Here is a 50,387-nt window from a genome sequence, read left to right on the forward strand (position 1 = left end):
AGAACCCGACGCCAAAGATTGCGCCAACGGCGATATGCGTGGAACTGACCGGCAGGCCCAGCCAGCTGGCCACAATGACAGTGATCGCCGCCGACAGTGCGACGCAAAAGGCCCGCATCGGGTTCAGCTTGGTGATCTGGCTGCCGACCATCCGGATCAGCTTGGGCCCGAACAGAAACAGGCCGAACGATATCCCGAACGCGCCGATGATCATCACCCATAACGGGATCGAAACCTTTTGGGCGAAATCTCCGAACTCAGCCGCGTGGACAATCGCCGCCAGAGGGCCGACCGCGTTGGCCACATCATTGGCGCCGTGGGCAAAACTCAGAAACGCGGCCGATATCACCAATGGCAAGCCGAACAGGGTTTTCAGCGACCGGGTCCGGTTCTCCATCCCCTCGGATTTGCGGCGTACCCAGGGAACCGTCAGCGCCCAGACCAGCACGCCGCTGCCCAGACCGATCAGCAGCGCCACCTCCAGTTCGATCTTCACGATCCGCTTCAGACCCTTGACCGACAGATAGGTGGCAAACGCTGCCGCCATCACCGCCACAAGGATCGGCACCCAACGCCGCGCGGCGGCGATCTTGTCGTCCTGATACTGGATCTTGGTCTTGATCAGCGCCAGGAACCCAGCCGCGATCACGCCGCCAAGAACCGGAGAGATCACCCAGCTGGCGGCAATCGCGCCCATCGTGCCCCAGCTCACCGCGCTCAGACCGGCAGCGGCAATCCCTGCGCCCATGACCCCGCCCACAACCGAATGCGTTGTCGACACTGGCGCACCGATCCAGGTCGCCAGATTGACCCACATGGCGGACGAGATCAGCGCCGCCATCATGGCCCAGATGAACACATTGGTGTTCTGCACCGAGGCCGGGTCGATGATCCCCTTCGAGATGGTCGAGACGACGTCGCCTCCCGCAAGCAAAGCGCCCGCGCTTTCGGCAACGGCGGCGATCACGATGGCACCGCCCATGGTCAGCGCGTTTGCACCCACCGCGGGACCCATGTTGTTGGCCACGTCATTGGCACCGATGTTGATCGCCATATAGGCTCCGAACGCGGCGGCAGCCACGACGATATAGGTGCCGTCGGCCCGACCGAACAGCACCGCCGCCATCAATCCGGCAAGCACCATGAACGCCAGTGCAATTCCCGGCGCCAGCAGCGGGCGGGCGACATGAAGATTGGCGATTTCTACGCGTGAGATGCGTTGCAGGTCGCTGTCAAGCGACTGCCAGCGCGGTTTTGAATTTGTGTCAGACATGGGCTTGGTCAAAGTTTCGCAGATCGCCCGCAGCTAACGGTTTCCCGGTTCAGGGGCAAGCGCGCAGCCATCAAATTGTTGCGAAACGGCTACATCTGTCGCAGCAGCGCCTGCAACTCGAGCTCCTGCACCCGTTTGGCGGCTTCTGCCGGTGAAAACCACTGACGTTTGCGCTTATCCACTTCGGGAAAATCATCGGCAAGTTCTCGCACGGAAACCCGGTAGACGCGAGTCAGGACCGACTGTGCTGATCCCCCCTTGAAGATCTTGTCATAGGTGAATTGGCCGATGGGCTCCTTGTCGACCGCTTCTGCACGCACGCCAGCCTCTTCCCACGCCTCCAGCAGGGCCGTCTCCAACCCGTCCAGACCATTGACAGGCCAGCCCTTCGGGATAATCCAGCGCCCGGTTTCGCGGCTGGTGATCAGCAGAACCTCGTCCTGATCCTCGTGCTTGCGCGTGCACAGGGCCGCAAACTGCACCCTTTGGGGACGCAGGAATAAGGGGCGTCCGACCTCTTCCCAGATATTTCGCAGCCAAGCACTCATGATATGTTCTTCAAATCCTGTTTCTGTCTTCGAAACCTGTGTGACGTAACAACAATAATGCCAGACTTCAATGAAATGTCCGCTTATTTCTGATTATGACCGGTTCTTCGGTCAATCTACTGTGATTTGTGAGATTTCGTGCAACAGCCCCGAAAGCCTGAGCCGCTTGCCGGAAGCAACGCGGCAATGGGTCTATTCCTGCCTGCGTTTGGCCCTCAGCGTCGGGTCGGCCTGTGTCGGGTCTTCGGGCCATGGATGTTTGGGGTATTGCGCCCGCATATCCTTGCGCACATCCGCATAAGACCCGGCCCAGAACCCCGGCAGATCGCGGGTAATCTGGATCGGGCGCTGCGCCGGGGACAGCAGCGTAATCTTCAGGGGCTGTCCGCCAACCACCGGATGCCGGGTCACTCCGAACAGCTCCTGCAACCGAACCGAGATTTCGGGGACCGCCGCGCCATAATCGATTGGTACCTTGCGCCCCAGGGGTGTTTCAAACGATCCCGGCGCGCGCCGGTCCAGTTCCTGGGTCTGGACCCAGTCCAGCCGCGCGCGCAAGGCGGGCAGCGGGTCGAACCGTTTCCAGTCCTCCGCGCTTTTGACACCGGACAGCATCGGCAACAGCCAGTCGTCCAGCTCGGCCATCAGACCCTCGACCGAAAAGTCGGGCAGGTCCACCCCGTCGGCGCGCACCAGTTCCACCCGCGCGGCCAGCCGTGCGGCGGCCCCGTCCAGCCGCAATCCCAGATCGCGCACCCCGTCCAGCATCGCACGCGCCACGGCGGCGTCCGGGACATCCTTCCAGATGCGGTCGTCCAGCGTGATCGCCCCAAACCGCTCCTGCTGTCGTGACACAACTCGCCGCTCACGTTTTGACCAGGCGCAAACCTCGGCCCAATGGATCTGGTCCGCGAACAGTTCGCGGATCTCGCGTTCCGAAATCTGGGTGGCCATCCGCACTTTTGCCTCGCGCGGGTTTCCATCGGTGTCGGTGACAACCAGAAAAGGCGCCGCCGCCAGCGAATCGCCGCTGTCCAGCACGACACCTTTGCCCCCCGACAACACATAACGCGGCGCATCGCCCTTGCGCCGCTGCCCGATACGGTCGGGATAGGCGAGGGCGGCCATGGCAGCAGCGCTCAGATCATCCGTCTTGCTTCCGGCCTGTTTCCTCAACCGCTTGGCCTCGGCATTGATCCGATCCACGGCGCCCATGTTCACCTGCCAGACCCGGTTGCGCTGAAAGGTGCGCACATCCCGCAGTGCCTCTTGCCGCAAGGCGATATCCACCGGCGCGCCGCGCAGGGGGTCGCGCTCGGCCATCAAGGCGGCCAAAGGCGCGGCACTCGGTCCGGCCCGCACCAGCATATGCCCCAGCCGGGGATGCAACGGCAGCGCCGCCAGCGCCCGCCCGTGTTCGGTGATCCGCCCCTTGCCGTCCAGCGCGCCCAGCATCGCCAGAAGGGCGCGCGCCTCGGCCATCGCGCCTTCGGGTGGCGGGGTCAGAAAGGCCAGATCGGCGGCATCCGCGCCCCACAGCGCCAGCTCCAGCGCCAGCCCGGTCAGGTCGGCGGCTTCAATCTCGGCAGGCGGGTACGCGGCCAGCGCGCCATCCTCCCCCTTTGACCACAGCCGGTAACACAGCCCTTCTGCCACACGGCCCGCACGACCCGCGCGTTGCGTGGCCTCGGCCCGTGTAACCCGCTCGGTCACCAGCCGGGACATGCCCGAGCCCGGATCAAACCGCGCCCGCCGCGCTTGCCCCATATCCACCACCACCCGTATATCGGGGATCGTCAGCGAGGTTTCGGCAATCGACGTCGCCAGCACCACCTTGCGCCCGGTCTCAACAGGGGCAATCGCTGCGCGCTGGGCCGCAAAGGGCATGGCTCCGAACAGCGGGCGCACCGTGCAACTGGCGGGCAGGCGTCCGGTCAGGGCTGCTTCAGCCCGCCGGATTTCACCTTCACCGGGCAGAAACACCAAGATCCCGCCACCGATGGCGCGGGTCTCGCGCTCGGCCTCAACGACCAGATCGACCAATGCATCCAGCCGCCGTGCCTGAGGCCCCAAGGGCCGGTCCAGCCAGCGCATCTCGACAGGAAAACTCCGGCCTTCCGACGTAACCAGCGGCGCGGCCATCAGGCGCCCCACCGGGTCCGCGTCCAATGTGGCCGACATGGCCAGCAGAATCAGGTCGTCCCGCAGCGCGCCCGTGACCTCAAGGCACAGGGCCAACCCCAGATCCGCGTTTAGCGAGCGTTCGTGGAATTCATCAAAGACCACCGCCCCGATGCCCGGCAGGTCAGGGTCCGATTGCAGCATCCGGGTCAGAATGCCCTCGGTCACCACCTCGATCCTTGTGTCTTTTGACACTTTCGCATCGCCCCGCACGCGATAGCCAACACTCTGGCCCGCGCGCTCTCCCAGCGTCTCTGCCATCCGCTCTGCCGCGGCCCGTGCCGCCAGCCGCCGCGGCTCCAGCATCACGATCCTGCCGCCGCACAGACCCGCCTCCAGCATCGCCAGCGGAACCCGCGTGGTCTTGCCCGCACCGGGCGGTGCTTGCAGCACAGCACGGCCCTGCGCGCGCAGGGTGTCCAGCAGGCCGGGTATGGCATCGTCTATAGGCAGGCGTAGGGTCATCCGGCCCTTATCCGCGATCCAGCAGGTGCCGTCCAGTTTCCGCGCTCACATCAGTAAATCGCCCCGCACGAAATGACGCAGGCTGCGCGATCTTCGCATTTCCTGCCGCCTCCGGTCTGGACAAACACCCCCCAAGCACGGCAACTGTTCCTGCCTCTAGGAACGGGACAAGAATGCAGACAGACAGCCTGAGCGACAGAATTCTGAAGGGCGAGCGCCGGGCGCTGGCGCGTGCGATCACCCTTGTTGAAAGCAACCGCGCCGATCACCGGGCACAGGCCAGCGACCTTCTGGCACAGCTTGCCGGTTCGGGGCGTCAGGCGCTGCGCATCGGTCTGTCTGGCACACCCGGCGTGGGCAAGTCCACCTTCATCGAAAGCTTTGGCATGATGCTGACAGGGCAGGGGCTGCGCGTCGCGGTTCTGGCGGTCGATCCCAGCTCGGCCCGCTCGGGCGGCTCGATCCTGGGCGACAAGACTCGGATGGAACGCCTGAGCCGCGAGCAGAACGCCTTCATCCGGCCCTCTCCCAGCCAGAGCCACCTTGGCGGCGTCGCCCGCCGCACCCGCGAGGCCATCGCCCTGTGCGAGGCCGCAGGCTATGACGTGGTGTTGATCGAAACCGTGGGCGTGGGACAGTCGGAAACTGTGGTGTCCGAACTGTCAGACCTGTTCCTGCTGCTGCTGGCCCCGGCGGGTGGGGACGAGTTGCAGGGCGTCAAGCGCGGCATAATGGAAATGGCGGACATCATTCTGGTCAACAAGGCCGATGGCGACCTGAAAGCCACCGCCACCCGCACCTGCGCGGATTATGCCGGCGCACTGCGGCTGCTGCGCAAACGCCCGCAGGACCCCGAAGGCTTCCCCAAGGCAATGACCGTTTCCGCCGTCGAAGAACACGGGCTGGAACAGGCCTGGGACGAAATGCAAACCCTGACCCAATGGCGCCGCGACACCGGTATCTGGGAGGCAAACCGCGCCGCCCAGGCCCGCTACTGGTTCGATCAGGAGGTCCGCCACGCCCTTCTCGCCCGTCTCGATACACCTCAGGCCCGCGCCGAGATGGAGCGCCTGAATGACGAAGTCTCGCAGGGACGACTCAGCCCGGCGGTTGCCGCCGGACAACTTCTGGACACGCTCGGCTGAAGGGCCGTCATGGCCGCTTCACCTTTTGCCAAATACTCTCGCCAACGGCATCGCCCGTCCGGGCCATTCCTGCATGGCATGCAAAATGAAAGATTTCGCGCGGCCCGTCTTGACCCTCCGCGCGATTCCCACTACACGCATCCAACCAGTTTTCGGGCGCGACTTCGGGTTGCGCCCCTTGTGATTTGGCCGCGGGTATCTAGCCCGGCCTCCAGAAACAAAGGAAGAAACCATGTCGCGCCGTTGCGAACTGACCGGAAAAGGCCCGATGACTGGCAACAATGTCAGCCACGCCAAAAACAGAACTCGTCGTCGTTTTCTGCCGAACCTGAACGACGTTACCCTGCAGTCCGAAACTCTGGGCCGTGGCGTCAAGCTGCGCATCTCGGCGGCTGCGCTGCGTTCGGTTGACCACCGCGGTGGTCTGGACGCGTTCCTGGCCAAAGCCAAGGACGATGAGCTGTCGGCAAATGCTCTGAAAGTGAAGAAAGAAATCGCCAAGGCGCAAGCTTCGGCCTAAGGTCTTTCACTTAACAGTATTTCAGGCCCTGCACCTTATCGGTGCGGGGCCTTTTCTGTTTGGCCAGTCCCTTTCGGCCTCCATTGTTTTCAATCTGGAACTAATTTTTCGCCATTGGTGAACTTCTTCACATACAGGTTTCCGAATCTGACCTAACGTCACTGTCATCCATCAGGCGGGGGCCACATTATGACGTTAAAAAGTTTTTATCTTTTCCTGTTTCTGGCCGCGGTATTCCGCAAGGCAATTGCAACCTGCACGCGGATGCAGCGCTGGGTGAACCGGTCCCATACCAGCTTCACCACAGACAGGGTGAAAAGACCCGGACTGGATTATTGAAAAACAGCTTCAAGCGCGACCCTTTGGCGCTTGAAGCTTTTCCCGTTGCTGACCTATAGCTGGGTCAGAATGAGACCTTCTGTTACCAGATTTCTGCCTTATGTGCTGACCCTTCTGCTGGTTCTGACCGGGCAGGGGCTGGCCATGTCGCGCGGTATGGACAAGGCGGTGGGTCAGATGGTGCTGTGTACGGGCACCGGCCCGGTTGTCGTCTATATGGACGAAAACGGGCAACCGACCGCCCCGCCGCATTACTGCCCGGACTACGCAATATCCTTGCTGGGGGCCGTTGCGGTTGCCGAACAGGCACTTCCAGCCGCGCCGGAACAGGCGCAACCAGCACCGCTGCGGCATCTGGGCAACCAGATCGCCCTTCCGGTTCCCGCAACCCCGGCCCGCGCGCCTCCTCTAAGCGTTTGAAACCCACCCTTTTCAAACCTTTATACAGGAGAGGCACGATGTCCCTCAAAACCACTCTGCTCGCAACCCTGGCCTCCGTGTCGCTGGCCATCCCCGCCTTTGCCGAAGGCACCATCACGGTTGACGACGCCTATGCCCGGTCCTCGGGCAAGACCGCCATCGCCGGTGCTGCGTTCATGATGATCCATAATCAGGGTGACGCGGATGACCGGCTGATCGGTGTAACCTCGGACGCGGCAGCGCGTGTTGAATTGCACACGCACCAGGTCGATGAAAACGGCGTGGCCAAGATGGTGCATGTCGAAGAAGGATTTGCCATTCCAGCCGGTGAAACCCACATGCTGAAACGCGGCGGCGACCATGTGATGTTCATGGGGCTGACGGCCCCGTTCGAACAGGACGCCAAGGTGCCGGTCACGCTGATCTTTGAAAAGGCAGGCGAGGTCGAGATCGAGATTCCCGTGGATCTGGAGCGTCAGGACAAAGGCGGCCACGGATCACAATCGAACTAGGGCAACGCCTGTCTTCGGGCCGCGCGGCAGCCCTCATCCATGCGTCAGGCCGGGCTTTGCCCGGCCTGTTTTCCATGCGGCCGCGGATGGCGTTATTTGTTGATGGTTTTCAGGCCGACACGGTCGCCCGCCTGATGGAATCGCGAGGCCAGCCAGAACATGACAGCGGCCATGGCCAGCGCCGAGAATGCGATACCCCAGCCCAGCGCAACCAGCGCCACCGCAGGCCAGATCATCAGGACAAGCCCGACCACAAGCGCGACAAATCCCGAAACGCGCATGGAACCGCGTTGCGGGTCACTTGCATGCATCTGCCCGGCAGCCGCCAAGGATCCGATCCCGATGATCAGCGCCCATGCGCCCAACAGGAAAAACGCCAGTTTCACCGTGCCTTCCGGCCAGATCAGCAGGACAAGCCCGATCAGAAGCGCGCCGATCGCAGCACCTCCCAGCACCCCGCGACGGCCAACCCCCAAAAGCGTCAGCCCACCGTCGAGGATCAGCAACACACCGACCAGCCGCAGCAGCAGCGCGATGCTGCCCGATGGCCAGAACAGGGCCGCGATGCCCACAAGCCCGGCCAGCACCCCGCGCAGCAGAAAAGTCCACCACAGGCTGGAAAGCTGTTCCCCCAGCATGTCGCGCCCGGCCATGTTGCCGTCATCCAGGATTTCACCGGTGCGGGGGTCTTGATCAGTCATGGGGCATCCTCCAGTCGTTATCGCAGATAGTGTACACAAATTAAGCCAGCGTTGTCTGTAGCTTAAGAGTATCCCGCAAGAAGCTGCCCGACCCATCGCGGAACCGTTTCGGATGCCCTGCCGACAATGCGCTCGTCAAAGCCCGACGGCCCGGGCGTCGGCTCCAGATTGATCTCGACCGTCCGCGCACCCGCCGCCTGCGCCTCGTGGACAAAGGCCGCCGCCGGATAGACCTGACCCGAGGTGCCGATGGCGGCAAAGATCGACGCGCTGGCAAGGTGGTCGTAGATGTCGTCCATGTAATAAGGCATCTCGCCGAACCAGACCACATCGGGCCGGGCGGTGGGCTGGCCGCAGGCGGGGCAGGGCTCGGCGACGGCCATCTCAGGCGGGGCGGGCCAGCGATGATCGCACCCGGAACACAGGGCACCCGCCAATGTGCCATGCATGTGGATGACACCCGTCGCACCGCCCGCTTCATGCAGGCTGTCTACGTTCTGGGTCACGATCACGACCTCTGCGGGCCAGCCCTGCTGCAACCGGGCCAGCGCCATGTGGGCCGCGTTGGGCTGCACGGCGGCGGCCTGAACGCGGCGCGCATTGTAAAACCCCTGCACCAAAGCGGGATCGCGGGCAAAGCCCTCGGGCGTGGCCACATCCTCGATCCGGTGCTGTGCCCACAGCCCGCCTTCGTCGCGGAAGGTGCTCAGCCCGCTTTCAGCAGAAATCCCGGCCCCGGTCAGAATGACGATCTTTCCCATATCCCCTCCGCGCGTTACACCTTGGCCATGACACACCGTATCCTCTTTGTCTGCCTGGGCAATATCTGCCGCTCTCCCGCGGCCGAGGGCGTCTTTCGCGCCCGCGCACCGCATCATGCAACCGACAGTGCCGGAACCATGGGCTGGCACGCGGGCAATCCGCCCTATGGCCCGATGCAGAAGGCTGCAAACCGCAGAGGCATTGACCTTGGCGACCTGCGCGCGCGCCAGTTCACCGTCGCGGATTTCGACCGGTTCGACCTGATCATCGGCATGGATGCCCAAAACATCGCTGATATTGAAGACCTGCGCCCGTCGGGCAACGGCACGCCGGTTCGCCTGCTGACGGATTTCGCCCCTCAGACCGGTGCCGATCACGTACCCGATCCGTATTACACGCGGGATTTCGACGGCGCGCTGGACCTGATCGAAGCGGCGGTCGAGGGGCTTGCCGCCCATCTGGACACCTAGCCGCCGGTCACCCGCAACTGGCCGCTCAGCCAGGGCAGCTTGGCAACCGCCGGGTCCACGATCTGGTTCTGCATCAGACGCCGGGTCATGCCCGCAACCTCCTGCGGGACCTGATCGGACCACTCGGTGCGCGCCAGCAACGATATGTTGCGCGAGAATTCCCCGAACGGGGCAGGGTGCGCCTCCAGCCCCTCATGGAACCGCGCCGCGCGCATGAAGCCCAGCGGCGTGGTGATCGCCCAGCCCAGACCCCGCGCCACCATGGCCATCAGCGCCATGTGCGAGCCGATCTCGAACCGTTCCTCGAACACCTGCGACCGGCGCGCCAGATGCGCCTCGATCTGGCGGCTGATCAGCTGCTCGCGGGCATAGCGCAGAAACGGCAGCCGCTCCTGCACGGCCTCGACCCCGCCCGATCCCTGCGGCGCCACCAGAATGAACGGATCATGGACCAGCGGGTATTCGACCACCCCCTCCAGTACTTCGCCGCTATGGGCGGTGACCGCCATATGCAGGCGCTGCTCGGCCAGCGCCTCGAACAGATCAAGGCTCGACAGGGTGATCAGCTTGAATTTCGACCGGGTCAGGCTGTCGGCCAGCAAGGTGGCCAGCCGCGGTGTCAGATCATTGTCGAAATCGTCGATCAGCCCGATCGACAGCGTGGTCAGATGCCCCAGATCCATGACCGACAGCTCGCTCTGGGCCATGTGCAGCTCGGCCAGAACCGCCTCGGCCCGCGCAAGGAAACTGCGCCCCGCCTGCGTCAGCCGCATCGGTCGCCGCCCGTGATCGACCAATTCGGTCCCCAGCGCGTTTTCCAGATTGCGCAATTGCTGCGATACGGATGGCTGGCTGAGCCCCGTGATCTCGGCAGCCTGTGCCACCGATCCCGTCCGCGCCAAAGCCTCGAACACTTCAAGGCCCCGCAGGGTCAGCCCTTTCATTACCATGCAATACACCTTTCGCTGCGCCTTTCTGGGGCGCAGCGTGGATCAGGTCAAGCATTCTGAACGGGTTAGCTGCAGATCGCCTGCGCCATCTGGCCAAAGTTCTGGTACCGATCCCACAGCGCATCATCGCGCGCGGATTTCGACATCTTCAGCACCTGCGCCTGATGGGGGTCCTTGAACCATTTCGCCACGGTCTTCTGATCACTGCGCGTCAACGCCTGATCCGCCACGCGCTGAATGCAGCTGCACCGGTCCCGCGTCGCCGCCGAGCGGTCCGACGCCATGCACGCCTGCCTGATCTGCGCCGCATCCGCGACCTGAGCCACCGCCGTCAGCGATGCCGCACAAAATGCGATAATGAGGAACTGTTTCATACTCGAGCCTCGTTTTTGCCTGCCCGGACGGGTCTGACGCCCCTCTCGGTCTGCGGCGGAGTATGAATCAAACGGGCGCGCGGATCAATCATACGTTGCGAAAAAGTGATTACACGGTCCGGAAACGATACATCCCCACCACCCCCGTAGGCCGGGCTTCAGCCCGGCACCGGTCAGGACAGGAACGGCAGCCAGTCTTCGATGGCTTTGATCAACGCTTCAATTTTCTCTGGATAATTTGCAGCATACCCTGCTCCTGTCGCAGGAATACCCCACTTGATCAAAGTATCGACCGCAAGATCGCCCTTGCCTGCACACCATTTGAGAAATCCTGCCAATCCAGATTTGAACTTAGCCAGAATAGCCTCAATCCACTCACGAGCAGGGCGTTCCTCTTCCAAAGCCGTCGAGAGGTCTTCGGTCGCTTCCCAGATCAAGGTTATCGCGCCCGACAACCGTTCGTCTTCGATGCTCTCAGGAGGATTGTTGCCTCCGATACCGAGACGCGCAGATCTTCGAACCGTCAGACTGCCTTTGATGTCCGATAAGGCTTTCTCGACTTCCCATCGCGCCCGAATTTCCGCGATTTCTTCAGCAACTGCTTCCGGCCCCGCGCGCCATATAGCATCGTCTATCAAACAAATCTCGCGATACAGTTCCCAGTTCTTTGCGCGACCCTCGTATATTTCCACAAGCCATTGGTTCCAAAACTCCGATGCTGGCGCACCCAGAATTTGCTTCAATCTCTCGAAAAAACGTTGATCGGGGGCAAGATCGGAAGGCGGGGCAGTTCTCCAAATCGGCACACGCATAAGCGAATCAAGATGAGAACGCTCATCAATTGACTTGGCATCTAGTTCGATTTCTCGCCATCGTTCGGGTTTGGCAAATTGTGGATTGTCCAGAACCCCAATTGCTAAAAGTTTTCCACTTCGGCCGCGCTCTACTGATCTGGCAGTGTAATAGGCATTACTTATCGCGGTGCTGTGCCCTAACGATTGTGTAAAGGCGGCGGCTCTTTTCGTAGCTTCGATCAGTTCGGCGTCGCCACTTAAAATTGCGCTGATCGCCGAAATCAGGCAACGGAGCGTCCATAACATCGCGAGGGGCGCAGGATCTTCTGGTTTTTCCTTCTCCAGTGTCCAGACGAGATTTGGGAGAACTCTAAATGTTGCTCTTGCAGCAAGTAGCGTCACGGCTTCGTCATCATTTTGGTCGACTCAAATCTCTAGTTCTCGAGTGTTCGAAATGCTTACAGGCATTCACTCAATCCTTCTTGACCAACCCACGATTCCTCTACATATCCCCACTCCATGACAGACCTCGCTCATATCCGCAATTTCTCCATCGTCGCGCATATCGACCATGGCAAATCCACCCTTGCTGACCGGCTCATTCAAGAGACCGGGACAGTGCAGGATCGTGACATGAAGGAACAGCTGCTCGACAGCATGGATATCGAGCGCGAGCGTGGCATTACCATCAAGGCCAACACCGTTCGGATCGACTATACCGCCGATAATGGCGAGACATATGTGCTGAACCTGATCGACACCCCCGGCCACGTGGATTTCGCCTATGAGGTCAGCCGGTCGATGCGCGCGGTCGAGGGCTCGCTGCTGGTCGTGGACAGCACCCAGGGGGTCGAGGCGCAGACGCTGGCCAACGTCTATCAGGCCATCGACGCCGATCATGAGATCGTGCCGGTCCTGAACAAGATCGACCTGCCCGCGTCCGATTGTGACCGCGTGGCCGAGCAGATCGAGGACGTGATCGGCATCGACGCCAGCGACGCCATCCGGGTCAGCGCCAAGACCGGGCAGGGCATCCACGAGACGCTGGAAGCGATCGTGCACAAACTGCCCGCGCCGCAGGGCAATCTGGACGCGCCGCTCAAGGCGATGCTGGTGGATTCGTGGTACGACGCCTATCTGGGCGTCATCGTTCTGGTCCGCATCATGGACGGCACGTTGAAAAAGGGGATGCGGGTCAAGTTCATGTCGAACGGCACCCTGCACCATGTCGACCGCGTCGGTGTCTTCCGCCCGGAAATGCAGATGATCGACAGCCTCGGCCCGGGTGAGATCGGGTTTCTCACCGCCTCGATCAAGCAGGTCCGCGACACCCGCGTCGGCGACACCATCACCAATGACCGGGGTGGCGCCGAAGTCGCGCTGCCAGGCTTCAAACCCGCACAGCCGGTGGTGTTCTGCGGCCTCTTCCCGGTGGATTCAGCCGAATTCGAAGACCTGCGCGACGCGATCGAGAAGCTGGCGCTGAACGATGCCTCATTCTCGTATGAGATGGAAACCTCGGCCGCGCTTGGCTTTGGCTTCCGCTGCGGCTTCCTTGGCCTGCTGCACCTCGAGGTCATCCGCGACCGGATCGAGCGTGAATACGATATCGACCTCATCACCACCGCGCCCAGCGTGATCTATCACGTCTACATGAAAGACGGCGTGATGATCGAGCTGCACAACCCCGCCGACATGCCCGACCTGTCCAAGGTCGACCATCTTGAGGAACCGCGCATCAAGGCGACCATTCTGGTGCCCGACGAATATCTCGGCGACGTGCTGAAACTCTGCCAGGACCGCCGCGGCATCCAGATGGACCTGACCTATGCGGGCCAGCGCGCCATGGTCGTCTATGACCTGCCCCTGAACGAGGTCGTCTTTGACTTCTACGACCGCCTGAAATCGGTGACCAAGGGCTATGCCAGCTTCGACTACCAGATGACCGGCTACCGTCAGGACGCGCTGGTCAAGATGTCGATCCTTGTGAATGACGAACCGGTCGATGCGCTGTCGACCATGGTTCACCGCGACCGGGCCGAGATGCGGGGTCGCGCGATGTGCGAAAAGCTCAAGGACCTGATCCCGCGCCACATGTTCAAAATCCCGATTCAGGCCGCCATCGGAGGCAAGGTCATCGCCCGCGAGACCCTGTCCGCCCTGCGCAAGGACGTGACCGCCAAATGCTACGGCGGCGACGCCACCCGGAAACGCAAACTGCTGGACAAGCAGAAGGCGGGGAAAAAGAAGATGCGCCAGTTCGGGAAGGTCGATATCCCGCAGGAGGCGTTTATTTCAGCACTAAAAATGGACAGCTAAGGCTGTCCATTTTTAGTGACGGTGGGCGAAAGCGGTTGGCGCAGCCAACCGGCGTGCCCACACGGTTGGGGTAGGGGTGCAACACTTTTGCATTGTCCACTGAAGGATGAACGGGTTGAGGATTTATTACTTAGATGAACAAGAGGGTGAGCGGGACGGTCGTGGGTTTACGGCGGTCACTATTGCCCACATCAATGCGGAACGCATTGATAACTTCCGCTCTTCTTACTACGCATCTCTTTCTCATGTTTTGAACCCGAGTAAAGGCGAGAAAGTTATTTCTACGCTGCCCGGACTGCATGGCTCCGATTTGCTACGTGATTGTACCGACGAGCGGAAAATTTGCGCAGTTTCGGAACTATTAAAACACTTTACTAGCAATGGTGGGCGGTTTCGTCGCGTGGGTTATTTCAACGATAGTGTCCCATACTTGACGGATAGGAATGCGAGGATTTCTTTTTGCGTCGCGAACGCCTTTCTAAGAGCCTCGAATGCCTCAGTAGATAAATCGCTGTGGATGATCGCGGCTGAACTGGATAGAGAAGGCCTCCGCGCAGGACTAAACTCGCTTGATCAAGAAATTTCCCAATATTATCAAGTTGGTGATGCAGCAAGCTGGGATAGTGTTTCGATCAACTTTCAAGGTCTTGTTGGACACTTCTTTGCACTTAAGAATGATCTAGGCTGCCAAGTGGCAGATGTCTCGGGCTACGTAGCATATAAAGCCGAAAAAACGCAAACTGGCTTCACCGAACAATTGGGCAGGATTTTCGAATCTTACAAAGAATTCTATGAATTCAACTTAATAATTGAGATGAGTCGGAACTGACTGCGCGTAGGATGGGTGTCCACGCCCATCACATCATGCAGCACCAACCTCCAATCAACCCACCCACCCGGCGGCATCACCGGGCCGCGTCATGCTGAAAGCATGCCTCCGGCATGACCCGCCCCCGTCAAACCAGAGGTTTGCCTCCGGCAAAACGGGCGGCGCGTTTGCTCCCCGGGGCTCCGCCCGTTCGGCCCTGAAACGGTCCACTGGACCGTTTCCGAGACGGGCCTCACCCCCTCGGGCCGGCGCTGCCCTCTGTTCTGTCGCCCAATCGGGTTTAATATGCCGTAGGGCGGGCTTCAGCCCGCCAATCCTCCACTCCGCCATCTCCCCGATCCCAAACCAACACGCATGGAAAGGCTGTATCCGGTGGCGGGCTGAAGCCCGCCCTACGGTGTGGTGTTCAAATTTCGGGAAAATGGCAAACAGTGATACACTCCCGGCATTCCAATCAATTGATAAACGGAGGGATTGCCATGGACGCGCAACTTCGGGCGCAATACGCCATCAGCCGGTTTCAAGACTACCACGTCATCATGCGCACCACGCTGTTCTGCTTTGTAGGTATCGCCGCCATCATCAGCTTTGCGCCCGACGGTTATGCGCTGGCTCAGGCCATTCTGGTCATCGCCACAACCGCCTACGGCATTCTGGCGGGCGGGGCCACTTTGGATGATCTGGTCAATCTGCGTTCTGATATCGACGGGGAATTCGCCAATACCCATTATGCCAAGGGGTTGCAGGACAGAAACACAAAAGGGTTGAAGCTGGTCTCTCACGCGCTGATTGGCCTGACCGGGCTGGTCCTGCTGATCGCAGCTTTTGCCTAGACCGTCGCGACATCCGTAGGGCGGGGTTGGTTGGGCGGTTGTACCTGCGCTTGCGCCGTTGGGGCTCTGGCCGGTCGCTACCCTCAGATCTGCGGATCAACCGCCGAAATCACACCTCACCCGCGCGGCACCAAATGCAACCATTGCATCGGAAAACCGCGCCCTTCGGACAGGATCGGCCATTTGAAATCATCCCCCAACCGGATGATTTCATCCATCTCGGACGTGTCGCGCACGCTTCCGTCCACATAGGCGATATCAAAATACCCGGCGCAAAACACTTCGATCGCTTTCAGTTTCGCATCGCCATCCTCGACCATCTGGGGGTGCAGTTCGATCAGGAATTCCGATCTGCGGTAATGCGTCAGAAAGTCTTCGGTCAACAGGCTGAATTCGACGCCCTCGATATCGATCAGAAAGAAGATGTCCGCCGGGTCGGGGGCCACGCTTACGATGTTTTCAACCGTGTCCGTCAGCGCATCCCCAAACACCGTCACGCGGTCGCCCACGCCGTTATGTTCCGCTGTTTCCCGGATCACATCCCGGCCTTTTGCCGAAACCTCAAAGCACACGCTTTTTTCGAACTGCCCGGCGGCCACCAGCCCGACGCCCCAGAAGCCGTCCGCCGCGCCGATATCCACCAGCACCGGCTTGTCCGAGCTGCTCAGCACCTTCAGGTTCTGCTGCTCATACAGGCCAAAGATTTTCGTGGCCGTATCCGAATGCCCACCCCAGAATGCGTTTTCGACAAAGCGAAACCCCTTCATCGGCCCGCACAGCACCTGTCCGCGGCTGTGTTCCAGCACGAACAGCGAAAACTCGTTGCGGAACCTGCGCACAATGCTCTTGAACTCTCGATGTTGTCGTTTTGGAAATCGCATGTTCTGTCTGGGGCTTTTCAAGTTTGATCGGACGCCCCCGGATGAGGGCAGTTGCCTGAAATCCCTGTTTAAGTTGTGGTGCGCGGTGTTGGAAGGAAAAACGCAGAACGTAATACCGGGCAGGGTGGGGTTTTCTCCTTGTCCACCTTTCCCGCGCATAAACCTTTGATGAAGTTTCCTTCACGCAGGTTGCAACCGCCGCGCGCCCTTCCAATCTCAGTCACAGGCCACCACGGCCCGCCCCCCAAAGAAGGGTGCCGATCATCAGATCAGAGATTTCCGTAGCCTGCGCACCGGGACTGTTTTCGACCCCGTTCCGGCCCGTCAGGTGAACCGAAGCGTTTCCGGCCCGGTCGGGTTGTTAAGGGGTATGAGCCGCCATTGCTCACGGATTGCGGCGGAGGGGGTGTTGGTACCACCGCCGGGCCGGAACGCTTCTCAGAAACGGAACCAGCGTCTCCATCGTGCGGAGGCAGGCCGGGCGGCCAGTTCACCGCCTGCGACAGGGTCCAGACCGCCCCGCGCCAGAATGCGGCGTTCCTCGGCGCGGGTCATCTGGATCTCGCGGACCTTCAGCGCGGCCTCGCGTGCGGTGACATAGCGGCCGTCCGGTCCCGGTTCCATACCGGGGATGTTGCGCCCTTTCGACCACATCCCGCGCAGCCCCGACAGCGGGTGCTTCCATCCGATCTCCTCATCATCCTGCAACTGCCAGATCCGGTTGGCCTCGGTCATCGAGACCAGCGCGGCCAGCGGTTTGCCGTGCCGGGTCAGGATGATCACCTCGCGCGGGTCCTGGGCGCGGGTGATCAGCGGCCCCAGATGGGCGCGGGCATAGGAAATGGTGCAGCGCATCGGCGAATCTCCGTCTGTACGATTCGTAAGATTGGGGGTCTGAGCGTTGTACAAATCGCACAATTTTGGCCTAACGGCCCGCGCGGAGCGTTTTGCACCCGCAGCATCGCAGGAATTTCGGGCGCCGGGGTCATGTCCGGTTTTTTCCGCCCTCAACCCTTCACGGGATCGGGGATTCTGGGGTTATCCACAAAATTCTCCCGCTGGATATCAACATCTTATCCCCGTCTAATTTTCATGCTGCAGTGCTATTTTCTTGTCGGATGCAGGGCGTGGTGCAACAGTCATCTCACCGCACAGGGTCTTCGGAACCGGGGCGGGACGCAAAGGCCAAGGGGGTCTGAGCAGAGAAAGGCGGATCTTAGGATTTGCATTTAACTGCAGAGGCTTACCGGTTGGTGATCAGCCAGATATGGGTCTCGGACCCAGGTCGGGTGGCCATCTTCTCAAACGGTCGATGCATGTCGCGATGGACCTTAGGGGACAAAGCGGCGGCTGCAGTCTCTCAGGGGGCTGGGGCGACTGGATCGGAGTGCTCCTCGGGGTGCGTCGACCCGGTAAGGCGTCAGGGCGTATCCGTAAGGGTACATGCAAAGACCGCGTCTGCGCACCTGACGCCTTTTCTTATGCCGAAATTCGGTTTCATACAGGCTACCACTCACCCCTGCCGAACGGGAACGGGGCTCTTCTGCGTGCGCGAAAGAGCCCCGATTTAGTGTCAGATATGCAATGCCGCGTCTATGCACCTGTAGGGCTAGACTACTGCGTGTGGGCGCAATCTTCAACCATATATTGCGTTAATGTCCGGCTCGCCCGCAAGATAAGCGCGTTTACAGGCTTTCCTGCACGTCCGAAGCTGCGTTCTGGATTGCATCCCCGGCCTTTTCGATATCTTTACCCGCGCCTTTGGCGGTTTCGCAGGCGGTGAGTGCAAACAGGCTCAGGCCAATCAGAATTACGCGGATCATGTGTGTCTCCTCAGTGCTCGATACGGATTCGGTAGCACCTTTCTCGACACCAAGCCAGAGCTAGCCTTTGTCCTCACCGCAGAACAGCTCGTACACCACTTCAAGCATCCGGCGCGGGCGGTCATCGGCCAACCGGTAGAAGATGGTTTTGCCCTCTCTGCGCGGTATCACAAGCCCCTCCAGACGCAGGCGGGAAAGCTGTTGCGAAACAGCGGCTTGTCTGGCGGACAACAGCTCTTCCAACTCGGTGACAGATTTCTCACCGGACACCAGGTGGCACAGGATCATCAGCCGGCCTTCGTGACTGATTGCTTTGAGGAAGTTGGACGCGCGTGTCGCATTATCGACCATACGATCCAGGTCGTGTTGCGACATGTCCTGGGACAGCTGTGGAAGTGCCATCGAATGTGTTCCTTGTGAACCCGTTGACCGGGCGTAGTTTCCGTTACGTAAAGCTCGTCGCCTGCGAGCCCCTCCAGTACATGTTTCGATCAATTATTGCTATATGTATGAATCAAAAAACCGTGATCAGAAAAGGGGAACCCGCAGCCGTTTTTCCCGCAGCCCCTTGTGCAGGGCGCAATCACGGATGTGGTGGTACTGCGAGGCAGCGGCAGGTGTGGCATTCTTATTGGCGTTGGTCCACATTCGTTCTGTGTTCTCACCGACACCCCCTTGCAGCCCCCCGGAGCCAACACTAAGACTCAGGTAACACTTGTTGGGATAATGTCCCGATCCACAGCAAAACAGGCAGGTTGCGAATGTTCGATCCCGTAGATACCTACATGAATACGCTTGTCCCCATGGTCGTTGAGCAGACCAGCCGGGGCGAGCGCGCTTACGATATTTTCTCCCGCCTGCTGAAAGAGCGGATCATTTTCATCAACGGCCCGATACACGATGGCATGAGCCATCTGATCGTGGCCCAGCTGCTGCACCTTGAAGCGGAAAACCCCAAAAAGGAAATCTCGATCTACATCAACTCGCCCGGTGGCGTTGTGACCAGCGGTTTGTCGATTTACGATACAATGCAGTATATCAAGCCGAAATGTTCCACTTTGGTGATCGGTCAGGCCGCCTCGATGGGATCGGTTCTGCTGGCCGGTGGCGAGAAAGGGATGCGCTTTTCGCTGCCCAACAGCCGGATCATGGTGCACCAGCCCAGCGGCGGATATCAGGGCCAGGCCAGTGATATCATGATCCACGCGGCCGAGACGCAAAAACTCAAGGATCGCCTTTATGATATCTATGTACGTCATACCGGGCAGACGAAAAAAGCAGTTGAAAAAGCGCTGGACCGTGACAATTTCATGAGCCCGGAAGAGGCCAAGGAATGGGGCCACATCGACGAGATCGTGGAAAACCGCGCAAAAACGGACGCGGATGAGGTCTGAGTTCCGGAGCCTGCGTCACCGGCGCAGGAACCATTTTGAGATTGTAGCGGCCAAAACGCTGGCCTAAGCTGCACGAACAGGCGAAAACGCATCCCCGCCGGGGGTGCTGGGATGAGGCCCGAAAGGTAGATCATGGCGACGAATTCAGGCGGTGACGGGAAAAACACGCTCTACTGCAGCTTCTGCGGCAAAAGCCAGCATGAGGTGCGTAAGCTGATCGCAGGCCCGACCGTTTTCATCTGTGACGAATGTGTCGAACTTTGCATGGACATCATCCGCGAAGAGACCAAAGCCAGCGGGCTGAAGTCTTCGGACGGCGTTCCGACGCCCAAGGATATCTGTGAGGTGCTGGACGATTACGTGATCGGCCAGTCCACCGCAAAACGCGTCCTGTCGGTTGCGGTCCACAACCACTACAAACGTCTGAACCACGCCCAGAAGGCGGGCAATGATATCGAACTGGCGAAATCCAATATTCTGCTGATCGGCCCCACCGGCTGTGGCAAGACGCTGCTTGCGCAGACACTGGCCCGGATACTGGATGTTCCCTTTACCATGGCCGATGCCACCACGCTGACCGAAGCCGGTTACGTGGGCGAGGATGTTGAAAACATCATTCTCAAGCTGTTGCAGGCCAGCGAATACAATGTCGAACGCGCGCAGCGCGGCATCGTCTATATCGACGAAGTCGACAAGATCACCCGCAAATCCGAGAATCCGTCGATCACGCGCGACGTGTCCGGTGAGGGCGTGCAGCAGGCTCTGCTGAAACTGATGGAAGGCACCGTGGCCAGCGTTCCGCCGCAGGGCGGCCGCAAACACCCGCAGCAGGAGTTCCTGCAGGTGGACACCACGAATATCCTGTTCATCTGTGGCGGTGCTTTTGCGGGTCTGGACAGGATCATTGCACAACGCGGCAAGGGCTCGGCCATGGGCTTTGGTGCCGATGTGCGTGACAATGACGAGCGCGGCGTGGGTGAGATCTTCAAGGATCTGGAACCCGAAGATCTGCTGAAATTCGGCCTGATCCCCGAATTCGTGGGCCGTCTGCCGGTTCTGGCAACGCTTGAGGATCTGGACGAAGAAGCGCTGGTCACCATCCTGACCAAGCCAAAGAACGCCTTGGTCAAGCAATACCAGCGCCTGTTTGAGCTGGAAGATGTTGAGTTGGGCTTCACCGATGACGCGCTGAAGGCAATTGCCAAGAAGGCCATCGAGCGCAAGACCGGTGCACGCGGCCTGCGATCTATTCTCGAGGATATCCTGCTGGACACCATGTTCGAACTGCCGGGCATGAAAAATGTCAGCGAGGTTGTGGTGAACGAAGAGGCGGTGATGTCCGACGCGCAGCCGCTGTTCATCTATGCCGATGCGGCCAAGGAATCGGCCTCGGCGGGTTGAGGCCGGGCTTTTTGCCGCGACGGTGGGACTTCAGTTGAACCGGTTCAGGGGGCTCTGCCCCCGCCGCCCTTCGGGCATCTCCCCCGGGATATTTATAGCCAGATGAAGCTGGGGATCCGTCGCTCGCTCGCGAAGGCATGCGCGGTCAGGCGGCGGGAGCTTAAGTAAACTTTCGAACAACAAAGGTGACGGGTTATGACAGTGAAGCGCATTTCTTCGGGCGGTGAGTTTGAGGCGAAAGTCGGCTATTGCCGTGCGGTGGTTGCGGGCGGCTGGGTTCATGTCGCCGGGACCGTCGGGCAGGGCGAGGACGTGGTGGCGCAATGCCGGTCTGCGCTGGATGTCATCGGCAAGGCACTGGCTGAGGCGGGCGCAGGTTTTGAAGATGTGGTTCGGGTCACCTACATGTTGCCGGACCGCAATGAGTTCGCGCCGTGCTGGCCGGTTCTGGCCGAGACGTTTGGCGCCAATCCACCGGCTGCGACGATGATCGAATGCGGTTTGATTGATCCGAAGTACCGGATCGAGATCGAAGTGACCGCCATCCTGCCGCAGTGACACTGGAAGCCCAAGGGGCACTGGACCTTGGCGAGCCTTTGGTCCATACCTTCTCTCGACCGAAATGCCGGAGGCAGCCGATGGGAATCCTGAACAGTCTTTTACGAGCCGTGACCTGGTGGAACGGTTCAACACTGAACACGCAGCTTTATACGGCGCGCAAGGGTGTGAAAGTGGGCGAAGACAATGAAGGCAATGTGTTTTATCGCACCGCCGACGACAGCAGGCGCTGGGTGATTTTCAATGGCGAGGCCGAAGCCAGCCGGGTTGACCCCGAATGGCACGGCTGGTTGCACCGCACCTGGGACGAACCCCCGACCGACAAACCGCTGCCGCACAAAGCCTGGGAAAAACCGCATCAGGAGAACCTGACAGGTACGGCGCTGGCCTATGCGCCTGCCGGGTCGCTGCGGCGGGCCAAGCCGGTTGAGCGCAGGGATTACGAGGCCTGGAGCCCGGAATAAACGAGGCGAAGATGTCGACCCATAACTGGACCGAAGTTCTTGTCGGAGGCGTCGTTTTGGCCGGTGCCATTGCGTTTGGCGTCTATGCCAGCCAATCAACCGGCCTGTCGCAAGGTGCTGCGGGCTATGAGCTGGGCGCTTCGTTCCGGTCGCTGGAAGGGGTCGGCGTTGGCACGGATGTCCGTCTTGCCGGGGTGAAAATCGGCACCGTTACCGGGGTCAAGCTGAACCCGGATACTTATCGTGCTGACACGACTTTCTCTGTTGCGGAAGGCGTTCTTGTGCCCGATGACAGCGCCATCGTGATCTCGTCCGAAGGGCTGCTGGGTGGAAACTTTGTCGAAGTTATGCCCGGCGGTTCGCCCTTCTTTTTTGAACCCGGAGATGAGATTCAGGATACCCAGGGTGCGGTCAGCCTGATCTCGCTGCTGGTCAAGTTCGTGGCCGGAGATGGCGGCGAATGATGCGCGCCGCCCTGATTGCCCTGTTGCTGGCTGGAACCGGCGCCGCCGCGCAGCAGAAAGTCAACTCTGGCCCCGGCGCCATGCTGCGGGGGCTCGACAAAGTTAGTGGCCAGACGGTTGATATCGAATTGCAGACAGGTCAGACCGAACCTGTGTTCGGGCTGGATGTGGCGCTGGGGGATTGCCGGTATCCGGTGGACAACCCGACAGGTGATGCCTTCGCCTATCTGACCATTTGGGAAACGGGCAAGGCGGATCAGCTGTTTGACGGCTGGATGATCGCGACCTCTCCGGCGCTGAATGCGCTGGATCACGCGCGGTATGACGTTTGGGTCATCCGCTGTATCACGCCTTCTGCGGACTGAGTGATCGGCGCGGCAAAGTCGGCGCTCTGGTTCAGGGCTTCTTCCAGTTCTTTCTTGTAAGCACCACGCGGGATTTCGATCGCCCCAAGGGACGCCAGATGCGCGGTCAGGAACTGCGTGTCAAAGAGGTGAAAGCCGGTTTGCCGCAGCCGGTCCACAAGATAGGCGAGCGCGATTTTCGAGGCATCCGTGCGACGCGAAAACATGCTTTCGCCAAAGAACGCGGCCCCCAGCGTCACGCCATATACGCCGCCCACCAGCGCCGCTCCGTCCCAGACTTCCAGTGAATGCGCATGGCCGGATTGATGCAGCTGGCGATAAAGGGCGTGCAGTTCCGCGTTGATCCAGGTGTCGGACCGGTCAGCGCACCCGTCGACGACGCCGGAAAAATCACGGTTGATTGAAATCCCGAACCCGCAGTTCCGGATGCGGCGGGCCAGACTGCGCGAGATGTGGAACCCGTCCAGCGGAAATATCCCGCGAAACTTGGGGTCAACCCAGAACAGTTCAGGATCGTCGCGGTGTTCGGCCATCGGGAAAATACCGATGGAATACCCGTGCAACAGCAGTTCGGGGGTCAGGCTCATGCCGGTGATAGGGCGACCAGAGGGCGCGGGCCCTCTGGTACCTGGACCTTATTTTTCCATGTTCTCCGCAAGCCAGCGCTCCAGCCAGTGGATGTTGTACGCGCCGCTGTGCAGATCGGGCTCCTGCAACAGGGCGTGGAACAGGGGCACGGTGGTGTCGATGCCGTCTACGATCAGCTCTCCCAAAGCCCGCTTCAGGCGCGCCAGCGCTTCGTTGCGGTCGCGGCCGTGCACGATCAGCTTGGCAATCAGCGAGTCGTAATAAGGCGGGATCGAATAGCCGTCATAAAGCGCCGAATCCATCCGCACGCCCAGACCGCCCGGCGCGTGATAGGCCGTGATCTTGCCCGGGCAGGGCGAAAACTTCGGCAGCTTCTCTGCGTTGATCCGGACCTCGATGGCGTGACCGTTGATCTTCAGATCGTCCTGACCGAATGACATCGGCTCACCTGCGGCAACAAGAATTTGTTCGCGCACCAGATCGACGTCAAAGATGCCCTCGGTCACCGGGTGTTCCACCTGCAGGCGGGTGTTCATCTCGATGAAATAGAACTCGCCCTTTTCATACAGGAACTCGATGGTGCCCGCGCCGATATAGTTGATCTTGGCCACCGCGTCGGCGCAGATCTTGCCGATCCGGGCACGCTCTTCGGCGGTGATGCAGGGGCCGGGGGCCTCTTCAAAGACCTTCTGGTGACGGCGCTGCAACGAACAATCGCGCTCGCCCAGATGCACCGCATTGCCCTTGCCGTCGCCAAAGATCTGAATCTCGATATGGCGCGGCGTGGTCAGGTATTTCTCGATATAGACCTCGTCATTGCCAAAGGCGGCCTTGCCTTCGGCGCGTGCGGTCATAAAGGCGCTTTCCATCTCGTCCGCGTTCATCGCGACTTTCATGCCGCGCCCTCCGCCGCCAGCGGTGGCTTTGATGATGACGGGATAGCCGAATTCCTCACCGATGCGTTTGGCGTCGGCCAGCGTGGGAACGCCACCGTCCGAGCCGGGAACACAAGGCACACCCAGCGCCTTCATTGTGTCCTTGGCGGTGATCTTGTCGCCCATGACGCGGATATGTTCCGCGGTGGGACCGATGAACGTGATGCCATGATCTTCGACGATCTGCACGAACTCGGCGTTTTCGGACAAAAAGCCATAGCCGGGATGGATCGCCTGCGCGCCGGTAATCTCACAGGCCGAGATGATGGCGGGCACCGACAGATAGCTTTGCGGGCTGGGCGGGGGGCCGATGCACACCGATTCGTCCGCCATGCGCACATGCATCGCGTCGCTGTCGGCGGTGGAGTGGACGGCAACCGTCTTTATCCCCATCTCGCGTGCGGCGCGGATGACGCGCAGGGCGATCTCGCCTCGGTTGGCTATCAGGATCTTGTCGAACATGGGCCCGCCTTACTCGATGATGACCAGAGGGGTGCCGAACTCAACAGCGTCGCCATCGCCCACCAGCACGCGCTTGATGGTGCCTGATTTGGGGGCGTGGATGTGGTTCATGGTCTTCATCGCTTCGACGATCAGCAGCGTGTCGCCTTCGGACACTGTCGCGCCGACGGAAATGAAAGCGGGCGCTCCGGGTTCCGGCTGCATATAGACCGTGCCCACCATAGGCGAGGTGACAGCGCCCGGATGGCTGGCCGGATCTTCGGCGGCAGCAGGGGCCGCCGCGGGGGCCGCAGCCGGTGCCGCTACGGGGGCGGGCGCTGCTGCAGGAACAGCCATCTGAACCGGAGCGGCCACGGTCTGTGTCATACGGCTGACGCGCACGTTCAGACTGTCTTCTTCGCCATATTCGCGTTTGACCTGCAACTCGGTCAGATCGTTTTCGCGCAGCAACTCGGCCAGAGCCTTGATGAATGCCACATCCGCTTCGTGTTTAGTGTCTGTCATGAGTATCCTCGACGGTTCCCCTTTGGCCCGTCTGTTTCTTGCGGGCTCTGATCAAATTACGCAGGGTTATAGGCTAAGCGGCGGTGCATGAAAAGCGCCGACTCGCACCATCTGGCATGCGTTTCACGCATAATTTAAAGGGTCGGACAGCTCACAGGGGCATCCCCGATAATTTGGCGACCAGTTCAGACAGCTTTCGCGCGCCGAATTTTTCAAGCAAACGGGCGCGGTAAGCTTCGATTGTGCGATAACTCAGTCCCAGCTCTGCTCCGATCTCCTTGGCCGACAGGCCACGGCAGGACAGGATGGCCACTTCGCGTTCACGGATGGTCAGTTCAACCAGCGGTCGTTCCTCGGATATGTCGGAAAAGCTCCAGATGCCGTGGCGGAACGGATCGTCCGGCGTCAGCGACCGGCCCCGGGCGCGGCACCAGAACAGGTCCCCGCTGCGGCGGCGCATGACGCGCTCATCCGTGTAATACCCGGTGCCGCGCATCACCTGCAGGCTGCGCTCACCGATCCTCTCCCAATCAGCGACCGAAGGGTAAAGGTGCAGCAGTGGCATGTTGCGATAGTCGTTTTCTTCTCCGCCAAAGGTGCGGGCAAATTGCAGGTTGCAGCGCCGGATGATCCGGTTTTCCAGCTCAACAAGCCCGATCGGCGCATATTCAAAGGCGGGGTCGCTCATGCGTGTATGGTGCCGGGAAAGCGCGCGGAAATGAAGGGGGGATGCGATGTCTTGCGCCAGATTGACGCCCGAAACAGATGCTGTGGTCTGCGCCAGTTTGTGAAAGTTGTAAATGCCGGTTGAAAAGAAATGATTAACCTACAGAAACAGATGTTATAATCTGAAAACGAATGTGAATTCCGCCAGATCTGAATTCAGGGAAAGTAGACATGCGCGACACGTTGACAGGCAGCCGCATTCGCGAAAGACGCCAGATTGCCGGGCTGCGGCAGGCCGAACTGGCGCGGCAGGCCGGCGTATCGGCGTCTTATCTGAACCTGATCGAACATAATCGCCGCAGGATCGGGGGCAAGTTGCTGGTCGATATTGCGGCGGCGCTGGGCGTTGAACCTTCGGTCCTGACACAAGGGATCGAGGCAACTCTGGTTTCCGCCCTACGTGAAGCGGCCGAGGAAGCGGTCGGGCAACAGGCCGAGGTTGACGGGCTTGAGGAGTTTGCCGGTCGTTTTCCCGGCTGGGCCGGTGTTCTGGCGCAGATGCATCGCCGTGTCGTGTCTTTGGAGCGGAACGTCGAAACCCTGTCCGACCGCCTTACGCACGACCCGCAACTGGCCGCGTCGATGCACGAGGTTCTGTCAACCGCCGCCGCGATACGCTCGACCGCCGCGATCCTTGCGGATACGCAAGATATCGAGGCCGAATGGCGCGAGCGTTTCCACAAGAACCTGCATCAGGATGCCGAACGGCTGGCAGGCAGTTCCAAGGCGCTGGTGACCTTCCTCGACGAAAGCGACTCGGCGGTTGATCCACGTGCCGTTCCCCTGGAAGAGGTCGAAGCCTTCTTTGAAACCCGCGGCTACACGATTTCCGAACTGGAAGACGGTGGCGATGTGGACGCGGTTGACCTGAGCGGGCTCAATACCTCGGCGGCGCGCACCGTCGCGCGCGAAGTTCTCAGAATCTATCGCGCAGACGCGCAGGCCCTGCCGCTGGAGGCCGTCAAAGCGGTTGTTCAACAGGGTGATCCGAACCCCATCGAACTGGCGCAGCGGTTCTCGGTTGATTTTGCCACCGTCCTCAGGCGGCTGGCTTTTCTGCCGGATGGCATCCTGTCACAACCGGTTGGCATGGTGCTGTGCGACGCGTCCGGAAGTATCCTGTTTCTCAAACCGATTCAGGGGTTTACCTTGCCCCGGCATGGCGATGTCTGCCCGCTTTGGCCGCTGTTCACAGCCATCAGCCGTCCGCTGGTGCCGGTGCGCAAGCAGGTCGTCCTGACAGGCAGGTCCTCGGCCCTGTTCGACTGCGTTGCCTATGCCTGGCCGCATGCAGTGTCGGGATACGATCAGGACCCGGCCTATCGCTCGGTCATGGTGGTGCGCCCTGTCAGGGACCCGTCAGACGGGGTGCCGGTCACTCAGGTCGGGCCGAATTGCCGTGTCTGCCCAAACCGCGATTGCAAAGCCCGGCGCGAGCCGTCGATTTTGAGCGAAGGTTTTTGACACGTTCATGACAGACCGCTTAATCTGGCGGGAACCGGTCCCGGGATGGAAGGCCGGTTATGGGAGGAATTGAACATATGAGCCGAAAGGTTCTGCTGATTGAGGACGAACCGAACATCGCCGAGGCTATCCGGTTCCTGCTGTCGCGCGAGGGATGGCAGGTCGAAACGCATGGCGATGGAACGGATGCGGTTCAGGTGATCCAGGGGGCGCAGCCCGATCTGGTCATTCTGGATGTCATGCTGCCGGGCAAGAACGGTATGGATATCCTTCGGGAACTCAGAAAAATGGAGGAACTGGCAGGCTTGCCGGTTCTGATGCTGACAGCACGGGGTCAGTCGCGCGACCGGGAAATGGCCGAAAACGCAGGCGTCAGCCGCTTCATGACCAAACCGTTTTCCAATGCCGAAGTTCTGACGGCCGTGCGTGACCTTCACGCGCAGGCGACGCGCATTTGATGTCCGGCGAGGGCAACAAGACCAAACCACCGGGCGCACGCCCTTCGCTTTTTCTGGAACGTCAAAGCTATCGTCGTCACAGGTTGACGGATGCCGCCCGGATTTTGCCCTTTCTGGGCGCGGCTCTACTGGCCCTTCCGTTATTGTGGCCGGATCGGTCTGGCGGGGATGCGGCGGTGCCCTTGTCTTCGGCGATGTATTACATATTCCTCTGCTGGGGCGCGCTGATCCTGGCCGGGTTTGTCTTTGGGCTGGCCGCCCGCCGCATGGCCGCGCGCGAAGGATCGGACACGGGCGCTGAGTGATGGCCACCATAAATATTCTGATTCTGGTTTGCCTTGGCTATGTCGTGTTCCTGTTCGCGGTGGCCTTCGCCGCGGATCGCATGGCTGCGGTCGGGCGTGGCAAATGGTTGCGTTCGCCCGTGATCTACACGCTGTCCCTGTCGATCTATTGCACTGCCTGGACGTTTTATGGCGCGGTGGGCAACGCCGCGCGGTCGGGGCTGGAGTTTGTCACCATCTACCTCGGTCCGACGCTGGTGATGGTCGGCTGGTGGTGGGGGCTGCGCAAGCTGGTGCGCGTCGGGCGCAGCCAGCGGGTCACCTCGATCGCCGACCTGCTGTCGTCCCGGTATGGCAAGTCGAACACGCTGGCGGTCTGCGTGACCATTCTGGCGGTGCTGGGCGGCACGCCCTATATCGCACTGCAACTGCAATCGATTACCCTGTCCTTCTCGATCTTTGCCGAGGCTGACCCGTCAGGCCTCTACCGTGAAGGGTCCAGCGTGTTTTGGGTCGCGGCTGGTCTGGCCGTGTTTGCCATCCTGTTCGGCACCCGCAATCTGGACGTGAACGAACGTCATCATGGCGTGGTCACGGCCATCGCGGTCGAGGCCGTTGTCAAACTGTTTGCGCTGATCGCCGTGGGCGTTTTCGTGGTGTGGGGGATCGCGGGCGGCATTGGCCCGATGATGGACCGGATCGACGCCTCGGAAATCGGCCAGTGGAATGTCGATGCCGGGCGTTGGACGACGTTCATCTTTCTGTCCGCCGCCGCCTTTATCTGCCTGCCCCGGATGTTTCAGGTGATGGTGGTGGAAAACGATGACGAAGGCCATCTCAGAACCGCTGCCTGGGCCTTCCCGCTCTACCTGCTGTTCATGAGCCTGTTTGTCGTGCCCATCGCCGTAGTCGGTCTCGACCTGCTGCCCCAGGGCGCCAACCCGGACCTGTTCGTGCTGACCGTGCCGCTGTCCCAGGGCAATGACTGGCTGGCAATGCTGTCCTTCATCGGCGGGTTTTCCTCGGCAACCTCGATGGTCATCGTCAGTGCGATGGCCCTGTCGACAATGGTGTCAAACCATGTGGTCATGCCCATCTGGCTGAACACGCAGGAAGGCACCGGCTCGGTATCGGGCGATGTGCGCAACATTGTCCTGATGGCACGCCGTGTTTCCATTGCCGCCATCATTGCGCTGGGCTTTTTCTACTACCGGCTGTCCGGGGGCGGTGCGGCGCTGGCCTCGATCGGGTTGATCGCCTTTGCCGGTATCTCGCAGATTCTGCCAGCGTTGGTCGGGGGGCTGTTCTGGCGCAGGGCGACCCGGACCGGGGCGCTGATCGGGCTGACCGTCGGCTTTGTGCTGTGGATTTACACCCTGCTGCTGCCGGGAATGGGCGGGGCGTGGATGCCCGAAACCGTGCTGCAAAACGGCTTGTTCGGTCTCGGCTGGCTGCGCCCTCATGCCCTGTTCGGGATCGAGGGGATCGATCCGATGGTGCATACGGTGATGTGGTCCTTGTCCCTGAACACGCTTGCCTTCTGCGTCGCGTCCCTGCTCAGCTTTCCCAGCCCGTTGGAACGGTTGCAAGGGGCGCAGTTCGTCAACGTCTTCGATCACTCGGTCGCGCCGCGCGGTTGGTCCGGGTCAGTGGCGCAAAGCGAAGACCTGATGATCATGACGCAGCGCATTCTGGGCACCGGCACCACACAGGAATTCTTTCAGGCCGAGGCGCAAAAACAGGGTGGCCGTTCGCACCTGCCGGAACCGACGCCGGGCTTTCTCAACCGTCTGGAACGCGAGCTCAGCGGCTCGGTCGGCGCGGCCATGGCCCATGCGATGATCGGCCAGATCGTGGGCGGATCGTCGGTCTCGGTCGAGGATCTGCTGGCCGTGGCCGACGAATCCGCGCAGTTGCTGGAATATTCCGGCCAGCTCGAGGAAAAGTCCTCCGAACTCAGCCGAACCGCACGCCAGCTGCGCGAGGCTAACGCCAAGCTCACCCAGATTTCCGAACAGAAGGACAGCTTTCTGAGTCAGGTCAGTCATGAATTGCGCACGCCGATGACCTCGATCCGGGCGTTTTCGGAAATCATGCGCGACACCGATGGCCTCAGCCGCCAGGAGCAGACCCGCTATGCCGCGATCATTCATGACGAAGCCCTGCGCCTGACCCGGCTGCTCGATGATCTGCTGGATCTGAGCGTGCTGGAAAACGGGCAGGTCAGCCTCAATCTCAGTGATGACAGCCTGCGCTCGGTTCTGGACCGCGCCGTGCCAAGCGCTCTGGCCGGGGCGGACCGAAAGATCACCGTCCGCCGGACCCGCACGGCCGAACGTATCTTTCTGCATACGGATCTGGATCGGTTGGGGCAGGTGTTCATCAACCTGATCTCGAACGCGCAGAAATACTGTGACGCGGACGATCCGGTGCTGGTCATTTCCGCCCATGATGTCGGCGGGCGGGTCATCGTCGACTTCATCGACAATGGCAGCGGCATCCCACCGGGCGCGCGCTCGATGGTGTTTGAAAAATTTGCCCGCGTGGGTGGTGACAAGGCTGGCGGAGCGGGGCTTGGTCTGGCCATCTGCCGCGAAATCATGCAGCGGCTGGGGGGTGAGATTACCTATCTGCCGGGGCAGGGCGGTGCGGCCTTCCGGATTAGCCTGCCACAGGCCTATCAGCAGGCGGCGCAGTGACGCGGCCATAAAGAACTTGGTAACGCCCGCGGGTGTAAACCGGTTGCCAGGTGCTGGAACAATTGGTGATCGGGCGTCATGTCACAAGATGTCAATGCCGCGTTGGCGCGCAAACTGTCCGTCGGGCAAAAGGATCTGGGGGATCGCCCGCGTTCGGTTCTGCGGGCGCTGCGCCTTGGGTTCGCGCGGGCTGCGGGCGACCGGCTGAACCTGCCGCTTGCGGTTATCGGGGCAAAACAATCCAGCCAGTCGCAGGACGTGCCGGGGGACGCGGCGGGGCAGGATTGGCTGCTGCTGGTGTTTGACGGCCCTGAAGGCCGCGCCGCGGCCTGTCTGAACCCGAATGTGGTCTCGGCCATTGTTCAGGCCCAGACCATTGGTCAGGTTCTGCCCGGTGACCCCGGCGCACGCACGTTCACGGATACGGACGCCGCCATCGTGGCTCCCTTGATCGAAGCCGCGTTGACCGGTTCCGCCGCGTTGTTCGACGCCTCATCGGATCAGATTTGCCTTGCGGGGCTGGAATATTCTTTTCGCGCCAAGGATTTGCGCACCCTGTCGCTGGCGATGACGGAAGAGGTGTATCGCATTTTCGAACTGACCGTCGATCTGGCGAACGGAGAGCAGCAGGGTCGCATCTCGGTTTTTCTGCCAGAACATCCTGCCGTCTCGGATGTGGCAGAAGATACCGGGGAAAAGGCTGATCTGCGCATGGATCAGTGTTCGGGCGTGATGCGGGCGGAACTGACCGCCGCGCTGTGCCGCATGTCTCTGTCCCTGTCCGACCTGTCCGGAATGCGGATCGGGGACATTCTGCCGTTGCGCGGGGCGCGTCTGGACAGGACCGAGGTTCTGACGATCGACCGGACACGCGCCGGTATCGGTCGCCTTGGGCAATGCGGTGGTCTCCGGGCCGTGCGGCTGAATGAAACCGCTGCATTGCCAGCCCTGACTGGTTCTGACGCGCAGGACTTCATCGCCAGCAAAAGTGGGACACCACCGCAAGATCACCCGGTTGAACCGGCTGTGCATGATGCGCACGCCCAGACCGTCCCGGCCGGGGTGTCAGATCTCACAGATAGCGATCTGATCGTGAACGATTCAGAACGGATGGTCGCGGAAATCACGCAGCTGGCGGGGCTGGCGCCCCCGGAGTCCGCCAGCTAGGTTAAGGGGCACCTAGCCGCCATTGTCGCGCATCTGTTCCAGCATGGGGCGCAGATTGTCCAACTGATACCCGGCTTTGCCGGTCGCACTCAGGATGTCGTCCGTGCTCATGTGGTCGCACTGGCCCAGCGCCCAGACAACCGAACACCGCGTGCCCGAGGCACAATAGGCCAGAACAGGGCCACTGCCGTTTTCCGCCATGTCGCGCTGCCGCTTCACGTTCTCAGGTGTCATCGTCTGGTGGGTCAGCTCCAGCACCTCATATTCCATACCGGCGGCCCGCACCGCTTCGCCGATCGCATCGGATTGCATGGCCGGGGGAACTTCGGCATTGGGCCGGTTGCAGATCACCTTGGCAAAGCCAGCCTCGGCGATGGCCGGAACATCCTCGACCGTGATCTGCGGCGAGACAGCATAGCGGGGGGTAATCTGACGAATCTCCATGCCAATTCCTTAGGCCGCGTTTGCCGCCCTGTCCAGCTGCGCGCCCAGCGGTGGTGCCACGAACATCCCAGCCGCCATTGCAACCAGAAAGACCAGCCCGCCCAGCCCGCCATAGCTCAGCGAGGCCATTGCCGGTCCGGGGCACAGCCCGGCCAATCCCCAGCCCATCCCGAACAGAACCGAACCCACGATCAGCCTGCGATCAACCTCGGGCTTGGCAGGGGGTGGAAAGGCTCCGCCGGTCAGGGCGTTTTGGCGACCTGTAGTCATCCGCCATGCCACAAGCATCGGCAGAATGGCACCGGCCATCACAAAGGCCAGCGTCGGATCCCAGTTGCCAAACACATCCAGCCAGCCCTGAACTTTTGTGGTGTCCGTCATGCCCGAAATCAGCAACCCGGCACCGAACAGTGATCCGGCGATCAACGCAATGATAAGACGCATCAGATCACTCCCATCACATGACGCAGCAGCACAAGGGTCACGCCCCCGGCAAGGATATAGAAAACGGTGGCCACGATGCCGCGCAGCGAGAACCGAGAGATCCCGCACACCCCGTGCCCCGAGGTACAGCCATTGGCGATCCGTGTACCGATACCGACCAGCAGCCCGGCCAGAATGACAACACCCAGATTGCTGGTAAGATGCGTCTGAGCCTCGGGCAGGATCAACGGGCGCAGAAGAAGGGGCATTCCGACAAGCCCCGCAATAAAGGCCAGCTTTTCGGCCATGCTCCCCTTGGCGCTGCCATCGACAAGGCCGCCCAGAATGCCGCTTGCGCCCATGATCCTGCCATTGCCCAGCAGGTAAACCGCCCCGGCCAGACCGATCACCAGACCGCCGCACAGCCCCCAGATCCACTCTATATTCATGTGGGAATTCCCTTTGTGATTTGTTGTTCCCGCGTCACAGCTTGTTGACCGGCAGTTTCAGGAAAACATCGCCCTGTTCATCCGCCGGAGGCATCTGACCGGCCCGCATGTTAACCTGCAAAGACGGCAGGATCAGCCGCGGCATGGCCAGCGTGGCGTCCCGCGCGTCGCGCATTTCCACGAATTCTTCGATGCTGCGCCCCTGTCCGATATGGACGTTCAGCGCCTTTTGTTCACCTACCGTCGTCTCCCACGCGTATTCGTCGCGGCCCGGAGCCTTGTAATCATGCCCGACATAGATGCGGGTGTTGTCCGGCAGCGACAGTATCTTCTGGATCGACTGGAACAGCGTAGCCGACGATCCTCCGGGGAAATCACAACGTGCGGTACCAAAATCGGGCATGAACAGTGTGTCACCGACAAATGCGGCGTCGCCAATCACATAGGTCATGCAAGCCGGTGTGTGACCCGGCGTATGCAGCACGTCGCCCCGCATCTGGCCGATGTGAAAACTGTCGCCTTCCTTGAACAGCGCATCAAACTGGCTGCCATCGCGCTGAAACTCGGTTCCTTCGTTGAAAACCTTGCCGAACGTGTCCTGCACGGTGACGATCTGATCGCCAATCCCGATCTTGCCGCCCAGCTCCTGTTGCAGATAGGGGGCCGCCGACAGGTGATCGGCATGGACATGGCTTTCCAGAATCCACTCGACCTTAAGGTCCTGCGCGCGCACAAAATCGATGATCTTGTCCGCCGAGGTTGTCGACGTCCGCCCCGAGGCATGGTCGAAATCCAGCACGCTGTCGATGATGGCGCAGGCCCGCCCCTGAGGTTCATGAACCACATAGGAAACCGTGAAGGTCTGCTCGTCAAAAAACGCTTTCACTTTCGGTGTCATGATCTTCTCCGTTTCGGTCACGCATATCATATATGTGAATTGGAATGTGATGCAATATCGAACCTGAATTTGATGCCGGTCAAAGCAACCGCTGAAATCCTGGCTTAATCTTTAGCCTATCCGCGTCAGATTGCCGAAACTTCGACCATGGCAGGCAATTTCCCGCACAAGGTTACGATATTATCTGCGGGTCGCAATCCCGTTACGTATATTGGGGATACTGGCGCCACTTGGGAGGATGGTTATGACACCGACTGGTCTTTATTCCGAAGCCGAGCAGCTTGAACGTAAGCTTGTAAACGCGGGTCTGGAAACGCGTTTGGCGCTTCAGCCGAGTGTAAGTAAGATTGTTGACCGAATGCGGCAGCAGGGGATGGAGGTGCCTTCGCGCTTGCGTCGTCTGGATGCGGCCTTGTGCGAAGACGCGATTGAAGCGCAGTTTGATAACTTGCCGGTGTGAACCGGATGGTCATCCAAGGGATATCCCGAGGATGACCAGCATCAATCCAAGCACGGACAGAAACAGCGAGGCCAGGTTCCAGGGCAGGACCCCCTGAACCACCGCGCGCAGCTCGTCATCCGACAGACCGGCCTTGCGTGCCCGCATCACGCGAAGAATGCACCAGACCAGACCGGCAAGCCCGGCCACAGACAGGGCCGCACCGCCCCAGGTGATGAATTCAAACATGGTTCCCCGCATATCCTCGTGAACTGATCACGCGCTTAACGGATCGGTTGGGGTCATACAAGTGCGCCGGCCCAATGGGTGCTTGCGACCCGGGCGGCAGCACTGTATCCGGCATTCCACACCAGGGTTTCAGCCTCTGGAACAGGCGCGTCAGGCAGGTGCCCCCGATGATCGGGCCACCGCCGTTCACTGCCAACAACAGGCTGTCCACTTCTGGTTGCAGGTCCATAACCGGGAACAAAAAAGATGAGCATGTCTGAAGAAGCAGAAGCAAATTACAAGGTCACCGCGGGCGAGCTGCGCCAGTTTGTGGAACGTATCGAGCGCCTTGAGATGGAAAAGAAAGACATCGCCGACCAGATCAAAGAGGTCTACGCCGAAAGCAAGTCGCGCGGTTATGACGTAAAGGCCCTGCGCAGCATCATTTCCCTCAGAAAAAGGGACAAGGATGACATCGCCGAGCAAGAGGCCGTTATCGAAATGTACAAAGAAGCGCTGGGCATGACCTAAGCCCGACCGCCACGAAACACGCTCCGCCGCAGTCCATCCCCTGGTCTGCGTAGCGGAGAAATATCAGGGTCAGACTCCCCTGTTCCGGGGCCTTCAACCGCAGCTATCATTTCATTTTGCGTGGTCGGTTTCGTCCGACGCCAAGTGATCAGAGCCTTCGCGCGATCCCGCAGGCACTGCACTTGACGCCTCCGGGCTGTATCGAACCGCTCATAAACTAAACTCGAACCACTATAGCCTCTGAAACGCCTATGGCCAAAGGCGCCGACCCGCGTGATGAACCTGATCGGAACACCCGCATTGATTGCCGCAATGAAGGCATAGGCCGTTTCTACGGCCGGAAAACCAGCCGCCGCACCGGTCCCATCAACCTAGACGGGCCAAAACAGCCACTAAGGTCGTTTTGCAACCGAAACTGAGAAATCTAGGGAAAACTCCGCGCCAAAACTCAAATCCTCAGAAACAGACAGAATACTGCGCGTTTCCACACAGCCTCCGGACAATGCAGACGTCTTTCGGCTCGGATGAATTAAATAAAAGTGGTCAAGCTGGGAACTCCACTTGATTCAGAACCATACCACTTGGTAACTAACTTCATTGAGTTGCGTGGCGCTCTTTTTCCGGCCAGAATTCATCCACAACGACATATGCGATAATTACAAAGAAGGCGGCACTAGCAACTTGTAATACTCGAGTGATGCTCTTGACGTCAGCCTCGTCTGAAAATGGTGCAACAGACCCACCATACACAATCAGAGCCGTTGTAATAGCAGAGCCGGCGGCAGCTGCGAGCGGGACTTGAGATTTTCCAAGTGCTCCGAGGGTCAGACAGAAGAAAAAACATAGCAGAACGGGTGTCAGAATAACCGGAGCTATTACGTTTATTTCATAGCATATGATGGATACTGCCGCCCCAAGAAGGTTTGCCGTCAGCATAGCTTTTGCAACGGTTTTGCCTGCGGCAGGCATAGCCGCAAGTTGCTGGCTCAGCAGAGCGACAAAAAACAGAACCAGCAATGCGGACGCTCCGGAAATAAAGAACGCCATAGCAAACGGAACTGTTACAAGCGACATCCTGACAATTCGGCGATGGGGGTCGAAGTCCGGCGACGTTGCTGCCTTCTTTTGAGCCGCCGTTTGAGGTTCAGCGGGTATCAACACGAACATCAGCGTCGATACGAAGCCTGCAAAAAGCAGGTTCAACGGTATCCAATACACGAGCACCAAAGCCAGATTCTGAGATTGCAGAACCAGGTTTGGAATCATCAAGGCCCCCATGAGGGCGATGACACCCGGCAATACTCCGGCACCAGAAACTGACCAAATGAACGACAGGATTATTCCAATGGCCACGAGGATGAGGAACACAAGAGGATATGGCGAGAAGATTGACGAGACCAGGAAGGAAATGAACATCAATCCAATTGAAAAGACAAACAACTTAGCAAATGCTGCCAAAGGCAAAGCGGCAGGCGCTTGAAGAAAAAGGGCAGTGAAAACCGCCCCGACGACGGCGAGTGGCCACCCGAGAAACAGGCCCAATGTAAATACACCGGTAACACCTAGCGCAAGCCGGGTGACAGAGCGCCGGTCCTCAGTACGCATAGGACAGAATTGATACCACGCGGATGTAGGTACGGCCCACGAGGTTCAGCAACGAGTTGTCACTAAGATACATAATCACATCGGCCTGCCCGTTCAGTTGGAAACGAAGATCATCTTCAGCACTACCAGCTTCATAGCCGGGCAAGATAATCCTGACCGGGAACCTTTCCGGCTCACGCAAAAATCCCTTTGTGCTTGGTGGGCTAGCCAATTTTCCGGGTTCATCACCGCCACTCAAAGACACAGCAGCACTGAAGCTCTCAATGACGCCCGTAACAATTTGACCGGGATGCATATCCAACACTACATCAACCGGAGACCCCACCGAAGCTCTTCCCAAGTTGTTCTCGGTAAAGTACGCCTCGATCCAAATGTCGGTTGCATCCAGAAATGTCAGAAGATCTTGGCCGGATCTCGCATACGTTCCGGGGGCTATCAGCAGATTCGAGATTATACCTGTCGCCGGAGCACGCAGTTCAGTCCATTCAAGGTTTAGTTCTGCATCCGCCAAGGCCGCCAACGCGCGCTGGATTTTCGGGTTATCAATCCCGTCAACACCAAGCCGCTGCTTCGCCTTTTCAAGATCTGCTTTTGCGTTCTCAAAGTTCGCCTCGGACTGTGCCAGTTGCCCTCGGGCATCATCGGCCTTTGAGACGGCAATCAACCCTTTCTTTTCAAGCGCAAACACACGCTCCGTCTGCAGACGCATGGTGTCGAGATCACTCTGCGCCCTTGCCAGTTTGGCTTGCGCGCCGCTTACTTCCGCTGACGACGCTCCCACTTCCTGAGTGGCTGCCTCGAGATCGGCTTCGGCTTTGTCGCGATCAATTTCGTAAGGTCTGGCATCAATCCGAACTAGAACGTCTCCTGCCGAAACGACCTGACCGTTTTCAACAAGAACCTCGGTCACCGTCCCAGTGACCTGCGGAACGATCTGGGTCGCCACGGCCTTTACTCTGGCGTTCCCGGTGAAAGGTGTCTTGCGGTCAGCGACCAGATACCAGACGAGAAAGATGAGAATGACAGCCAATGTAGACCAGATCGTTTTCCTCATTTCGCCACTCCTTCAGCGGCGTTTTCGGTGCCCGGTGAGGCGTCGATCCAGACTTTGAACAACTCATAGAAGACAGCAAACAAAACGGGGCCCATGAAAATGCCGATTAAGCCATAGGCCATCATGCCTCCTAGCACCCCGATGAGGATCACAAGCATGGGCGTATCAAGGCCTTTTGAGATAAATACGGGCCGCAGGAAGCTGTCCATAATTGTTACGGGAATCGCCAGTATGGTGAAGATCAAAGCTGCACCTCCGGACATGGAACTCCATGCGTAGATGATAACAGGCAAAAGAACCAAGCCGGGTCCAATCTGGATGATCGAGAGGATCAGGCAGATGAACGCCAGCGTGGCGGCCGAGCCAATCCCGAACAGCACCAACAATACCCAAACGACCACCGCTTGAATCGCTGCAACGCCGATTACACCCTTTGTTACATTACGGATCGTTGCCCCCGCCAATGTTACGAATTCACCGCCACGCGGCGCAAATACACGGTTTGCAAAGTGCTGAAGGCCCTGAACCAGATTCGGCCCTGGGCTAAACAAAGCCCCCATTATCAATACCGACAATGCAAGGCCGAGAAGTCCAATTCCGATCCCCAGCACCTTTCCAAATAAGGATTTAGTGATCTCAAGAATCTGGGCGCCGTATTTTGCAAGCGCACCGTCCAGATTCCGTTCGAACATTCCCCAGACATCGGCAATTTTTCCTCCGACTAGCGGTAGTTCCTTGATACCTTCGGGCGCTGGGGGGATTTTCAATTCACCCCTGTCTGCTTGTTCCGCGAATTCAGACCCAAGTTCTGCGGCACCAGACACCGCAGTTGCGACTGGCCCGAGGGTCAGAACAAGACCCATCAAAACCAAGATCGTCGCTGTAAGCTTCTTTCGGCCTCCTAACTTGGACTGCATCCAATTAAATACCGGGTAAAGCGCCACACAGAGGATCGTTGCCCAGATAACTACGCTTGCAAGCGGGGCCACCATGACCAGAGCGCTGTAAAGGAATAGTCCGAGAAAGAGCAATCGTATCGCCAGATCGACAATCTTCGCGTCCTGGGTCTTTTCCATTCCATCCCTCCACTAGCTGTTTTCTGAACATTACACTCAAAAAGCAAAATATGTATATATGTTTTAGTTTTATGCGTCCGCCTATCAGCTTGAAGACACAAGTTAATCTGGGGCGCGGCCTGAGGTGCCTGGTCAAACTAATACCTGCGCATGAACTCAGTTTGGCTGAATTGGGTATAATCTATTTATCCGTTTTTTCGTCGTCTTGAGACAAGATCGTATCTGCCACCGTGGTAGCTGCTGTCACGAAGACACCGAGGCCCACGATGATGTATACCATTGTGAAGATTTTTCCTGCCGCAGTTTCAGGGGAGAAGTCACCAAACCCCACGGTCGAAATTGTCACTACAGAAAAGTAGATTGAGTCGAGCCAACTCCAACCTTCGACAAAGTGGTAAAAGACCGAGGCCCAAAAAATCATTCCAATTGTGAAGGCAAGGATGCCCTTAACTCTACCGTCCTTGAAAGCGACGCCTATCCCTCGTGTTATTCTGGTTAGTGAATTCATCTTGTCCTCGTTGATTGAAGAATTCACATATAGCAGTAATTACATGAATGTGGGGAATAGAAGGAATCTGATTGCCTGTAGTTTGGAAGATGTGTCCAGCAGCCATAGTCAAAGCTCATGCAACGTGTCCGTTTCTGGCTTTTGAAATCCACTTCAAACCAGCTGTTCAGAAACTGGGTGTGCCGGGTTTTGTTGCACAATTGCGCTTAGGGATTCACTCCATGAATCCAAGTTGATAGCTGGAGAGTATGAGCAGTTGGTCCCCTACGAAGTACAAGACCAAGAACTGACCGTCGTACAACACGGCGTTGAAGCAGCGCGGTTCACTATCGATCTGGTTTGAACCTGAGATGGCATGGTATGCGCCAGCGACGGGCAAGTGCGGTCGTCAGCCAGATTTCAGCGATGCAGCGATCCAGGTTTGTCTGATGCTGAAGGTGCTGTTCGGCATGCCTCTTCGCCAGACGACAGGGTTCGTTGAAAGCCTGTTGCGCCCAGCAGGGCTTGACCGGAAAGTTCCGGACTTCTTACCCTCTGTCGTCACCAGAAGACGTTGAACGTCTCTATCCCATACCGCGGTGGAACTGGGCCGTTGCACCTGTTGATCGACGCGACCGGGATCAAAGCTGAGGGCGAAGGTGAGTGGAACGCCCGCAAACATGGCGGCAGTAAAAAAGCGCCTGTGGCGTAAGCTTCATCTCGGAATAGATGAAGAAACACTGGAGATCCGCGCGGTTGATGTCACGACAAGCAACATCGGCGATGCCCCAAGCCGCACAGAGACAAAGATGAACTGCGTCAAACTCCTTGGCCAAGGCATCATGGCCCGAGACTTCGATCGGCAGGTTGCCGAGTTCTAGGTCCGGATTGCGGTGCTCAACCGCTGCACAGCTCTTGGCATAACCAACACTGAGCCCGTAGCATAAATCCGTCCGGGGAAAGGGGAAGTGTGCTCACCCCCTGATTTGTGCAACAGGCCGGTGTGCCGCACAAACAGAGCGTTGGTCATTTACCCGTTTCTTAGACGTTCGACCAAATCGGCGAGAGTGCCAGCTATACGGTCAAGGTCATTTACAGTTCAGAATAGTAGCCGACCATATATTTCATTAATTTATTGATCAAATGGTCTAGGTTGCCCACGGGATGAAACGGAATATTAGGAGAAAGCCTTGCGATACGTTGCGAAAGGTATGTTGATTTGTTGCGCTGTCGCGTTTGTCGCTGTGTTGGCAGCTTGGCTTTTCCTGTCTTCTGCGTTGTTTTCCTCTGTCAGGAAAACTTTCGTTGAAAATCTGATCTCTAAGAAACTTGGTCAAGAGGTTAGAATTGAAGATGAAGTGCGTCTGGGTCTTGGTCGGCAATTGCAGGTATCAGCGGCGGGGCTGGTATTGCCTGGACCTCCGAATGCTGATGTGAACTTGGCAGCAATCGATGAAATTGAGTTTGAAGTTTCCGCGCGCGACCTCTGGAACAGTAAACTTTCGCTGAGTGACCTTTCTCTCTTGGGGGTTCACCTGAACCTGATCACAGACAAAGCAGGCGTCGGAAACTGGCAGTCCATTTCCCAAGCGGACGTTAATGCCGGGAAACCTGCAAAATCTCCGAAACTGCCAGTAGCTGGAATTCTAACGGACCACAAAATTGACCTGACTAATGTTGCCGTTCTTTACCGGAACGATCTAAACGGGCTTGAGTTGAATCTGCAGCTGCCTGAGTTGCTTTTGAAGCGTGATACGGAAACCGACGTTGCGACCGCAGTTGGGACTGGTTCGCTAAACGGAGAGAGTTTTGATCTGAACGGGACATTTCCCGCGGAAGACCCGTTTCAGGTTGCAGTGAACTTCGAGCAGATCTCGATTGCCGCTCAGGAAGTCCCTCAAGAGAACGGGTTACAAGTGAAAACGACCTTAGATGTTGCCGAACTTGGCCAGTTTCTCGATATCCTGAAGCTAAACCGCGTTTTGGAAGGTACTGGAAATATTGGTGCAACGTTCAATTCAGTTGACGGCGTAGCACGAATTGACGACCTATCTGTATCGGCTGAATTAGAAGGCGGACAAAGCCTTTCGCTGACGGGGCAGGTCGGAGAATTGGGAAACCCGGAAGACGTATCGCTGACAACCCGCATTAGGTTGTACCCTGAAGATGCTGAACCAGCCCCTGCCGCATCGCGATATGATCTTAAACTTATCGCGGTCGACATGGTTATTGACAGCGTGCCCGGGCAGATTCCGCAGCGACAAATGGTTATTGAGACCAACGGCTTCACGTTGGACACGTCTGGCGAAGGCCCGCCCCCGATAGAGTTCTCCGAGCTCTCTAGAACACCCGAAGGCGCCTTAAGGGTCGGGAGCATCAACCTGAGAATTGGGGAACCCGCCAATCCGTTTATCATTTTGAAAGGTTCGGTCGATGACGCGCTTCAGGTGCAAGGAGTATCAGCCGAAGGCCTAATGGATATTCATGCAAGCAGTTTGATCTCACCAGAACTCCTAGGACCGGACGACCAGCTCGGCAGGTTTTCCGGCGGCTTCCATTTGAACGGTGACATCAATCAGCTTTCGCTGACGAATTTGGATGCAAAGACAAGCGAAACGGAAGTCTGGAACCTCGAGGTGCATGGCACTGTTAAAAACGTACTTAAATTCGAGGACCTGGATTTGGCCATTGATGTCGCAGTCCCATCCGGAGCGGACCTATTGGAGGCTCTATCGCTTGAACGCGTGGAAACTGGGCAGGCTCGCCTTGAAATAGACATCGTTAGTGAAGGCACCGATTGGAACGCGAGTGCCAACGTCGAGGTTGCCGACTCGGTCTTGCAAATTGTGGCCGATCTTGATGATGCGACAAGTGACCCTGTACTGCAGGGTTCCATAGAGAGTGACCTGATAAAGGTAGATCAGATCCGAACCATCGTTCAGGCTGCTGCACAGTTGAGGAAAATAGGCGGTCCAGAGCCGGAAGAGAAAGAAACTAAGCAAGAAGACGAGCGCGACCAAGGTGCGCTAAGAGATGTAACGCTTAAACCTATCGGGCGTTCAATTCTCTTGTCCGGTATGGATATGGATGTCGACATCGACCTTCGGCACATAGAGGGTGCCAAGGGCATCAGCAGTTTGCAGAGCGAACTGACGCTCAACAAAAACGAGCTGAAGGCTGGGCCTTTGAAGTTTGAATACGGGGGCGCAAATTTTGACGTCAGCGGGCAAATGGATCTATCAAACGACGCGCACCTGCTCACGTTGACCGGCAAAGCAGGTGGCTGGCAGTTGGAGGATATTCTTCACAATCTGAACTTCAAGAAAGGCGCGAGCGGTAAGATCTATACAGACTTTTCGGTGACAGGGGGAACCGATTCACCTAAGCATTTTACTAACACTATGAGCGGCAACGCCACAGTGTCACTGCGTGATGGCTCGATCGAAACCCAGCTTTTAGATCTGGCAGGGTTAGGGCTGCTACCTTGGGTGTTTACCAAGGAAAAACAGAAGGTAGCTCCAATTGTATGTCTGCGAGCGCCGATTAGTATTTCCAATGGGAACCTCTCGACGAAACAAACCACGTTGGAAACAGATCACGTCCAGGTTGTCGTCTTTGGTGCTGTTGATTTGGCGGGCAAGGCCTTGGACCTAAATCTACAACCCCGCAAAATCGGAGAGCCTCTTTCGAGAAGTCCGTGGCCAGTGACTTTAAAGGGCCCGCTGGCTAAGCCGAAGGTTAAGGTCAAAGACGGACCAAAAAGACTGAAACGATCGGATGGTGCGGACAAAATGCCGACAAAAAGAAAGCTATGCGTTCCGGATATCTTGCAATTGCAGTAGCGGCGGGGGCCGACAGAGAAAGAACAAATCTAGGGTTTAAGAAGCAGACAATTCTTCCGAAAAACCGCACGTTCTTTATCACTTTAACCAATGCCGAAAGCAACGATTCCGCATTCTGCGTCTGGCTGAACTTTGACCCAAACAGCTCAATTGATGTCTCGGGGCAAAGTTATGCGTTCCAGGTTGCCATGTCCCTACGGTCAGGACTCACAACAAAAAGATGACGGTCGCGGCAAGGCATATGGCGGACAGGAACAAGTCACCGCACCTGTCATAGCGCGTCGCGATACGGCGCCAGTCTTTCAATCTGGCAAACAGATTCTCGATGCGATGGCGCTGACGATATAGCTTGGCGTCATGTTCAGCCGGATTTCTTCGACCACGTCGCGCCAGTATGCAGGCCTCGGTGCCGCGTTCGGCAAGCGCCTCACGGAACCAGTCTGCATCATACCCTTTGTCTGCCAAGAGTGATTTGGCTCGTGGAAGGCTGCCCAGCAACACCATAGCACCCTTTGCATCGCTCATCTGGCCGGATGAGAGGAAGAACGTCAGTGGCCTTCCACGTCTGTCGCAGACCGTGTGCAGTTTGCTGTTCAAACCGCCCTTTGTGCGACCGATGGCACGCGTTCGAGCCCCCCCTTTTGAGAGGCTTGACGCTGTTCGGTGTGCCTTCAGGTGAGTGCTGTCGATCATGATGGTTTCACCATCCTGTCCTAGCTGAGCCAGTTCCCTAAAGATACGGGCAAAGATACCCATGCGGGACCATCTCACAAAACGATTGTAGAGCGTCTTGTGCGACCCATAATCCGCCGGAGCGTCTCGCCACCGAAGGCCGTTTCGAATGACATGGATGATACCGCTAAGCACCATTCGGTCGTCGGATCGTCCACCCCCGCGAGGTTTCGGGAAAAGGTGTTTGATGCGGTTCACGTGGTCTGACTTATGCCAAAACAGATGCGACATGTGCATTCCTCCCGTCGCCCTTGAATCACGGGCTTACGCCGGTTGGAACCGCCATATCGAACGTCAAGAATGCCGACTTTTCCGCCGTCTGACGGAAGGGGCAACCGTTAGCAAAACACAGCGCCAATTTCCAAAGTCCGCGTTCGGTTGGAGCTCATTTAACGGAGAGTAGAGCGCTAATCCCCTGCTCGATGCGTCCTGCGACAGGCTCCGCAAGCGGGATCGAACGCAGGAAATATTCTGGGTCGACCCCGGCCTCGAAGAATGCCGCCAGAGCCTTTTTCCCCATATCTATTCGCCCGGCCATTGCATGCATGGCGGCAATCAGCATCCAGTCGTACAGATTGTCACGGCCATCCACCTCGCTGATCATATCCGAGGCCACCTCGTATTCGCCCCGCATGAAGGGATCGAGCGCACAAGGGATGTTGATCCAGATTGGCAGTAGCGGGTTGTGTTCTCTTGCGCCTTCAATCATGGCTGTCGCTTCTCGCGTGTCCCCGATTGCGGCGAGCCAACCTCCCACCATCGCAGTCAACAACGTGGCATTCGGGTTCGCCTCGATAGCGCGCTCTATCAGGTTTGCGTACCGGGTGTTCTCACCGTGGAATCGCGCGAAACTCGCAGCGGCGTAGAGAGCTTCCTGACAGTTAGGTGCCAACGCGATGGCCGTTTCTGCATGGCTCCTTCCATCGGAGACAACATCTTCCGCAGACCGGGCGCCCAAAGCTGCTTCCTCGATTAGTGCAATGGCCTTGAGCGCGTGGGCCAACCCGCTCGAAGGATTGTCGCGTAGCGCGGTGTCGATGAGGTCACTGAACTCTTCGAGACTGGATCGGCGTGAAGTCCGCATGTGTGCGTGAAACGCCAGAAGGGCCTCAAAGACACCTGCATCTTCCGCACGCCTCCCGGAGTATTGCGCATTGAGATCTTCGGCGACTGCGCCGTAGGCGTCCGCCATACGGGTCGCGCATTGCCGCGCAATTTGTTCCTGCACATCGAAGGGATCTTCTGAATCGCCGGAAACGCGAAACCTGTCGGACCAGACTAAAGCTTTTCCAGGGTTTCGGTCGAGTTGAACTGACACACGCAGGCTCCCACCAGCCTCCCGGACATTGCCTCTCAAGATGTAGTCTGAGCTCTCTATAAGTTCTTGTTGCCCTATCTCCCGCGTTGAGTGGTCGGTGTGCCAACCTGACAACACTTTGATCTGGCCAAAGCGGGCGAGCTCGAGCGCGATCTCCTCAGGCAACCCTTCTCGGAAAATCAGGGCTTTTTCGGAGTCCGCACCTTCAAACTGCAAGATTGCGAGTGTTGGTAGTCCACGAGGGATTCTTTTTTGGATTTTGCTTTCCTCTACCGCGCGCCGCACGAACTGCGGGCGATACCTGCCCTTCGGAACAGTGATTATGATCTCGTCGGCGACACCAGCCGTCAGGTAGTAGTGTTCAATTGCCTTGCGCAGCTTGATCGCTTCGATCCGGACAATGGAGTCATTGTTTGAGTCGAAATCGGCGCCGCGTCCGAAGATATCCATCGCAAGAGCAGTGCCCTTCAGGTATTCGCCCCGACCCTCAAGTTCTTCGGTAACAATGTGGGCGAGGAATTTCTGTATCCTTGGGCCAGCCGTGAAGTCAGGCGATGCCAGGATTTGCTCAAGTTGTTGGGCTATCTCTTCGTTGCTCGGTTGGTCTCTCATGGTCAGCCTCTGTAGCTTCAACCCCTAAACTCTAAGCCGCAAGCCCGCGCTTGCAACCTGTTTGCAAAATTGCTCCCCATCGGGTGGATTGGTTGGCGTTCGGCTCTGATCGCCCAACTGTTGTTAACAGTTGTCGACGTCCCGCTTCATCACACCGTTGGCTAAGTCCCAATCATCGAAAACGCGGACAGATCCGCAAAAGCCGAAGGGAAACAGAAAGATGAAAGCCTCCAACACCAAGAACCGCTCCTGGACCTCCACCGCCATCACCGCCATCCTGGCTGCCACTGTGACCACCACTGCCGTCACAGCCAATGCTTGTTCGCGCTTCGTTGCCGACACGGACCATGGCACAATCGTGACCCGTTCGCTGGACTGGGGCGGCAGCCGTCTGGGCGCCTATGCCCGTGTCCACCCGGAGGGCGAAGCCCGCGTTTCCTCTGATGTTGCCGAATACGCCAACGTAAAGGAATGGACCGTCAAGTATCACACGGTTGCCATGGAAGAGCACGAGACATTCCACGGTGTCACCGCCGAGGCAATCAACGACCAGGGCCTGAGCGCCATGGGCCTTTACATGAACGACTCCAAACCGTTCGTTACCGAGCACAAGGATAGCGGTGCGCCAGCGGTCAACATGGCAGACCTGACGACATTTATCGCCGAGAACTACGCCACCGTGGCCGAGGTCGTCGCCGGACACGAGGCCGGAGATTTCCAGATCGCCTGGGGAGCAAAGATGCGCGGCAGCGACAGCTACCACGGCGTGCACTTCTCGGCGGTCGACAAAAGCGGCCATATCGCACTCTTCCAGCTCAACGAAGGTGGCTTGGAGGTCGTCTACACCGGCGATACCGACAGCGATCTGCGGGTCATGGTCAACAGCCCGCTCCAGCAGGACCAGCGCGAGTACGCCGCCCAATTTGATCTTGCAAACAATCCGTCGGGGCAAGGCATCCCTGCCGACATCGGGTCGGCCAACCGCAATGTCCGGATGCTCTGGACGTCAATGAACCAGGATTACAGCGATCTGAACTACGCCGAAACGCTGGGCCGCATCCAGCAGGCCTTCGATTACTCGGTGACCGTGCCCTTGAACATCCAGGACCCGCAGGACAACGGCGCAGGCGATGACTACCCCACCTGGGTAAGCTTCCAGTACAACTTGGACAATGGGGATATTCGCACCCGCGCCATGGATACGGCTCAGACGATCACTTTCAACATTGAGGACACGAAGGCCTTCGACGGTCCTGTCTGCGCCGACCTCATCCAGCAGGCCAATGATGGCAATGGCGACGTAAAATGGGGGACCTGCAACGCGAACTCCTGAAACTTAGACCGACCCCTCCAAGTATCACATGACAACCGCCGCTCCGGAAATCCGGGGCGGCGGAACATTGCGAGCCTAAATCCCCTGAACCAAGGCAGACCTCCGCCCGAATTGAATAGTTGCAGCTCCTCGCAGCCAGCCGATCACTTTATACGAGCAAGATTTGTAGGTCCTGAGCCTAAGACACGACCATTAATACCAACCCTGGCGCTGTCACCACTTACACTGAATTGATCTAGCCAGAGGGCCTTTCACCCAACTTGTTATATACACCGAAATCAATAACGATGACGGCATAAGTGGTTCTTTTGATCCGAAAGCCCTGTTTCAATCAAACCAATCCAACAACCGCAGTAATGCATTTGTGTAGTTTCGTAGATGAACCAGATGAATTGCTATGACCTCACGCTTATTCCAATCCACGTCAGACAACTTGGCGTAGCCGCCGATAAAGCTTGGATAGGTGTTCGCGGGCGAAGGTTTGCACCAGTGGCTTTTTCGGTAGCTTCTTCAAACTTCGCTCAAAATCCCGCAATCCGTTCAATTACCCAAAAGGCGGCTAGACTACCAATGCAGTAACTTGTCACGTGTTCAAGCTGGACCGCTCGCTCTTTTACTGCCGGATAGAGAAGCCGGGCCGCGAACCCAATGGTCAGTACCACAACGATAAACAGGATCTGACCAAGCTCTACCCCGACGTTGAAAGCAAACAGGGCCAGTGGAATGTCCCCTTCGGGCAAGCCGATCTCTCTCAGTGCCCCGGCGAACCCCAGACCATGTATCAAGCCGAATGCGAAAGCGACGATCCAGGGGAAACGCACGGCCAACGGGTCACGGTTCTCCGGTGAAAGCGATAGCTCATGGGCGAGGAACACGATTGAAAGCGCAATCACGGCCTCGACAGGTGGAGGAGGGAGGTTCAGCCAGCCGAGAGTGGCCGAAGCCAACGTGATGCTGTGCGCAACGGTGAACGCCGTGATCGCCCAGAACAACCGACTGCGATCGCGTATCAGCAGCACAAGCGCGAAGACAAAAAGCAGGTGATCAAGGCCTTCGAGGATGTGTGTCACTCCGAGCGCGACATAGCTCGAAAGGATGTCGAGAACCCCAGGATCCTCAGGTACAGTGAATGCGGTTTCGGTCCATGTCAGGCGACGCACCTGCGTCTGTCCGGGTTCCAATTCGTACCGCACTAAGGTTTCCGTTCTGGTCTGCTCCAGCCCGACGATCTCGATCACACCGCCCTCAAGGCCTCCTGGACAGGTGGTTACCCATGCGGTTGTCCAGGCACGTCCATCAAAGGACGGTGACGGAGGCGGCTCATGTGAACAGTTCCCTGGCAGGCGAGCCTCTATGGGCATCATTCGACCGTTCACGTCAGGTGCGCGCCAGGTCACGCGCCAGCGCTCTTGCCCCATGGACGCGAGATCGAGATACCCTGGATCAAGCGCGTGGGCCGGCGCGTATCCCGGCAGACAGATGGCGGAAATGGCGAGCAGAAGTAACAGCAGCCGTTTCATCTGTTCAACACCTCTTCGGCGTTGGGCAAGATAATGGTGTAGCGATCCAGCAGCGCTTGACCGAAGCTTTCGCGCATCTTCTTTGTCTCAGCGGCGAGCCATTCGGCCTTTACGCGGTCGCGGATTTCGGACAGCGGTGGCAGCACGGCGTCCATTCTCTCGATTACCCGCACGAGATGCAGGCCATAGCCGCTCTCGACCGGACCCTGCCATTTTCCGACCGGCAGGTCCGCCAGCGCCTCGTGGAACCCCTCTCCAAATGTGCGGTCGATCACCGGCGAAGGCGTTATCGGAAAGGACTGTGGCAGTAGAGTAGCCGGTCCCAGCGTCGCCGGGTCGGCACCGTTCTCCAGCAGCGCCAGAAGTTCTAAGGTATCCCGATCTCCGGGCACAACGATCTGTTCCAGAGCCATTCGAGCGGTTTGCGTGAACCGTTCCGGGTTTTGGTCCAGATACGTCTGAAGAATGGCCTCATCTGGTTCCACCATCGCGGCGCCGGATTCTGCGAGGAACTTCATCTTCTGGTTCAATCGCTGGCGTATGACCACGTCGCCTTGATCAAGTCCGAGGATCAGCGCCTCGCGGACATAGGCCTCTTCCAGCGCCCACGATTGCATCAAGTTCTCCAACTCCCGGATCGTGGGGGGGCGGTTCCAGGTGGCAATGAAGTTCTGCACCAGTCGGTTTGCCTCGCTCTCGGTCAAGCTGATCATATCGGGGCTGAGCGCAACTGGCTCATCCTCGATCGCCGCGTATGCGGCAAAGATCAGGGCACCAAGCGCGAAGAAATGGACAAGCGGGGAAAGAAGAAGCGTGCGCATGCGTATCATCAGGCCTTCGGGTATCAGTCGCCACAAGGGGGTAAGCTCTACGGTCGGCGATGTGATTGCAAGCTATTACACAAAACCCAAGTAATCTTGAGGCATATACAATCGCCAACCTCGCGACGCTTGCCGCCGGATTCCATGCATTCTACGATGAGCAAGGGTATCATGGCACGGAAGCTTTGACACCAAACAGGCGCCCTTAATCAGGCCAGATTGCCCGCGCCAAATCTCTATACCAAGCACGACGTCCGTTTGATCTCGGTCATGGCTACTGTTCGACCAAACCGCTAAAATATGGTTTTATGCTAAAACAGAAGCGTTGGGAGGAGAAGACATGGAACAGCAGAGACACGCCGCCGTAAAAAACGCGATTGCCTTGCTCGCAACGACTGTCCTCACTACGGCAATGCCAGCCCATGCGCAGGAATGGACCCCAGCTTCGGAACAGCTCGCCGATACCTATCCAGCGCCGGCCTATTCACCCTATGCTGGTCGAA

At 58.6% G+C, this 50,387-nt stretch carries 53 protein-coding genes and 1 pseudogene (1 of these 54 cut by a window edge); 25 read left to right on the forward strand and 29 right to left on the reverse strand.

The window, feature by feature from the left end; all coding sequences use genetic code 11:
- The 3 genes from ACR0NZ_RS11155 to hrpB form a co-directional block, all read right to left on the reverse strand.
- Positions 1-1,273 carry the 5' portion of an inorganic phosphate transporter gene (locus ACR0NZ_RS11155; RefSeq protein WP_480473642.1) on the reverse strand. It extends 206 nt beyond the left edge of the window, so only the first 1,273 of its 1,479 coding nucleotides appear in the window; its start codon is at positions 1,271-1,273; the stop codon falls past the left edge of the window.
- Between the two features lie 89 nt (positions 1,274-1,362).
- Positions 1,363-1,821 (reverse strand): NUDIX hydrolase, encoded by a 459-nt coding sequence (locus ACR0NZ_RS11160; RefSeq protein ID WP_480518932.1) that lies wholly within the window; start codon positions 1,819-1,821, stop codon positions 1,363-1,365.
- 192 nt (positions 1,822-2,013) lie between these two features.
- Positions 2,014-4,467 carry an ATP-dependent helicase HrpB gene (gene hrpB, locus ACR0NZ_RS11165; RefSeq protein WP_480518934.1) on the reverse strand — a complete coding sequence of 818 codons (2,454 nt, stop codon included), beginning with the start codon at positions 4,465-4,467 and terminating at the stop codon, positions 2,014-2,016.
- Between the two features lie 173 nt (positions 4,468-4,640).
- On the opposite strand from hrpB, the gene meaB reads away from it, so the two are divergent.
- The 5 genes from meaB (at position 4,641) to ACR0NZ_RS11190 (ending at position 7,403) form a co-directional block, all read left to right on the forward strand.
- A complete protein-coding gene (gene meaB, locus ACR0NZ_RS11170; RefSeq protein WP_209598140.1) occupies positions 4,641-5,612 on the forward strand; it encodes a methylmalonyl Co-A mutase-associated GTPase MeaB in 972 nt (323 codons plus the stop codon).
- Positions 5,613-5,844: 232 nt separating this feature from the next.
- Complete coding sequence (gene rpmB, locus ACR0NZ_RS11175; RefSeq protein ID WP_008756960.1) at positions 5,845-6,132, forward strand: 50S ribosomal protein L28; 288 nt, start codon at positions 5,845-5,847, stop codon at positions 6,130-6,132.
- 189 nt (positions 6,133-6,321) lie between these two features.
- Positions 6,322-6,471 carry a hypothetical protein gene (locus ACR0NZ_RS11180; RefSeq protein WP_480484525.1) on the forward strand — a complete coding sequence of 50 codons (150 nt, stop codon included), beginning with the start codon at positions 6,322-6,324 and terminating at the stop codon, positions 6,469-6,471.
- Positions 6,472-6,540: 69 nt separating this feature from the next.
- Positions 6,541-6,891, forward strand: coding sequence for a hypothetical protein (locus ACR0NZ_RS11185; RefSeq protein WP_480518937.1), 351 nt, complete (start codon positions 6,541-6,543; stop codon positions 6,889-6,891).
- A 38-nt stretch (positions 6,892-6,929) separates the two neighbouring features.
- Positions 6,930-7,403: a copper chaperone PCu(A)C gene (locus ACR0NZ_RS11190; protein ID WP_480518939.1), complete on the forward strand. Its 474-nt coding sequence runs from the start codon at positions 6,930-6,932 to the stop codon at positions 7,401-7,403.
- 92 nt (positions 7,404-7,495) lie between these two features.
- Here ACR0NZ_RS11190 and ACR0NZ_RS11195 read toward each other — a convergent pair whose 3' ends face one another.
- Both ACR0NZ_RS11195 and ACR0NZ_RS11200 read right to left on the reverse strand, forming a co-directional pair.
- Entirely contained in the window at positions 7,496-8,104 is a 609-nt protein-coding gene (locus tag ACR0NZ_RS11195) for an HdeD family acid-resistance protein (RefSeq protein ID WP_480473636.1), read from the reverse strand.
- Positions 8,105-8,166: 62 nt separating this feature from the next.
- Positions 8,167-8,865: an NAD-dependent deacylase gene (locus tag ACR0NZ_RS11200; protein ID WP_480518941.1), complete on the reverse strand. Its 699-nt coding sequence runs from the start codon at positions 8,863-8,865 to the stop codon at positions 8,167-8,169.
- A 27-nt stretch (positions 8,866-8,892) separates the two neighbouring features.
- On the opposite strand from ACR0NZ_RS11200, the gene ACR0NZ_RS11205 reads away from it, so the two are divergent.
- Positions 8,893-9,336: a low molecular weight protein-tyrosine-phosphatase gene (locus ACR0NZ_RS11205; protein WP_480518943.1), complete on the forward strand. Its 444-nt coding sequence runs from the start codon at positions 8,893-8,895 to the stop codon at positions 9,334-9,336.
- On the opposite strand, the gene ACR0NZ_RS11210 is transcribed toward ACR0NZ_RS11205, so the two are convergent.
- The 3 genes from ACR0NZ_RS11210 to ACR0NZ_RS11220 form a co-directional block, all read right to left on the reverse strand.
- Positions 9,333-10,286, reverse strand: coding sequence for a LysR family transcriptional regulator (locus ACR0NZ_RS11210; protein ID WP_480473633.1), 954 nt, complete (start codon positions 10,284-10,286; stop codon positions 9,333-9,335). The genes ACR0NZ_RS11205 and ACR0NZ_RS11210 overlap by 4 nt on opposite strands.
- A 65-nt stretch (positions 10,287-10,351) precedes the next feature.
- Positions 10,352-10,660: a hypothetical protein gene (locus ACR0NZ_RS11215; protein ID WP_480473632.1), complete on the reverse strand. Its 309-nt coding sequence runs from the start codon at positions 10,658-10,660 to the stop codon at positions 10,352-10,354.
- Between the two features lie 173 nt (positions 10,661-10,833).
- Positions 10,834-11,856 carry a hypothetical protein gene (locus tag ACR0NZ_RS11220; protein WP_480518945.1) on the reverse strand — a complete coding sequence of 341 codons (1,023 nt, stop codon included), beginning with the start codon at positions 11,854-11,856 and terminating at the stop codon, positions 10,834-10,836.
- Positions 11,857-11,973: 117 nt separating this feature from the next.
- Here ACR0NZ_RS11220 and lepA point away from each other — a divergent pair, with 117 nt between their 5' ends.
- From lepA to ACR0NZ_RS11235, 3 genes are all read left to right on the forward strand, one after another.
- Entirely contained in the window at positions 11,974-13,773 is a 1,800-nt protein-coding gene (lepA, locus tag ACR0NZ_RS11225) for a translation elongation factor 4 (RefSeq protein ID WP_480518947.1), read from the forward strand.
- Positions 13,774-13,888: 115 nt separating this feature from the next.
- A complete protein-coding gene (locus ACR0NZ_RS11230; RefSeq protein ID WP_480518949.1) occupies positions 13,889-14,602 on the forward strand; it encodes a hypothetical protein in 714 nt (237 codons plus the stop codon).
- Between the two features lie 479 nt (positions 14,603-15,081).
- Positions 15,082-15,435 carry a hypothetical protein gene (locus ACR0NZ_RS11235; RefSeq protein WP_480518951.1) on the forward strand — a complete coding sequence of 118 codons (354 nt, stop codon included), beginning with the start codon at positions 15,082-15,084 and terminating at the stop codon, positions 15,433-15,435.
- Positions 15,436-15,551: 116 nt separating this feature from the next.
- On the opposite strand, the gene ACR0NZ_RS11240 is transcribed toward ACR0NZ_RS11235, so the two are convergent.
- The 4 genes from ACR0NZ_RS11240 to ACR0NZ_RS11255 form a co-directional block, all read right to left on the reverse strand.
- The gene (locus tag ACR0NZ_RS11240) at positions 15,552-16,316 is read right to left on the reverse strand and encodes a hypothetical protein (RefSeq protein ID WP_480518953.1); all 765 of its coding nucleotides are present in this window, start codon (positions 16,314-16,316) and stop codon (positions 15,552-15,554) included.
- Between the two features lie 438 nt (positions 16,317-16,754).
- Positions 16,755-17,171 carry a type II toxin-antitoxin system Phd/YefM family antitoxin gene (locus ACR0NZ_RS11245; RefSeq protein ID WP_480518955.1) on the reverse strand — a complete coding sequence of 139 codons (417 nt, stop codon included), beginning with the start codon at positions 17,169-17,171 and terminating at the stop codon, positions 16,755-16,757.
- An 830-nt stretch (positions 17,172-18,001) separates the two neighbouring features.
- Entirely contained in the window at positions 18,002-18,139 is a 138-nt protein-coding gene (locus ACR0NZ_RS11250) for an entericidin A/B family lipoprotein (protein WP_209505735.1), read from the reverse strand.
- Positions 18,140-18,199: 60 nt separating this feature from the next.
- The gene (locus tag ACR0NZ_RS11255; RefSeq protein ID WP_480473625.1) at positions 18,200-18,541 is read right to left on the reverse strand and encodes an ArsR/SmtB family transcription factor; all 342 of its coding nucleotides are present in this window, start codon (positions 18,539-18,541) and stop codon (positions 18,200-18,202) included.
- A gap of 359 nt (positions 18,542-18,900) precedes the next feature.
- On the opposite strand from ACR0NZ_RS11255, the gene ACR0NZ_RS11260 reads away from it, so the two are divergent.
- From ACR0NZ_RS11260 to ACR0NZ_RS11285, 6 genes are all read left to right on the forward strand, one after another.
- Positions 18,901-19,533 carry an ATP-dependent Clp protease proteolytic subunit gene (locus ACR0NZ_RS11260; protein ID WP_480473624.1) on the forward strand — a complete coding sequence of 211 codons (633 nt, stop codon included), beginning with the start codon at positions 18,901-18,903 and terminating at the stop codon, positions 19,531-19,533.
- Between the two features lie 132 nt (positions 19,534-19,665).
- On the forward strand, positions 19,666-20,934 hold the full coding sequence (gene clpX, locus ACR0NZ_RS11265) for an ATP-dependent Clp protease ATP-binding subunit ClpX (protein WP_480473623.1): 1,269 nt from the start codon (positions 19,666-19,668) through the stop codon (positions 20,932-20,934).
- Between the two features lie 195 nt (positions 20,935-21,129).
- A complete protein-coding gene (locus tag ACR0NZ_RS11270; protein ID WP_480473622.1) occupies positions 21,130-21,492 on the forward strand; it encodes a RidA family protein in 363 nt (120 codons plus the stop codon).
- Between the two features lie 80 nt (positions 21,493-21,572).
- On the forward strand, positions 21,573-21,956 hold the full coding sequence (locus ACR0NZ_RS11275; RefSeq protein WP_267364687.1) for an NADH:ubiquinone oxidoreductase subunit NDUFA12: 384 nt from the start codon (positions 21,573-21,575) through the stop codon (positions 21,954-21,956).
- 11 nt (positions 21,957-21,967) lie between these two features.
- On the forward strand, positions 21,968-22,420 hold the full coding sequence (gene mlaD, locus ACR0NZ_RS11280; RefSeq protein ID WP_480488409.1) for an outer membrane lipid asymmetry maintenance protein MlaD: 453 nt from the start codon (positions 21,968-21,970) through the stop codon (positions 22,418-22,420).
- On the forward strand, positions 22,417-22,785 hold the full coding sequence (locus ACR0NZ_RS11285) for a DUF2155 domain-containing protein (protein ID WP_480518957.1): 369 nt from the start codon (positions 22,417-22,419) through the stop codon (positions 22,783-22,785). Before mlaD ends, ACR0NZ_RS11285 begins: the two co-directional genes overlap by 4 nt.
- On the opposite strand, the gene aat is transcribed toward ACR0NZ_RS11285, so the two are convergent.
- From aat to ACR0NZ_RS11305, 4 genes are all read right to left on the reverse strand, one after another.
- Entirely contained in the window at positions 22,731-23,372 is a 642-nt protein-coding gene (aat, locus tag ACR0NZ_RS11290; RefSeq protein WP_480518959.1) for a leucyl/phenylalanyl-tRNA--protein transferase, read from the reverse strand. The genes ACR0NZ_RS11285 and aat overlap by 55 nt on opposite strands.
- Positions 23,373-23,420: 48 nt before the next feature.
- Positions 23,421-24,770, reverse strand: a complete 1,350-nt coding sequence (gene accC / locus ACR0NZ_RS11295) for an acetyl-CoA carboxylase biotin carboxylase subunit (RefSeq protein WP_480518962.1) — start codon at positions 24,768-24,770, stop codon at positions 23,421-23,423.
- A 9-nt stretch (positions 24,771-24,779) separates the two neighbouring features.
- Positions 24,780-25,274 (reverse strand): acetyl-CoA carboxylase biotin carboxyl carrier protein, encoded by a 495-nt coding sequence (accB, locus tag ACR0NZ_RS11300; RefSeq protein ID WP_480473619.1) that lies wholly within the window; start codon positions 25,272-25,274, stop codon positions 24,780-24,782.
- Positions 25,275-25,425: 151 nt separating this feature from the next.
- The gene (locus ACR0NZ_RS11305) at positions 25,426-25,962 is read right to left on the reverse strand and encodes a LuxR C-terminal-related transcriptional regulator (RefSeq protein ID WP_209505755.1); all 537 of its coding nucleotides are present in this window, start codon (positions 25,960-25,962) and stop codon (positions 25,426-25,428) included.
- Positions 25,963-26,171: 209 nt separating this feature from the next.
- Here ACR0NZ_RS11305 and ACR0NZ_RS11310 point away from each other — a divergent pair, with 209 nt between their 5' ends.
- The 5 genes from ACR0NZ_RS11310 to ACR0NZ_RS11330 all read left to right on the forward strand — a co-directional run bounded on the left by ACR0NZ_RS11310 (position 26,172) and on the right by ACR0NZ_RS11330 (position 32,072).
- Positions 26,172-27,464 carry a helix-turn-helix domain-containing protein gene (locus ACR0NZ_RS11310; protein ID WP_480518964.1) on the forward strand — a complete coding sequence of 431 codons (1,293 nt, stop codon included), beginning with the start codon at positions 26,172-26,174 and terminating at the stop codon, positions 27,462-27,464.
- A gap of 77 nt (positions 27,465-27,541) precedes the next feature.
- Entirely contained in the window at positions 27,542-27,922 is a 381-nt protein-coding gene (locus ACR0NZ_RS11315; protein WP_480473617.1) for a response regulator transcription factor, read from the forward strand.
- Positions 27,922-28,227, forward strand: a complete 306-nt coding sequence (locus ACR0NZ_RS11320; RefSeq protein WP_480518966.1) for a hypothetical protein — start codon at positions 27,922-27,924, stop codon at positions 28,225-28,227. The genes ACR0NZ_RS11315 and ACR0NZ_RS11320 overlap by 1 nt, the downstream gene beginning before the upstream one ends.
- The gene (locus ACR0NZ_RS11325; RefSeq protein WP_480518968.1) at positions 28,227-30,905 is read left to right on the forward strand and encodes an ATP-binding protein; all 2,679 of its coding nucleotides are present in this window, start codon (positions 28,227-28,229) and stop codon (positions 30,903-30,905) included. Before ACR0NZ_RS11320 ends, ACR0NZ_RS11325 begins: the two co-directional genes overlap by 1 nt.
- A gap of 78 nt (positions 30,906-30,983) precedes the next feature.
- Positions 30,984-32,072, forward strand: a complete 1,089-nt coding sequence (locus ACR0NZ_RS11330; RefSeq protein WP_480518970.1) for a FliM/FliN family flagellar motor switch protein — start codon at positions 30,984-30,986, stop codon at positions 32,070-32,072.
- 12 nt (positions 32,073-32,084) lie between these two features.
- Here ACR0NZ_RS11330 and ACR0NZ_RS11335 read toward each other — a convergent pair whose 3' ends face one another.
- From ACR0NZ_RS11335 to ACR0NZ_RS11350, 4 genes are read right to left on the reverse strand one after another with little or no spacing between them, the layout of a single operon-like run.
- Positions 32,085-32,516: a protein tyrosine phosphatase family protein gene (locus ACR0NZ_RS11335; protein ID WP_480518972.1), complete on the reverse strand. Its 432-nt coding sequence runs from the start codon at positions 32,514-32,516 to the stop codon at positions 32,085-32,087.
- A 9-nt stretch (positions 32,517-32,525) separates the two neighbouring features.
- Positions 32,526-32,960 carry a DUF6691 family protein gene (locus ACR0NZ_RS11340; protein ID WP_480518974.1) on the reverse strand — a complete coding sequence of 145 codons (435 nt, stop codon included), beginning with the start codon at positions 32,958-32,960 and terminating at the stop codon, positions 32,526-32,528.
- Positions 32,960-33,388: a YeeE/YedE family protein gene (locus tag ACR0NZ_RS11345; RefSeq protein ID WP_480495067.1), complete on the reverse strand. Its 429-nt coding sequence runs from the start codon at positions 33,386-33,388 to the stop codon at positions 32,960-32,962. The genes ACR0NZ_RS11340 and ACR0NZ_RS11345 overlap by 1 nt, the downstream gene beginning before the upstream one ends.
- A 34-nt stretch (positions 33,389-33,422) precedes the next feature.
- The gene (locus ACR0NZ_RS11350) at positions 33,423-34,286 is read right to left on the reverse strand and encodes an MBL fold metallo-hydrolase (RefSeq protein WP_480473612.1); all 864 of its coding nucleotides are present in this window, start codon (positions 34,284-34,286) and stop codon (positions 33,423-33,425) included.
- A gap of 244 nt (positions 34,287-34,530) precedes the next feature.
- Here ACR0NZ_RS11350 and ACR0NZ_RS11355 point away from each other — a divergent pair, with 244 nt between their 5' ends.
- Complete coding sequence (locus ACR0NZ_RS11355; RefSeq protein WP_209505776.1) at positions 34,531-34,746, forward strand: hypothetical protein; 216 nt, start codon at positions 34,531-34,533, stop codon at positions 34,744-34,746.
- A 9-nt stretch (positions 34,747-34,755) separates the two neighbouring features.
- Here the strand turns inward: ACR0NZ_RS11355 and ACR0NZ_RS11360 are convergent, their stop codons facing one another.
- Positions 34,756-34,974: a hypothetical protein gene (locus ACR0NZ_RS11360; protein ID WP_209505778.1), complete on the reverse strand. Its 219-nt coding sequence runs from the start codon at positions 34,972-34,974 to the stop codon at positions 34,756-34,758.
- Between the two features lie 246 nt (positions 34,975-35,220).
- Between ACR0NZ_RS11360 and ACR0NZ_RS11365 the strand changes: the two genes are divergently transcribed.
- Positions 35,221-35,484 carry a DUF2312 domain-containing protein gene (locus ACR0NZ_RS11365; RefSeq protein ID WP_209505782.1) on the forward strand — a complete coding sequence of 88 codons (264 nt, stop codon included), beginning with the start codon at positions 35,221-35,223 and terminating at the stop codon, positions 35,482-35,484.
- Between the two features lie 594 nt (positions 35,485-36,078).
- Here ACR0NZ_RS11365 and ACR0NZ_RS11370 read toward each other — a convergent pair.
- The 4 genes from ACR0NZ_RS11370 to ACR0NZ_RS11385 all read right to left on the reverse strand — a co-directional run bounded on the left by ACR0NZ_RS11370 (position 36,079) and on the right by ACR0NZ_RS11385 (position 39,727).
- On the reverse strand, positions 36,079-37,089 hold the full coding sequence (locus tag ACR0NZ_RS11370; protein WP_480518976.1) for a DUF2955 domain-containing protein: 1,011 nt from the start codon (positions 37,087-37,089) through the stop codon (positions 36,079-36,081).
- The gene (locus tag ACR0NZ_RS11375) at positions 37,079-38,143 is read right to left on the reverse strand and encodes an HlyD family secretion protein (protein ID WP_480518978.1); all 1,065 of its coding nucleotides are present in this window, start codon (positions 38,141-38,143) and stop codon (positions 37,079-37,081) included. Before ACR0NZ_RS11375 ends, ACR0NZ_RS11370 begins: the two co-directional genes overlap by 11 nt.
- Complete coding sequence (locus ACR0NZ_RS11380) at positions 38,140-39,219, reverse strand: AI-2E family transporter (RefSeq protein ID WP_480518980.1); 1,080 nt, start codon at positions 39,217-39,219, stop codon at positions 38,140-38,142. Before ACR0NZ_RS11380 ends, ACR0NZ_RS11375 begins: the two co-directional genes overlap by 4 nt.
- Before the next feature lie 181 nt (positions 39,220-39,400).
- Positions 39,401-39,727, reverse strand: a complete 327-nt coding sequence (locus ACR0NZ_RS11385) for a potassium channel family protein (protein WP_480518982.1) — start codon at positions 39,725-39,727, stop codon at positions 39,401-39,403.
- Positions 39,728-40,035: 308 nt separating this feature from the next.
- On the opposite strand from ACR0NZ_RS11385, the pseudogene ACR0NZ_RS11390 reads away from it, so the two are divergent.
- Positions 40,036-40,653, forward strand: a pseudogene (locus tag ACR0NZ_RS11390) (IS5 family transposase).
- A 243-nt stretch (positions 40,654-40,896) separates the two neighbouring features.
- Complete coding sequence (locus ACR0NZ_RS11395) at positions 40,897-43,548, forward strand: AsmA family protein (protein WP_480518984.1); 2,652 nt, start codon at positions 40,897-40,899, stop codon at positions 43,546-43,548.
- Between the two features lie 207 nt (positions 43,549-43,755).
- Here ACR0NZ_RS11395 and ACR0NZ_RS11400 read toward each other — a convergent pair whose 3' ends face one another.
- Positions 43,756-44,511 carry an IS5 family transposase gene (locus ACR0NZ_RS11400; protein WP_480518986.1) on the reverse strand — a complete coding sequence of 252 codons (756 nt, stop codon included), beginning with the start codon at positions 44,509-44,511 and terminating at the stop codon, positions 43,756-43,758.
- Between the two features lie 154 nt (positions 44,512-44,665).
- A complete protein-coding gene (locus ACR0NZ_RS11405; RefSeq protein WP_480518988.1) occupies positions 44,666-46,210 on the reverse strand; it encodes a hypothetical protein in 1,545 nt (514 codons plus the stop codon).
- Between the two features lie 220 nt (positions 46,211-46,430).
- Here ACR0NZ_RS11405 and ACR0NZ_RS11410 point away from each other — a divergent pair, with 220 nt between their 5' ends.
- Positions 46,431-47,543, forward strand: coding sequence for a linear amide C-N hydrolase (locus tag ACR0NZ_RS11410; protein WP_480518990.1), 1,113 nt, complete (start codon positions 46,431-46,433; stop codon positions 47,541-47,543).
- A 521-nt stretch (positions 47,544-48,064) separates the two neighbouring features.
- Here the strand turns inward: ACR0NZ_RS11410 and ACR0NZ_RS11415 are convergent.
- The gene (locus ACR0NZ_RS11415) at positions 48,065-49,063 is read right to left on the reverse strand and encodes a HupE/UreJ family protein (protein WP_480518992.1); all 999 of its coding nucleotides are present in this window, start codon (positions 49,061-49,063) and stop codon (positions 48,065-48,067) included.
- Positions 49,060-49,884: a peptidyl-prolyl cis-trans isomerase gene (locus ACR0NZ_RS11420; protein ID WP_480518994.1), complete on the reverse strand. Its 825-nt coding sequence runs from the start codon at positions 49,882-49,884 to the stop codon at positions 49,060-49,062. Before ACR0NZ_RS11420 ends, ACR0NZ_RS11415 begins: the two co-directional genes overlap by 4 nt.
- Positions 49,885-50,387: the final 503 nt, after the last annotated feature.

This window comes from Ruegeria sp. AE3 (assembly GCF_056542225.1).

Excerpts from the sequence above, each read along its gene's own strand:
- ACR0NZ_RS11160 (WP_480518932.1), bottom strand. The coding sequence starts at position 1,821 with ATGAGTGCTTGGCTGCGAAATATCTGGGAAGAGGTCGGACGCCCCTTA.
- hrpB (WP_480518934.1), bottom strand. The coding sequence starts at position 4,467 with ATGACCCTACGCCTGCCTATAGACGATGCCATACCCGGCCTGCTGGAC.
- meaB (WP_209598140.1), top strand. The coding sequence starts at position 4,641 with ATGCAGACAGACAGCCTGAGCGACAGAATTCTGAAGGGCGAGCGCCGG.
- rpmB (WP_008756960.1), top strand. The coding sequence starts at position 5,845 with ATGTCGCGCCGTTGCGAACTGACCGGAAAAGGCCCGATGACTGGCAAC.
- ACR0NZ_RS11180 (WP_480484525.1), top strand. The coding sequence starts at position 6,322 with ATGACGTTAAAAAGTTTTTATCTTTTCCTGTTTCTGGCCGCGGTATTC.
- ACR0NZ_RS11185 (WP_480518937.1), top strand. The coding sequence starts at position 6,541 with ATGAGACCTTCTGTTACCAGATTTCTGCCTTATGTGCTGACCCTTCTG.
- ACR0NZ_RS11190 (WP_480518939.1), top strand. The coding sequence starts at position 6,930 with ATGTCCCTCAAAACCACTCTGCTCGCAACCCTGGCCTCCGTGTCGCTG.
- ACR0NZ_RS11195 (WP_480473636.1), bottom strand. The coding sequence starts at position 8,104 with ATGACTGATCAAGACCCCCGCACCGGTGAAATCCTGGATGACGGCAAC.
- ACR0NZ_RS11200 (WP_480518941.1), bottom strand. The coding sequence starts at position 8,865 with ATGGGAAAGATCGTCATTCTGACCGGGGCCGGGATTTCTGCTGAAAGC.
- ACR0NZ_RS11205 (WP_480518943.1), top strand. The coding sequence starts at position 8,893 with ATGACACACCGTATCCTCTTTGTCTGCCTGGGCAATATCTGCCGCTCT.
- ACR0NZ_RS11210 (WP_480473633.1), bottom strand. The coding sequence starts at position 10,286 with ATGGTAATGAAAGGGCTGACCCTGCGGGGCCTTGAAGTGTTCGAGGCT.
- ACR0NZ_RS11215 (WP_480473632.1), bottom strand. The coding sequence starts at position 10,660 with ATGAAACAGTTCCTCATTATCGCATTTTGTGCGGCATCGCTGACGGCG.
- lepA (WP_480518947.1), top strand. The coding sequence starts at position 11,974 with ATGACAGACCTCGCTCATATCCGCAATTTCTCCATCGTCGCGCATATC.
- ACR0NZ_RS11235 (WP_480518951.1), top strand. The coding sequence starts at position 15,082 with ATGGACGCGCAACTTCGGGCGCAATACGCCATCAGCCGGTTTCAAGAC.
- ACR0NZ_RS11240 (WP_480518953.1), bottom strand. The coding sequence starts at position 16,316 with ATGCGATTTCCAAAACGACAACATCGAGAGTTCAAGAGCATTGTGCGC.
- ACR0NZ_RS11245 (WP_480518955.1), bottom strand. The coding sequence starts at position 17,171 with ATGCGCTGCACCATTTCCTATGCCCGCGCCCATCTGGGGCCGCTGATC.
- ACR0NZ_RS11250 (WP_209505735.1), bottom strand. The coding sequence starts at position 18,139 with ATGATCCGCGTAATTCTGATTGGCCTGAGCCTGTTTGCACTCACCGCC.
- ACR0NZ_RS11255 (WP_480473625.1), bottom strand. The coding sequence starts at position 18,541 with ATGGCACTTCCACAGCTGTCCCAGGACATGTCGCAACACGACCTGGAT.
- ACR0NZ_RS11260 (WP_480473624.1), top strand. The coding sequence starts at position 18,901 with ATGTTCGATCCCGTAGATACCTACATGAATACGCTTGTCCCCATGGTC.
- clpX (WP_480473623.1), top strand. The coding sequence starts at position 19,666 with ATGGCGACGAATTCAGGCGGTGACGGGAAAAACACGCTCTACTGCAGC.
- ACR0NZ_RS11270 (WP_480473622.1), top strand. The coding sequence starts at position 21,130 with ATGACAGTGAAGCGCATTTCTTCGGGCGGTGAGTTTGAGGCGAAAGTC.
- ACR0NZ_RS11275 (WP_267364687.1), top strand. The coding sequence starts at position 21,573 with ATGGGAATCCTGAACAGTCTTTTACGAGCCGTGACCTGGTGGAACGGT.
- mlaD (WP_480488409.1), top strand. The coding sequence starts at position 21,968 with ATGTCGACCCATAACTGGACCGAAGTTCTTGTCGGAGGCGTCGTTTTG.
- ACR0NZ_RS11285 (WP_480518957.1), top strand. The coding sequence starts at position 22,417 with ATGATGCGCGCCGCCCTGATTGCCCTGTTGCTGGCTGGAACCGGCGCC.
- aat (WP_480518959.1), bottom strand. The coding sequence starts at position 23,372 with ATGAGCCTGACCCCCGAACTGCTGTTGCACGGGTATTCCATCGGTATT.
- accC (WP_480518962.1), bottom strand. The coding sequence starts at position 24,770 with ATGTTCGACAAGATCCTGATAGCCAACCGAGGCGAGATCGCCCTGCGC.
- accB (WP_480473619.1), bottom strand. The coding sequence starts at position 25,274 with ATGACAGACACTAAACACGAAGCGGATGTGGCATTCATCAAGGCTCTG.
- ACR0NZ_RS11305 (WP_209505755.1), bottom strand. The coding sequence starts at position 25,962 with ATGAGCGACCCCGCCTTTGAATATGCGCCGATCGGGCTTGTTGAGCTG.
- ACR0NZ_RS11310 (WP_480518964.1), top strand. The coding sequence starts at position 26,172 with ATGCGCGACACGTTGACAGGCAGCCGCATTCGCGAAAGACGCCAGATT.
- ACR0NZ_RS11315 (WP_480473617.1), top strand. The coding sequence starts at position 27,542 with ATGAGCCGAAAGGTTCTGCTGATTGAGGACGAACCGAACATCGCCGAG.
- ACR0NZ_RS11320 (WP_480518966.1), top strand. The coding sequence starts at position 27,922 with ATGTCCGGCGAGGGCAACAAGACCAAACCACCGGGCGCACGCCCTTCG.
- ACR0NZ_RS11325 (WP_480518968.1), top strand. The coding sequence starts at position 28,227 with ATGGCCACCATAAATATTCTGATTCTGGTTTGCCTTGGCTATGTCGTG.
- ACR0NZ_RS11330 (WP_480518970.1), top strand. The coding sequence starts at position 30,984 with ATGTCACAAGATGTCAATGCCGCGTTGGCGCGCAAACTGTCCGTCGGG.
- ACR0NZ_RS11335 (WP_480518972.1), bottom strand. The coding sequence starts at position 32,516 with ATGGAGATTCGTCAGATTACCCCCCGCTATGCTGTCTCGCCGCAGATC.
- ACR0NZ_RS11340 (WP_480518974.1), bottom strand. The coding sequence starts at position 32,960 with ATGCGTCTTATCATTGCGTTGATCGCCGGATCACTGTTCGGTGCCGGG.
- ACR0NZ_RS11345 (WP_480495067.1), bottom strand. The coding sequence starts at position 33,388 with ATGAATATAGAGTGGATCTGGGGGCTGTGCGGCGGTCTGGTGATCGGT.
- ACR0NZ_RS11350 (WP_480473612.1), bottom strand. The coding sequence starts at position 34,286 with ATGACACCGAAAGTGAAAGCGTTTTTTGACGAGCAGACCTTCACGGTT.
- ACR0NZ_RS11355 (WP_209505776.1), top strand. The coding sequence starts at position 34,531 with ATGACACCGACTGGTCTTTATTCCGAAGCCGAGCAGCTTGAACGTAAG.
- ACR0NZ_RS11360 (WP_209505778.1), bottom strand. The coding sequence starts at position 34,974 with ATGTTTGAATTCATCACCTGGGGCGGTGCGGCCCTGTCTGTGGCCGGG.
- ACR0NZ_RS11365 (WP_209505782.1), top strand. The coding sequence starts at position 35,221 with ATGAGCATGTCTGAAGAAGCAGAAGCAAATTACAAGGTCACCGCGGGC.
- ACR0NZ_RS11370 (WP_480518976.1), bottom strand. The coding sequence starts at position 37,089 with ATGCGTACTGAGGACCGGCGCTCTGTCACCCGGCTTGCGCTAGGTGTT.
- ACR0NZ_RS11375 (WP_480518978.1), bottom strand. The coding sequence starts at position 38,143 with ATGAGGAAAACGATCTGGTCTACATTGGCTGTCATTCTCATCTTTCTC.
- ACR0NZ_RS11380 (WP_480518980.1), bottom strand. The coding sequence starts at position 39,219 with ATGGAAAAGACCCAGGACGCGAAGATTGTCGATCTGGCGATACGATTG.
- ACR0NZ_RS11385 (WP_480518982.1), bottom strand. The coding sequence starts at position 39,727 with ATGAATTCACTAACCAGAATAACACGAGGGATAGGCGTCGCTTTCAAG.
- ACR0NZ_RS11400 (WP_480518986.1), bottom strand. The coding sequence starts at position 44,511 with ATGTCGCATCTGTTTTGGCATAAGTCAGACCACGTGAACCGCATCAAA.
- ACR0NZ_RS11405 (WP_480518988.1), bottom strand. The coding sequence starts at position 46,210 with ATGAGAGACCAACCGAGCAACGAAGAGATAGCCCAACAACTTGAGCAA.
- ACR0NZ_RS11410 (WP_480518990.1), top strand. The coding sequence starts at position 46,431 with ATGAAAGCCTCCAACACCAAGAACCGCTCCTGGACCTCCACCGCCATC.
- ACR0NZ_RS11415 (WP_480518992.1), bottom strand. The coding sequence starts at position 49,063 with ATGAAACGGCTGCTGTTACTTCTGCTCGCCATTTCCGCCATCTGTCTG.
- ACR0NZ_RS11420 (WP_480518994.1), bottom strand. The coding sequence starts at position 49,884 with ATGCGCACGCTTCTTCTTTCCCCGCTTGTCCATTTCTTCGCGCTTGGT.